The organism is Rhizobium sp. F40D2, from assembly GCF_051810745.2.
Taxonomy (GTDB): Bacteria; Pseudomonadota; Alphaproteobacteria; order Rhizobiales; family Rhizobiaceae; genus Rhizobium.
On sequence record NZ_CM131436.1, the window covers coordinates 845,309 to 901,198 of the forward strand.

Below are 55,890 nucleotides of genomic sequence, written 5' to 3' on the forward strand. Positions count from 1 at the left end.
GTTGCGGTCATCGTTATCCGTCGAGGCATTGACGATCTTGCCTTCCTGCCGGCGTAGCTGCTCGGCGTACATCTGCTTGGCGATGCCGATGCCGTCGCCCTTGGCCATGGTGTTGCCGAGCTGTTCGGCCATCATGCCTTTCCAGATATCGCCGGTCGCGCCCTTGCCGTAGACGTCTTCGCTTTCGCTCGGCAGCATGGACTTGACGAAATTCTGCAGAACCATGGCCTCGAATTTCCGGTAGCTTTCCGGCACTTCCTCAGCCTTGGTGCGGTTCTGGATGTTGTTGAGGCCGCTCTTCTGGGTGATATGGTCGAGGACGTCGACCGTATTGGAGAAGCCCTTGCCGTTTTCGGCAAGGCTCGTTGCGGCAAAGGCCGCACGATTTGCCTTCAATTTTTCCTGGGCCGCCTGAACCTCCATGGGGTCGGCAGCTTTGACAACGTCCAGGACCAGATCACTGGGGGGCGAAATAGCCACGTTACAATCCTCTAAATTAAGATCGTAACGACTATGGGTTTCGAAGCTTGCTGGAGGCTGGCGTTGCGAATTGCTGATCGATGACATCGTAGACGGCATTGTCGTCGGCCTCACGGCGCTCGGCCTCGAGGGCTTCTTTCATGCCTTCTTCGAAACGGTCGCCCTTGGCGCGCTCACGCGCCAGCCGCATTTCGTGCACCTCCTGCATGCCGGTCAGCTGCAGGTCCTTGATCGAAAGCCTGCCGAATCTGTCGGCGTAATTCTGCGAGAAGGCGTGGTGGACCGGGTCCATCGAGCCGAGTGCGAGGATGACGTCGTCCATCGCCGCATTGACCTCGACGCGCTGGCGGCTGGTTTCGGCCAGATCGTTTTCGGCCATCCTTTCGATATGCCGCTGCACCGAGAGCAATCGCTTGAGCTTCTGGGAGCGGTTCTTTTCGATCATCGTCTCATCGCCCGATATAGATCGAGCCGAAGGACTGGCCGAACTGGCTGACCAACGCTGCAATCGAGAAATAGATCAGGAAGAGCCCGCCCATCAGCAGATAGGGCGTCGAGATGAAGTAGACCGGGATCTGCGGCGCCAGCTTATTGATGAAGCCGATCGAGACGTTGAAGATCAAGCCGTAGATCAAAAACGGACTCGACAGCCGCAGCATGATGTAGGTGGTCTGCTCCAGCGTGTCGGTAAAGGAGATCAGCGTCGCGCGCATCTGCAACAGGCCGCCGAAGGGCATGGTTGTGTAGGAATCGATCAGCGCCCGAAAGACGATGTGATGGAAATCCATGATGAAGAGGATCATGATGCCGGCAAAGGTGATGAAGCCCGAAAGGCTGCTCTCCGGCGTGTCTTCGATGATATCGGCCGAGCCCGGCTGGGTATAGCCGACCATGGTGGCGAGGATCGTCGCGGCGAACTGCATGCCTAGCGTGTAGATCCGCGCCAGCATGCCGTACATCACGCCGATCAGCGATTCGCTGACGATCAGGCCGATATAGGTTCCGGAACCGGTGTGGACGGCCGGATAGACCGTGTCCCAGAGCAGCGGCATGACGGCGATCGACAGCGCGACGGCGATGAAGACGCGCAGCTGTTCGGGTACGCGCGCCGAGGAAAAACCCGGAAGAGCCAGCACACAGCCACCGATCCGGCAGAAAACCAGAAACAGCGCGAGAACGGTCCCTTGCGGGTCTGTTATCATGAAATAGAGCCCAAAATCTTTATCTCGATGCCCTTGGCCAGTTCGACATGCGACAGGACCGGCAGCGTGGCGAACAGCCGTTCGATGATCATGCGCACATAGGAGCGTGTTTCCGGCGAGGTGACAAGTGCGAATGGCAGGCCGCGATCCATGAACTCACGGATAACTTTAGTGGCCTGTTCGCTGAATTCCTCCAGGCTTCGCGGATCGATGTCGAATTCGATCACCTCGCCCTTGGCGTCGCGCTTCAGCGCCTGGTGGAAAGCGAGATCCCATTTGCTGCCCAGCCTGAGGACGCGCAGCACGCCGTTGTCGGCGAGGTCACCGCAGAGTTGCTGGGCCATGCGGATGCGGACATGCTCGACGATCTGCTCGGTCTTTCTGACATGCGGGGCAAGTTCGGCCACTGCTTCGAGGATGAGGTGCAGATTGCGGATCGAGACGCGTTCGGCAAGGAGGAGTTTGAGCACCGCCTGCAGGCCCGAATAGGACATATGCGACGAGCAGATCTCGTCGGCGAGCTTCTTGTATTCGGGATCGAGGCGATCGATCAGCACCTTGACGTCCTTGTAAGACAGAAGCTGCGGCAGGTTGTTGCGGATGACCTCGCTCATATGGGTTAGCACGACGGAGACGTTGTCGATCGGCTGGAAGCCCTCGCGTTTCAGATCGTCGGCGAAGTTCTCAAGGATCGAAACGGCCGGCATGCCGAAGGCGGGTTCGCGGATTTCGTCGCCGGGGATGCTTGGCCGGCGGCCGGCGCCGGTAACGACGAGAACTTCGCCGACCCGTAACAGGTTGGAGGCGACCGTCGTGCCGTGGATGCGGATCTGGTAAGACTTCTCGGCGATGGCGATATCATCGGTGACCTTGATCTCGGGCACGACGAAACCGTATTGCGTGGCGAACTTCTTGCGCATCTTGCCGACACGGAAGGCGAGCTCCTGGTGGGCGCCGAGCAGGCGTGTCGAAACCATCTTGCCAAGGGCGAGCTCGATCTCGGAGGTGCGCAGCACCGACTTGACCGAATCCTTTTCCAGCTCTTTGCTCTGGACGACCTTCTTTTCCTCCTGCTCGCGGCGAAGCCTGTTTTCAGCCTCGACCTGACGCGGAATGAACCAGGCGCCGAAGGCAAGAAGACTGCCGAGGATCACGAAAGGCACGAAGGGCAGACCTGGCATCAGCGCTAGGACGAACATCAGCACGGCCGAGACGGAGAGCGCACGCGGATAACCACTCAACTGGTTGACGACAGCCTGATCGGTTGAGCCGGTGGTGCCGCCGCGCGAGACAAGAAGGCCGGCTGCGAGCGAGACGATGAGGGCCGGCATCTGCGAGACGAGGCCATCGCCGACGGAGAGCTTGACGAAGACGTCGGCCGCTTCGCCGATCGGCATGCCGTGACGGAAATAGCCGATGATGATGCCGCCGAAGACGTTGATGGCGGTGATGATCAGACCGGCGACGGCATCGCCGCGCACGAATTTCGAGGCACCGTCCATCGCACCGAAGAAGGAGCTTTCCTCTTCGAGCTCCCTGCGCCGGCGCTGGGCTTCCCTTTCATCGATGATGCCGGCCGAAAGATCGGCGTCGATCGACATCTGCTTGCCGGGGATGGCATCGAGGGTGAAACGCGCGCCGACTTCGGCGATACGCGTGGCGCCCTTGGTGATGACGATGAAGTTGATGGTGATGAGGATCAAGAAGACGATCAGACCGATGACGAAGTCGCCGGACATCACCAGGCTTGCGAAACCGGCGATGACGCCGCCGGCCGCGTCGTGACCTTCGTTGCCGTGGGACAGGATGACGCGCGTCGTTGCGATGTTCAGCGCCAGCCGGGTCATCGTCGCGATCAGCAGAATGGTCGGGAAAGACGAAAAATCGAGTGGTTTCTGGATCCACAGCGCGACCATCAGGATCAGCACCGAAAAGGCGATCGAGAAGGCCAGTCCCATGTCGATCAGGAATGGCGGGATCGGCAGGAAGAGAATGCAGATGATGCCGATGATGCCGAGGGCAAAACCGACATCGCGCAGGCTTGGGGCGACTTTCGGAAGGGGGAGTGCAGGTGGTTGCGCCATAACAGTTCCGTCTCTTCATGAGAGGAGGCGGACTCGGTCCGCCCAATTCGGATCGAGAATTAAATGGCGAAGCTTGCGCGAAGGTGGCTCAGTGCGGTTCAGCTTTTCATGGAAGCGCAGAACCGCTCCCCTTTGCTTCTACGCAATCACCCGGCAAAAGCGCTTTGCACTTTGCCTGGCAAAACCGCTGCGCACTTTCGCTGGAATTGCTTTAAAAGCCGGACTGGATGCGCGAGAAGACCAGGTTGGTGAAAATCGAGATCTGCGAGCCGACGAAGGGTGCTGTGACGCCGACCGTGATCAGCACGGCGACGATCTTCGGCACGAAGGTCAGCGTCGCCTCCTGCACCTGGGTCAAGGCCTGAATCAGGGCGATGACGAGACCCACCACCATCGCGGCGATGACGGCGGGACCGGCGGAAATCAGCACGGTCCAGATCGCGGCCTGGAACAGATCCAATGCATCAGCTTCATTCATCTGAAGGCAACCTCATATCGCCTCGAAGCAGCCCCGTCGTGACCGAGCCGCTATTGATTGGTATCCCCGGCGCGTCGGCGCCGCGGTATCAGGTATCGCTGTCGCTGGCCGGCGCCTTGTCGGCAACAGTGATTCCCGCCTGCACGAGTATCTTACCGCCATCCGTGGTCGTCGCAATGATGCCGTCGGAATAAACCTTGACGGATTCGATCGTGCCTTTGATGGTGCCGTCAGCGCTTTCCATGTATTTGCCGACGTAGCTGCTGGCCTGGGTCAGGCTTGAGCTTGCGAGCAGCGTATCCAGCTTGGTGTTGGTCTGGATCGTTTGTTCGACCTGCGAGAAACTTGCCAGCTGCGACATCTGCTCGCTGGCATCGACCGGATCGGTCGGATCCTGGTTCTTCATCTGCGCAATGAGCAGCTGAAGGAAATTGTCGTAGTTCAGCGTCGCTTTCTGCTGGGCCGAGTTCGTCGTGCTCGTCGTGTTTGTGGTGCCGACGCGTGATGCTGCATCTACCGCCATGGTGCAATCTCCCTGCGAATCTGCTCGACCATCGTCGGCGGCATTTCCTGGTTGTTGAGGATATTGTCTTCGATTGCGTAGAGGCCACGGATCGCCTTCAACGCATCGAAAGCGCGGCCGGTCGAGACGAGTGCATCGATGCGCTTCAGTTCGGCGAGGATTTCCTCGTTTTTGAAGCAGCTAAGCAGCATGGTGATCGACTTGCGGAACATCGCCGTCGAGTGGTCCTTGCCCTCGGGATTGATGAGGATCATTTGCGCGATGAAATAGAGCTGACGCAGGGGCGTGGTGGCCCCTTCCGGCTGGAGGACGTGGTTTTCGAGAAGGAACGTCACATCATTCAGGAATTCCAGCGCGACCTTGCGGTCGACACGCAGGACGGCGCCGTTGATGAAGATTCTTTCTCCGGCTTTCAGAGAAATGCGAAGTGTACTTTTCATTTAAGTCCATCCCTGATGATGGTGGTAACGTCGATGATGCCCTGATAATTATTCGACAGACGTTTTCGGATCCTGTCGCATTCCTTTAAGATCCAGATCGCGATCGAGATGAGGTTGGCCCTGAGCTCGATCTCCAGCTGGTTGTCGGGATGTTTCAGATCCTCGATGAAGCTGACCCACACCCGGCGGGTATAAAACAGGGCTTCGATGGCTTCCCGGCCGTATTTTTCTTTTTCGCGCGCCAGCGACAGCAGTGCTATGGACCGGTCAAGAACCTGCCATTCCCGCTCTTTCGCGTCGGCCACCGAGTCTTGCATGACTTCGGCATAAGAGAACTGATACATTCATGCATCCTTCTTAATCTTGCGCGCCTTTGCTCATCAAAGGTAGTTTACGAGACTCAACTGCTGGATTTTCGAGACGATCGTGTAAGCCGTTTCAAGCTGCGTTTCCAAAGTCTTGACGAGGGTCGACGCCTCGTAGGGATCGACGCCCTGGAGATCGACGAGCTTGTTCTTGATGATGTTCGACTGGGCATCGAGGGCGTCGTTGGACTTCTTGACGCGCTCCTGGGAAAGGCCGAGCTGGCTTGCCTGCGTCACGAGGCCGCTGGTCGCCTTCGTCGCGTAGGTGATCGCCTGCTTCGACACCGTGCTCATCGCATCGCTGCTGAGGTTCTGGCCGAGGAGCGCCGAGGTCATCACCGAGGCGAGCGCCATATAGCGCATGCCTTCGGAATTGGCGTTGGTCGAGGATTCGATCACTTCCGAATTGCTGATGCGGCTCGTCATATTCTGGCTCGACGCCTGCGACCAGCCGGTCGTCGCATTGGTCCAGTTCGCCTGGCTGAACATCGGCTCGACCGTCGTCGTGATGAAGGTCTCCATCTCGCCGCCGGTGAGATCGCTCACGGCCTTCGGCGGGACAAGAGCGCCTGCAAAGGTATTCAGCGCGGTGACGATATCCGCGCTCGTCGCCGTCGTTTTGTCAGTCAGCGGCTGCACATCGGTATTGATGCCCGAGAACAGGTATTCGCCGTTCACCATGGTATTGGCCGTGTCCATCATGGTGGACAGCGCGCTGGTCGCAGACTGGATAGCGACGGTAACGCTGCCGGGATCGTGACTGCCCTGGAGCGCCGTCAACTTCGAAACGAGACCGTCGCCGACGTCCTTCATCTTGGAAAGACCGAGCTGCGAGGATTCCATGCGGGCGGTGACAAGCGAATTGCTCGATTTGATCGAGTCGATCCTGTCGACCTCGCGGCTGAAATCGACGCTTCTGGCGGCATTGCCGCCGAGCGAGACGCCGATGTCGGCATAGACACCCGTCGTTGCTTCCATCGTTGCCTTGGTCATCTGGTTCTGCGCCTGACGGATCGTCAGTCGCATCGCATTCTGAATGGCCGAACTTGAAATAAATGAGCTCTTCATGGCTTAACTCGCAATATCCAGCAGTGACTTCAGCATTTCGTCGACAGCGTTCAGGATCTTGGTGGCCGCTTTGTAGGACTGTTCGATATCGAGAAGCAGCGTCAGTTCCTCGTCGAGATTGACGCCGGTTTCGTTGGAGTAGGCTTCGTCGGAGCGCGACAGCGCCGCCGAGCTGTTTTCCGCCGCCGTCGTGGCGTTGCTGCGGTACTGCTCGAGCCAGCCGAGGGAATTGGTGGCGTACTCCATAATGCTGACGTGAGAATCGATGCCCGTCGTAGCGTCGAAACCGACTGCTGGTCCTGCCGCCGGATCGAAATCGATGTCGGAGCCCAGCGCCGTATAGAGACGGTCGAGTTCAGTCGTATAACCGCTGAGGCCGGTGGGATTGAGGACGAGGCCGTCAGCATTGATGCCGCCATCGCGCAGGCGCATCGGATCGCCGCCCTGCGAGGTGATGACGCGGCTGCTGACGGTAATGGTCGAGGCCATGCCCGCAATCGCTGTGCCACCGGTATCGACCGTGCCGCCGCTCCAGGTGAAGAGGCCTGGCACATAGGCCGGCCCCGCCGCCGTGTTCTGCTCCTTGAAGAGCGAGACCAGACCGCGGGCGACTTCATCGAGCTGCTTCTGGAAATTCGGGGCGATCTCGTCACGGACCTGGAGAAGCGACTGGAGGCTCCCCTGCGCCGTCGTCGTCGATCCGCTGCCGCGCGCAAGCGCTACACCGTCGATATAAACCGAATTGCCGGTAATGGTGGCGTTGTAGACATCCTGAGACTTGAACGTCACCTTGCGCGGGATCGTCTCGAAAAGGATGGTCCCGTCCGAGGTGCTCAGCACCATGTCATTGTTGTCGCGCATCGTCGCATTGACGCCGACGATCTGCGAAATCTGCTTGAGAGCCTTCTCCCGTTCGTCGAGCGCGCCTGAGGCATCCGTACCCGAGGCCGTGGCAGTCTTCACCGCGTTGTTGGCCTTCTCGAACTCACTGAGCAGCGTATTCAGCTTATCGACGTCGGTGGCGATCTGCTTGTCGGCGGTGGCGCGCACGTCCTGGACGGATTGGGAGGCCTTGTTCAGCGAGTTGGCGACGTCCTGTGCAGCGGTGATGGCGCCCTGGGCGGCGACCGTGCTGCCCGGCGTCGTGCGAAAGGCCTGAAGCTTCTGCTGGAAAACACCGAGATAGGTGGATGGCGACGATTCGTAGTCATTGCCACCCATGATCGACTTTAGGTCCTCGAGACCCCCCAGCAATGCCTGCTGGGCACTGTCCTGCGATGAGGTCTTCAGATATTGACGCAGTAGGGCATCTTCCTGTGCCCGATCGATCTTGACGACCTGCGCGCCGTTCAGGGACGTGGTGAGCATCGCCTGCCGGCGCACGTAATCTTTATTGCCCGCGTTCGAGATATTGTTCGATACGACACTGCTTTGCGTGCCGGTATTGTTGAATATGTTCTGGGCGGTATTAAGTGCGGACGTGAGCGACATGGCTTACCCGTTACCCTGATTATCTCTTGAGGTTGACGAGGACGTCCATGATGTCGGACCCCGTCTGGAAGACCTTGGAATTGGCGGTATAGCTGCGTTGGGATTCGATCATCTCGGTGAGCTCGCCCGCGAGGTCGACGTTCGAACCTTCGAGAGCGCCCGACTTGATCGTGCCGAGGCCGTTGGTCTGCGGGAAGCCGGTGACGGTGACGCCCGACTGGCCGTTGGCGCTGTAGACGTTACCGCTCATCAGCGTCAGTTTGTCCGGGCTCGCGACATTGGCGAGGGGAATGCGGTAGAGAGGCTTGGTGCTGCCGTCTTCATACTTGGCGTATACAATACCGTCGCCGTCGATCGTCACGTCCTTGACCGGACTTGCGGCCTGGCCATTCGGCGTGCCTGTGCCGGCAAAGGCGGCGCCGAGCTGGGTAAAGCCCGATAGATCCATATCGATATCCAAGCCGGTTACCGGATCGGAGATCGTAACAGGGCCTGTTGAGTTGGTGATCTTTCCGGTGGAGTCGAAGTCGAGCGTGGTTGTGCCGACAGCGCCGCCGGCGGTGGTGTAGGGGAAGGAAGTCGTACCGCCGGTCGCTGCATCGGCGTTGCGGAAGATTGCAACCTCCCAGGTGCTTGCCGTCCCTGTTGCCGGCGGCGGTGTCGTAACCGAGGTCTTGGTGAAGTAGAAGTCATACATCACCTTGTTGCCTAATGTGTCGTAGGCGACCATCGAGAACTTCTTGGTATCGGTTGTTGGCGTGCCGGTAGCGCCGTTGTCGCTTGGGAGTGTCGCAGGAGCGACCGGGGCAACACTTGCGTTGGAATCGAGGTTGCCCTTGAAGACGCCTGATGTCGACGCAATAGCCGTCAACCCTTGCTGATTGACGTTGACGGGAACGAGGCCATCGAAGCCGTTGACGACAACGGCAGGAGAGCCGGAGTTATAGGAATAACCCATCAGTTGAAAGCCGGCGGCATTGACGAGATTGCCCTGGTCGTCCTTCTGGAAGTCGCCGGCGCGGGTCAAAACCGGTGTGCCGTCCGCACCCTGGACGATGAAGAAGCCGTCGCCCGAAATCGCAAGGTCGGTGGTTGACGTGGTGTAGGAGATGTCGCCCTGGTCGGAGACAGCCTGGCGGACGGAGGTCTGAACGCCACCGGAATTGTAGTTACCGCCCGAGGAAGGCAGGACCAGCGAAGAAAAGCTCGTCGACACGGCCTTATAGCCGGTGGTATTAACGTTGGCGATGTTGTCGGAAACAGTGCTGAGGCGGTTCGCCTGCGCATTCATGCCCGATACCGCCGTCTTCATGCTGCCGAAAATGCTCATCTGAAAACCTCGTTTTACCTGTTAAACTCGAGAGTATTTGTCGGGCCTTGCGTGAAGCTGTCTGTCATGGCGCGCTGCGAGGCCAATATTGAGGTTCAGCCGGGCGCCGCTGCCCGGCTGGAAAATCAGGCCCAATCGATGCAGTAGCCAAGGAAGCGCTTGGAATCGACCGGGTCGACGCCGAGCTTCTTGCGCAGCTTCTTGCGAAGCTTCGAGATATGGCTTTCGACGACGTTCTCCTCGACCTCTTCATCGAAGATGCCGTAGATGGCGTTGAAGATCTGGGTCTTGGTGACCCGGCGACCGCGATTGGCGATCAAATATTCGAGGATGCGGCGCTCGCGCCGGGGAAGCGCGAAGACTTCGCCGTTGATCTCCGGGTCACGACCGTCCGAGAAGACGCGGATCCCGCCGATTTCGGTGTAATTGGCGATCGCCTTCAGCCGACGCCGGATCGCCGCCGCCCTTGCGAGGATTTCGCGCGGATGAACCGGTTTGCGCACCACGTCGTCGACGCCGCAATCGAATAGCGCAAGGGTGTTTTCGAGCGAGGGCTGATCACTGACCGCAATCACCGGCGCCATCGACCGGTCCCGGATTGCCCGGGGGAGTTCAAGACTGCGCTGCCCCTGACCGATCAGGAAGGCCTCGACTGCCGCAATATCGGAATCGGCGGCAGTCTGTACCCACTCGCCGAATTCCGCTGGATCAAAGCCGGTGGAGGGAATGCCCTCACGGCCAAACAGAGATGTGTATCCATCTTTCACGAGCTCACGCTCATCAACCACGACGATCATTCGTCCGCCTCCGAATCAGTCTGGCACTTCGATGATCTATGGGTACGAATCGCACGAATCGGCGACAACTCGTTAAAGTTAATGGCAGAAACTAATAATTGATTAAGATTCGGGTGGCGATTTGATCTATATCTAGTGGGTCCGGCTGTTTATGCACACCAAAATTTCGTGGAAAAGTTAACAGACCCTTAATTATGGCTTGCGCAGGCCATTCGCGCCGGATTCCTGCCATATTGTGACACAGTTTGGTCACAATAGGCCTTCTCTATCTCTAGTTGATTTAATTTCGGCAAAAGTTACTCGCATTGGGAGTCCACTTGCCATAGCCCGTGGCGACCAGATTGGCGATGACACGGCAGACATATTGCTTCTGCGCGGGGTCGTTGTTGGGACCTGCATGGTACCTGGCTACCGCCATCGTCCAAGTCTCGTGACGGTCATGCAGGTTGCGGAGGAATTTTGCTGCGTACTCGACATTTCGATGCGGGTCGAACATATCCTCGGCCGAGCCGAAATTTTCGCCATGGTAGTAGTGGTTGATCTGCATGCAACCGATGTCGATGAGCTTGGCGCCGCTGCTGCGGGCGACATCGAACTGCCTCATCGCGTCCTGCTCGGAGGGCGGAAAGATCGCCTTGCCTTCGACGTTCATCGCATAGGGATAGAGCGACCCCTTGCGTCCGGTCTCCGTCAGGCCGACCGAATAGAGGATGCCTTCCGGGATGCCGTATTTGGCAGCTGCCGACTGGATTTCCCGTTCACAGGCGCCAGTGGAGGCTTTCGCCTCAGAGGTAAACGCCGCCAGTGCCGCCGCTGCGGCCAGCAGAAACATCTTCAATACCGCTCTCGCCTGCACCATTGAAGCCTCCGTCCGTCCGCTGTGCCGTCTGATTGTGGCGCTCGCGCGCCTCGCCGCCCTGCCCCTGCTGGGCGAGCGATTGCTGCTGCGAGGCCTGGCTCTGGCTGCCTGCCTGGTTGCCGGCGTCGCTACGCTCGACCGGCGCCATGCTGATGGTAACGTTGTCGACGGCGTAGCCCTGGCTGCGCAGCGCTTCGAGAATCTTGCCGTGATCCTCCTTCATCTGACGGTAGGCCGCGCCGGTTTCGACCTTGAGGTCGACATTCAGGGCATCGCCGGACAAGCGCATGGTCGCCGTCACCATGCCGAGATCGAGCGGGTTCATCTGGATCTTCAACGTATTGACCACCTTGCCGGTGCTCGTCCATTCCGCCGCATTGGAGAGCGCCGAACTCGGTTCCATGGCGCGCGCCCATTCTGAATCGCCGGAGAGAGCGGCTGTCACGGCGGCGGAATTCGAGTTCTGCATCAGGCCGATATAGCGGCGCGATTCGAGAACCGAAACGTTTTCGACATCGGCTTTCCTGGCGCTGTCCTTAGCCCCGGCCCGATCGGTGCCGAGGTGAACATCCATCGATACGCCACGGCCATCGGCGCGGCTGATCCTGAACGTCCTGCCGTCGGCGGCTTCGGCATTCTCCGATCCGGGCACCTCATCCGCCTTGCCGCTGTCGACGTTGCCGCTGACGGCCGCCAGGGCGTCGGACGCGTAGCCGCCTGCCTTGGCGTCGATACCTTCGATCTTCTTGTCCGCCGGCTTGACTTCGTCGGCTTGGGCAGAGGCGTGATGGACGCCTGCTGCGGCCGACAAAGCGACCGCGCCGTCGGCAGGATTCTGCTTCAGCAAGCCGAGGACATCGGAAATGCCGCCGTCGTCGTCCTCGCTGTCCTTGTCCGTATCACTTTCCAACGCGTCTGCCTTGGCGTGCTTGCCGCCTTTGGCCGCCTGAACGACCACCTCGGTCGAGCGGTCTTTCGGGTCGACCTTGCCGAAGGCGAGATCGCCGGCATCTTGACCGTGGCCTTTGCAGATTTTGTCGCGTTTTTTTCGGCATTGGCGATGGTTTCCGGCTGCACTTCAGCCTGGGCTTTCAAGGAGGCGTCGCCGAGATCGATCGACGGCTTTGCGCCGCCGCGGCTGCGGATCGTCCGCGCCGCTTTCTCGGTGCCGGCATCGGCAACCGCACCCTGATCCGGCTGCGCATCGTCAGCGTCGTCATTGACGGCGCCGTTGCCTGCCTTGGCAAGAGCATCGGAGAAACCGTTCTTCTGGCCGGCGGCATCGTCTTTGCCCATCGGCCGTGCAGATTTCGCAGCCGCGGCGGACTCCGCACCGGCGGCTCCGCCCAAGACGCTCATATCCATCATTGTTCGTTGCCTTCTTGCGCCAGAAGACCGTCGATCTCGTCGAGCTTGGACCGATTGGTCGTCACAAATGCGTTGAATGAGGGGTCGGTACCCTGGCTCTGGCCAGTCGATGCCACACCTCCCGGAACAGGCTCGGGAAGCGCGCCTGGCGCTCCCGGTTGCGGAGCCATAGCCGCAGCCTTTTCAGAAGTGATTTCTTGATTGGAAGTGTTAGGGTTCGAGGCTTGCGTCAGGCTTGCCGGGTCGGGAGCGCGCAGGATCTGCTCGGCAACCGATCGCGCCGCCTCCTGCAACGCCTGATCCCGCGGTGAAAGCGTGTCGCCGGCGATGCCGCTGACATTCTTCGCCGCCCGGTCGATATCCTCCGTGGGAAGACCGGCCATGCCGCCATAGAAATCCGCCAGAGGACCGAAGGCATTGTCGGTGCCGGCGCCAAGCGCCTGGACGCGCTCGACGGCCATATGCGCCAGCTGCGGCTTGCCCGCGATCGCGGCAGCGCGGGCGATGCGCAGATAGACCTCGCGCTGGCGCGGCGCGTCCATGAAGGATAGGATGTCGATGACATCTTGCGGCTTCACGTCGTGATCATGGCCGACGACGAGCGTCACGAAAAGATCGGCGAACTGGCTGGCATAGGGCGAATGCAGGAAGCGCCTGACATAGCGCTGCGAATAGGCCATGCCCCTTTCGAGCATCCCCTTGTCGACGCAGATGGCAACCGAGCGGCGCAACGCCGCTTCCTCGACGATCGTACCGGGTGCTGCAAGGCGCGCCTGGTCGTAAAGATCCAGCGCGTCTGTCGGCTTCGTCGCGATCAGCACGTTGCCGCCGATCAATGCGAGGTATGGGCCGATCTTCTTGTCGCGGTATTCCCTGGCCGTCTCCTCCAGCGTCTTGGCGACGAGCAGGCCCTTGCCGCTCAGATATTTTCTGAGCACATCGGTGACACGGTTGTCGAAATAGCCGTTGACGTCGTGGGCGATCAGATATTCGAGGGTCTGTGGATTGCCGCCGCTCATCGCGTAAATCAGCGCTGCGTCGACGTTGCGGTCGTCTTCGAAGACCGACGTGTCGACGCTGCGCAGCCGCTCGTCGATCGTGCCCAGCATGAAGCGCTGCATCTCACCGGCCGAATGATCGCCGGAGACGACGGAATCCTGCACGAACTGCAGCGATCGCAGCATCTTGTACGGAGCTAGATCGTCCGGATCCTGCGCCCTGGCTGCGGCCGGCGAAAGCATCGCCAGGCCGAGAGCCACAAATCCGACATAGCGATGCTGCCGACGCGCCATCCTGTTATCCTCGATCCGCCTGCACCAGGATCTCGATCCGGCGGTTGGTCGCGTTGAACGGGTCGGACGGCAGCTTCAGTCGGCGGTCGGCAAAGCCCGAAACTTGAGAGATGCGTTTTTCGTCGAGCCCGCCGCGCACAAGCATATAATAAGCGCTCTGGGCACGGTCCATCGAAAGTCGCCAGTTCTCATTCTGCGGCCCCTTATACTGGCGCCCGTCCGTGTGGCCGCGGATGGCGACCGCGCCGCCCCTTTCCTTCAGGATCGCGCCGATCTTTTCCATAGCGAGCACCATTTCCTGGCGGGGAACCGCAGAACCGATATTGAACATCGAGTCGTCGCTCTGGTCGGAGATGCTGACCAGCAATCCGCCTTCGGAAGCCGTCACGGTCAGGCCCTCGGCAAGCTTGCCGGCGATGCCGCCGATCTGCTGGGCGATCTGCTCCTGCAGTTGCTCTGCTTCTTTCTGCTGCTGCTGTTCGGTCTCGGCCGCGCTCTTGTCCGCATCCTTCTGAAGATCGGCGTCCTTTTGCGCTTCGGCCTTCTTGTCGTCAGCTTTTTTGCCACCGGACTTCTTGTCATCCGGCGCCTTGCCGTCCTTGGCCTCGGCCGCGCCCTTGGCTTCTTGAGCAGCCTTCTGATCGGTGGTCAGCGGTATCGGCTTCATATCCTCGACCTTGGCGACCTCGGTTGTCGCGCTTTCGGCCACCTGCTCGTCGCTCTTGCCGGGCGCGGACTTGCCGGCTGTCGTGACCTCGACCTGCTTCGTCCAGAAATCCGGATCGAAGGGATCACGATAGGCTTCGCCGCCATCGGCGCCGGTGGCCGGGCCGGAATCGGCGGCGCCGCCATCGCCCTTGGCGCTGACATTGGCCTGCTGGCCGACTTCCTGCGCGATCTCGGCCAGAACCGAATAGGGATTTTCGAAGAAATCGGCCTCGGAATAATTAGTCTGGTCGCCTGATGTCGATGTCTGGTCGTCACCATCCGCCGAAGCCTTGCCGTCGTTCGGATTTTCTTCCTTCTGTTTCGACTTCTCCTGCTTCTCCTCGCCTTCGGCGTTGTCGACGGGTTTCTTCAGTCCCTTCTCGGTCGGCTTTTCGTCGGAGAGCTTGATCGGATTGAAATAGGTCGCGACCGAGGCCTTGGTCTCCTCGTTGGCGGCATTGACCAGCCACATGACCAGGAAGAACGCCATCATCGCCGTCATGAAGTCGGCATAGGCAATTTTCCACGCACCGCCATGGGAGCCATCGTGATCACCGCCGCCATGTCTTTTGACGATGATGATCTCGTTCTTGCCGTGGTGGTGGTTTTCGCCTTCGCTCATTCGAGAACTTTCTTCAAGCTGGCTGCCCAGGCGGACATACGGGTGACGATGACGGATTCGCCGATTTCGACGGCAAGGTCGATATCGCCCGTCTCGACGTGGCGCACCGCCCCGGCATGTTCACCGAGCTCGGCCGTCAATAGATCGAAAAGCCGGCTCGGCCCACGAACGACGATCGGTCCGGCAGCACCCTCGAGGATCGCGTCGCGCAGCAGGACGGCGAGGCTTCCGGCAGCCTTGGCGGCAAGCGCTTCTGTCATCACGGGCGCGATGGCGATGGCGGCACCGTCACTGACCAGTTGCGCGACCTCTTCGGCGATATCGCGGACGCGGGAGGCAATGATCGCTGCCGCCTCGACTTCGTAGCGAAGCTTCAGTTCCTCGAGTTCACGCGCGTGAACCTCGGCCAGCGTCTGCGCCTCGGCTTGGTATTTCTCGGTCAAATCCGCGGTCGCTGCGGCATGACCTTGCGCATAGGCATCGCGGCGCTCCGCCTCGACGTCGACTACCGGTTCGCTCGGCATTTCGGGAAAACCGTCGCCGCCGAAATCATCCATCTCGATGATCGGCGTTGACGGTTCCGGCTCACCGAAATCCTTCAAATACCGGGAAAGCGTAATGCTCATAAAAAACCATCCAGCATTCGGGAGGCATGCAGCATATCCACCCCCGCTCAAAACGACCTTGCGCGCCGGCACGTCGCTTCGAACGGGCAAGGGCTTTACCTTGCGCCGGCACGGATTCGGACGATGCCTTCATGCCGGAAACTAGGAAGTCAAACTTGCGCGAGGATGAATGGCACCGCCATCCGCGATCGCGCCCACCTTTATTCCAGCAGGATCAGAATCTTGCTCGCCGCCGTGTTGAGGATCGAAATCGCTTCGACGGCCATCTGCTTCTGGGTTTCGATCGCCTTCTGCCGGATCGAAGCCTCATCCATGTCGGTATCGACGAGCGCACCGACGCTCTTGTCGATCGAATCGGAGAGGTCGGCCGTATAGTCTATCTGATCGTCGATGCGCGCCTTCATCACGCCGATGGATGCCGCCGTCGTCGTCAGCGAGGAAAGCAGCGAGTCGGTCACATCCAGCATGTCCGTAAGTTGCGCGTCGGTCGTATTCTTGTCGATAGCAATTTCCGTCCCTGTCGCCGGCGTTGTCGAGCTGGCGTTCAGCAGGTAGTAGTTGCGCGCTGTCGCACCGCTGTTGTTGATCGAATTGGCATCGACCGCCTTGGTAAATAGCCCACCGCTGGCATCGTTCTTGTCGACGAGGATGGTCTGCGACGACGGGAAATCGATGGTCCGCGCCTGATATTCGCCGGTGGGAGCGCGCACGAAGCTGGAGATAACCGACCATGTCGGGGGCGCGGTGGTACTTCCGTTCAACAGCCAGTTCTCGCCCGCAAACGAGGTCGACTCGACGATCGTCTGCAGCTGCTGCTTGTATTCGCTGATCTCGGCATTGATTTTGTCTTTGTCGGTGCCCGGCTCTCTTGCCGCAACCAGCTTGGCGCGGATCTGGCCCATAAGATCGATCGCCGAATTCATCGCCGTGTAGGTCGCGTCCACCTTGGCAGCCCCGAGACCGAGCGCATCCCCGATCGTCCCGAGATTGGTACTGTCCGAGCGCATGACGGTCGCCACCGACCAATAGGACGCATCGTCGGCCGCCGTCTCGATACGGTATCCCGAGGACACTTGCTGCTGGGTCTGGCTGGCTTCTTTGTTGATGCTGCGTAGCACCGCAAGCGCATTCACCGCGGCCGCGCTGGTAATCTTAACGGTCATCGACAGGATCTCGGAATAAGGTCAAGGGGCAGGCCGGAATGCCGGCGGCGACTGAAGTGGCGTCATGCCTCCGGTAGAGTTTCTACCGGCGTGTCGCAAAAGCAAATCAACTGAAAGCGAAGGTAACTCGATAACAACCTTTTGGGCAAGAGCGCAGCACTGAACGCGCCGCATCGATCGAAACTCCGGTCAAGCTATTGATATAAAATAAAGAACCGCGCCGTTTCTGGCGCGGTTGGTAGGCTTTTTGCTTCTTGCCGGACAAAGGCGCAAGATTCGGTCCAGCTTCAGCGCCCGATTTAGCTGCGGAACAGGGTGAGGATGTTCTGAGCGCTGGAGTTGGCGATCGACAGCGACTGGATCGCCAGCTGTTGCTGCGTTTGCAACGCCGTCAGCTTACTCGATTCTTCCTCCATGTCGGCATCGACGAGGCGGCCGACGCCCGAGTCGATCGAATCGCTGAGCGCGCCGACGAAATTTTCCTGCAGTTCGATGCGCGTGGAAATCGAGCCGAGCTGCGATGCGGCCTTTGTCATCGCTTCCAAGCCGGCCTCGATCGACGTCAGGGCCATGGAGATCTCGACCGAGCCGAAGGTGCTGATGTCCATCGAGTAGATCGAGCCGATCGTTCCGTATGATGTGCCGATAATGCCGGAGCTTGTCTCGATCGAGCCGACCGAGTCCATGCCGAAAAGGACGTTGCCCGTCGAGCTCGAGTCCAGAATGTAGTCCGTCGTCTTGACCGAGACATTGCCGTTGCCATCGCGCACAAAGGTGGAAACGACACTCTTGGTGCCATCAGCACCGGCAACCCAGTTTTCGCCGGAGAAGGAAGCCGATTGCGCGATGCTGAGCAGCTGTTGCTGCAGCTGGCCGATTTCTTCCTGGACCTTGGTCTTGTCGACGCCCTTTTCGGTCGCGGCAACGATCTTCGCTTTGATTTCACTGATGACGTCGATAGCGCTGTCCATGGCAGAGTAAGCGGTGTCGACCTTGGCGGCGCCGAGGCCGAGAGCGTCGGAGACGGCCGAGAGTGCCTTGTTGTCTGAACGCATGGTCGTTGCGATAGACCAGTAGGCAGCGTTGTCGGAGGCTTTTTCGACGCGATAACCCGACGATACGCGGTTTTGCGTAGCCTCGAGGCCGTCATTGATTCCGCGGAGAGTCTGAAGAGCGGCCATCGCCGCGACGTTCGTCAAAATGCTGGTCATGAAATGATTGCCCCTTGTCGGCAGGTGGAAAGAAGGGACATTCCGGAATGCTACCGGGAACGGGGATCAGCCTCATGCCTGTTAACCGGTTCTTAATTTCGGTTAACTCGCCGTCTCGTTGACCTGAGAAAACAGCATTATGGTTAATCAATCGTTAACCGACATTAAAAAGGCCGCGCTCCATTGAAGCGCGGCTCGTTTCCGAGGTGCCCGCCGGAGACCGGCGGGCCGATATTTCTGCGGTTTATTAGCCGCGGAACAGCGTGAGGATGGTCTGCGAAGAGGAGTTCGCGATCGACAGCGACTGGACTGCCAGCTGCTGCTGAGTCTGCAGAGCGCTGAGCTTGGAGGATTCTTCTTCCATGTCAGCGTCGACGAGACGGCCGACACCGGAGTCGATCGAGTCGCTGAGCGCGGATACGAAGTTTTCCTGCAGTTCGATGCGCTTGGAGATCGAGCCGAGAGCAGCGCCGGCGCTGGTCATGGACTTCAGAGCCGCTTCGACATTGGTCAGAGCCGTCTGGATCTCGCCGAGGGTGAAGTTGGTGATGTCCATCGCGTAAACAGAACCGGTGGCGCCGTTCGACGAACCGAGGATACCCGTGGAGGTTTCAACTGCGCCGCCGCTCATGCCGAACAGAACATTGCCTGCGGAGCCGTCGTCGAGAACGTAGTCGGTCATCACGACCGAGACAGCGTTGGAGCCGTCACGAACGAAGGAGGCAACGACGTTCTTGGTGCCGTCGGCGCCGGCAACCCAGTTTTCACCGGAGAAGGAAGCCGACTGAGCGACGCTCAGGAGCTGCTGCTGCAGCTGGCTGATTTCTTCCTGGACCTTGGCCTTGTCGACGCCGTTTTCAGTGGCGGCAACCAGCTTGGCCTTGATGTTACCGACGACATCGATGGCGCTGTCCATGGCGGAATAAGCGGTGTCGACCTTGGCGGCGCCGAGACCGAGAGCGTCGGAAACGGCGGAAAGCGCCTTGTTGTCCGAGCGCATGGTCGTTGCGATCGACCAGTAAGCAGCATTGTCGGAAGCCTGGCCAACGCGATAGCCGGACGAAACGTGAGCCTGGGTTGTCTGGAGACCCTGGTTGATGCCACGGAGAGTCTGGAGGGCTGCCATCGCAGCGTTATTGGTGTTGATGCTCGTCATAGTTTGTGTGCCCCTTGTTGGCAGATTTTAAAAAGGGACATTCCGGATTTTCGGCCGGCCCACAGCGATCAGCATCATGCCTGTTAACCGTTCTCGTTAAGGTTAACTCGCCGTTTCGATGGGCCTAGAAAACAGCAAGATGGTTAAGGAAAGCTAAATTCAAAATGGAAATAGCGTAAAAATATCTGATACTTAGAGGGATTTTCGTTAACCTTATATTAAAACATTTCGCGGCCGGGGATGACCCGGCCGCGAAACTTGAAAGCCTTTGCCGACCGCTTTTAGCGGAAGAGCGACAGGATGTTCTGCGAAGAGGAGTTCGCGATCGATAGCGACTGAATTGCCAGCTGTTGCTGGGTCTGCAGAGCGCTGAGCTTGGAGGATTCTTCTTCCATGTTGGCGTCGACGAGACGGCCGACACCGGAGTCGATCGAGTCGCTGAGCGCGGACACGAAGTTGTCCTGGCTGTCGATACGCTTGGAGAGCGAGCCGAGAGCAGCACCGGCGCTGGTCATGGACTTCAGAGCCGCTTCGACGTTGGTCAGAGCCGTCTGGATCTGGCCGGCGGTGAAGCTAGTGATGTCCATCGCGTAGATCGAACCGGTGGCACCGTTCGACGTGCCGAGGATACCCGTGGAGGTTTCCACCGAGCCGCCGCTCATGCCGAACAGAACGTTGCCTGCGGAGCCGTCGTCGAGAACGTAGTCGGTCGTGGTGACCGAAACGGCGTTGGAGCCGTCGCGGACGAACGAGGAAACGACGCTCTTGGTGCCGTCAGCGCCGGCAACCCAGTTTTCGCCGTTGAAGGAAGCCGACTGAGCGATGCTCATCAGCTGCTGCTGCAGCTGACCGATTTCTTCCTGCACCTTGGCCTTGTCGACGCCGTTTTCAGTCGCGGCAACCAGCTTGGCCTTGATGTCGCCGACGACATCGATGGCGCTGTCCATTGCAGTGTAAGCGGTGTCGACCTTGGCGGCGCCGACGCCGAGAGCGTCGGAGACGGCGGAAAGCGCCTTGTTGTCCGAGCGCATGGTCGTTGCGATCGACCAGTAAGCAGCATTGTCAGAAGCCTTTTCGACGCGATAGCCGGACGAAACATGATTCTGCGTGCTGTTCAGGTTCTGGTTGACGCTACGCAGGGTCTGCAGAGCGGCCTGTGCGGAAGAATTCGTGTTAATGCTTGTCATAAATCTGTCCCCTGGAAACTAGATACAAAAAGGAGGACATACCGGACTAAGTACCGGCGATGACGGACCAGCTTCATGCTACTCGGCGCCTTTTTTTGTTTGGCCCAAACCCGTCATGTCCAGGGCAATCTCGCAGCCAATGCTTGCCAACTTCTTAAAAATAGCGGCCCCGTGCCGGCTCCTTACATCGCATAGTTAATGCCGGCTGAATCTATTCCTTCGCATGCTAACATGCCGAGAAAGAACCCGTTTTCTCTCGTGACGGAAGCGTCTTCATGCGGCGCACCGGTTTCAAGCAAGCTTCACATGGCAGTGTGGCAGGCGCCGGGATAGCATCATCGGATCGATCCGCCCGTTTTCGGGGAGGACGGCTCGTGCGTGCGTCGGCGATCGACAGCCATGCCAGAACATTTCCTTCACGGAGTTGGGTTTTGAACAGCAAAGTTTCGTTCTCTGCGGCATCCAGAGATTACCAGGCGGGCCGCTACACACAGTCCCTGGCGACGCTCAACCAGCTCATGGATATCCAGCAGGACGCCAAGACCTATGCGCTACTGGCCAAGAACCTCCTGCAGCTCGGGTTCAAGGCCGATGCCGCGAGGGCCTATGGCCTGGCCGGCAACTGCGAAGGACCGAATGCCTACGAATACCAGAAGCAGGCTGCCAAGCTGCATTATGAGATCGGCAACGAGGATGATGCTCTGCTGATTGCCATGCGAAACCTCGCCAAGGCCAAGGACGACGCAGAACTCGCCTTCATCATCACTGCGATCTATCTGAAGCGCCAGCAGCGGGATATCATTCGCCCGTTCAAGACGGTGCTGTCACAGAGTTCCAATCCCGATCATATGCGCCTGGCAGCCCTGCAATTGAGCGACGATCTGAACGACGCAACCAACCAGAGCCTCTCGCGCAACCTCTTCAAGCGATTTCCAGGAAATCTCGCATTCCGCTTCCTGCATCTGGTTTTCGCCCGCGAATTCAACGAGTTCGAAGAGGCCAGCAAACATCAGGCGGTGATCGACGCTGCACTCGCAAAGGGCGATGTCGAGATCCTGCGCAAGGACAACCCGTTCTATCATCTGCACTGGTGCGGCAACGAGGATTTCAACCGTTATGCCACGATCGGCACCACCCCCCTCAACCCCGAACGGGTGGCCTTCCGCCGCAACCAGCCGCACACGTGGTCCGACAAGATCCGGATCGGCTACATGTCATCGGACTTCTGGGATCGCCATGCGACGATGAAGCTCCTGCAGCGGATCCTGGAACTGCACGACAGGGACCGGTTCGAGGTGACGCTCTTCTGCCATACGGGTCCGGATTACCTGAAGCACAACGTTACCGACCGCAGCCGCTGGGGCCGGATCGTCGACGTTCACGGCTTCTCCGACCAGGCGGTGCTGGCAGTCGTGCGCGAGCATAATATCGACATCATGGTCGACCTGAAGGGTCATACCTCCGGCAGTCGCGCGACAGCCTTCAACCTGCCGCTGGCGCCCGTACACGTCGGCTGGCTTGGTTTCCCCGGCAGCACCGTCAATATCGATCTCGACTACGTCATCGGCGACCATTCGGTATTGCCTGAAGTGGCCAAGCCCTTCTACCATGAGAAATTCTGCCGGCTACCGGAAAGCTATCAGCCGAACGACCCGATGCATCGCCCGAAGCCGCGCCCCGTCACCCGCGAGCAGCTCGGCCTGCCGGAAGAGGCCTTCATCTTCGCCTCGTTCAACGGCAACCGCAAGATCACGCCGGAGACGATCGACAGCTGGTGCCGCATTCTCAAGCGGGCGCCGAACAGCGTGCTCTGGCTGATGGCGAACACGCCGCGCAACCAGGCGAACCTGTTGAAGCACTTCCAGTCGGCAGGCATTTCGCCCAAGCGGATCATTTTCTGCCCGCGCGCGCCCTACGAACAACATATCGACCGTCAGCAGGCGGCCGATCTCGGCATCGATACCTTCCCCGTCAACGGCCACACGACCACTTCAGAGCAGCTCTGGGGCGGTCTGCCGGTTCTGACCTTCAAGGGCACCAACTTCGCCTCACGCGTCAGCGAGAGCCTGCTGCGGGCCATCGACCTGCCCGACCTCGTCGCAAGCGACCTGCAGGCCTATGAGGATATGGCCGTCGAACTGGCGCAGAATCCCGGTCGGATCGCCGAATACAAGGTGCATCTGAAAGAGAAGCGCTATATCGCGCCGCTCTTCGATGCCGAACGCTTCTGCAATCATCTGGAGCAGGCCTACGAAATCATGGCCGAGCGCGCCAAGCAGCGTCTCGCCCCCGAGCACATGGACATTGCGGCGCTGCCGCCGCGCACGGCGCCGTTCGGCGCCGAGTAAGCTTTTCAAACGCCACGAAAAACCCGCCCGAGCGATCGGCGGGTTTTTCTCGTTAGCGAAGACCTGGGCAAAGATAAGAAGGGGCGGCGGCCGGTCAGTTGAACGAGCGCACCAGACTGCCGACCAGCAGGTTCCAGCCGTCGATCAGCACGAAGAAGAGAATTTTGAACGGCAGCGAGATCGAAGTCGGCGGCAGCATCATCATGCCCATCGCCATGGTGATGGTGGCGACGATGAGGTCGATGACGAGGAACGGCAGAACGACCAGGAAGCCGATCTCGAAACCGCGGCGAATCTCCGAAATCATGAAGGCCGGGATCAGCACGCGATAGTCGATCGGATCGGTCGTCTGAATATTCTGGCCGCGTTCACGCGCCAGATCGACGAAAAGCGCCAGATCCTTGTCGCGGGTATTGGCCGCCATGAAGGTGCGGAAGGGTTCGGCGATCCGCTGGACGGCCTCGGTCTCGTTGATCTGATTGGCAAGCAGCGGCTGCACGCCGTTCTGCCAGGCCTGATCGAAGGTCGGCGACATGACGTAGAAGGTCATGAACAGCGACAGGGACAGGAGGATCATGTTGGAGGGCGTCGAGGAGAGGCCCATGCCTGAGCGCAGGATCGAGAAAGCGATGATGAAGCGCGGGAAGCTCGTCACCATGATCAGGATGCCCGGCGCGACCGAAAGAATGGTCAGCAGGCCGAATGTGCGGATGATCCAGGCGGCGACGGAACCATCGACCGGCACGTTCAACAAGTCAGTCGGCAGCTGCTGTGCCACCGCCAGTTCCGGTACCGCCATCATGGCGGCAAGGAAAACTATGAGACGAATCATTCGATGACAAATGTCCTGAACATGACCTTCGATACCCGCCCTTGCGAGCGAAGGTCAACACGTTCCTGTATGTCATCCTTGAGATATTGAAAGCCCCGCGGCCCCTCGATCTGCTGCAGGGATACGGTCCTGATATAGGCGAGGATATCCTGGTGAATATCCTCGGAAACCTTGACATCCGGCGGCCCGTTGAACAGCAGCGCGACCTCTAGTCGGACCCAGTTTTCCGAGGGGTAAGCGAGATTCGACGTGATCGGCTCGAGCTGGACGACGTTGTTGGCCTCCGTCGAGATGTGGGCCAGACCTTCCTCGGCCTTTTTCTTGGCCTCTGCATCCTTGGCCTGCTCGGCCTCCTTGGCGCCCTTGATGTTGGGCGCGACGATCGTGCCGACCGCCCAGCCGCCGCCGGCGCCGAGCAGCGTCAGGACACCGATGCCGATGATCGTCATCAACGTGCCGGATTTCTTCTTTGGTTGACCTGTGCTTGCGTCTGGCTCTGCCATCGTCGTTCAGCCTCAAAGCGGCGAGAAAAGATCGACGGCCTGCTGGCCGCGCGGAGGCTGCTGCACTTCCATCAGGCGGCCGCGGCCACCGTAGGAGATGCGGGCTTCGGCGATCTTGTCGTAGGAGATCTGGTTTTCGGCATTGACGTCCTGCGGGCGAACGATACCGGCCACGTTCAGGATACGCAGTTCCTGGTTCAGGCGGACTTCCTGCGAGCCCGATATGACGAGGTTGCCGTTTTCGAGAATGCCGGTGACGACGGCGGCGACCAGAAGGGTCAGCTTGTCGGTGCGCTCGATTTTGCCCTTGCCGTCGGTGCTGGTATCGGAGCCATAGGTCAGGTCGGTCTTGGACTCGGGCGTCCAGCCGAAGATCTGGGCGTTGACGTCCCAATTCATGCCGCTCGAATTTGTGCGGCTGCGGTTGGTTTCGTTGTCGAAGGAGGCCTTGTCGTTGATCTGGATGTCGACGGTCAGGATGTCGCCGACATTGAGCGCGCGAGCATCCTTGAAGAGTGCGGCCTGCGAATCGCTCCACAGGGAATAACCCTGCGCCACGGCGCGCGGCTGCTTCGGATAAAGTGCCATCTGCGGCGTCTGGCCGTAGGCAAGGCCGCTGCCGATCGGGCTCATGGCGGGCGCGCGGCCGATCTCGCTGATTGCCGTCGGAGACTGGCAACCCGCAAGGAGTGCGAGGGCGGCGATCGCGGCCGGGAAACGCATATTCATGAAGGATCCTTCGACGTATTGGGATCGGACGCACTGGCAATGACGCTGGCGATGGCCGCGGCCTTCTTCGCGTCCATCTCGTTGAGGATAAGGCTAGACTGACGCGGTCCGAGCCGCATGATCACGGCGGAGGCCACCTCGATCTTCATATCCTGCAGCTGGAGTGCGGCCGCATCCGGCTTCATCTTCTTATAGATCTCGGTGAGGCCGGCTTCCGCCTGCTTCAGGAAGTCGTCGCGCCGCTTCAGCCAGTCCTGGTATTCGGCCTTGCGCTTATCCATCTCCGCCATGCGGGCGTCGATGTCTGCGCGAAGCTTTTCCAACTCCTGCTTCTGCAGGAGGTAACGCTGGTCGCGGGCGGGGTCGGCAATGTTGGTGCAGAACTGCTTGACCTCGTCCTGAGAGGTGATGTCGCCCGCCGGCGCATGCTCCTGCGCGAAGGCGCCCGGGATCGACAGAAGGACGAGACCTGCTGCCGGCAGCGCCAGCCGGCGCAGCAATTGCAGGACCGTCATGTCAGGTTCGATGATCTTTATCATTGCAGCACAAGCTCCGCCTGCAGGGCGCCCGCCGACTTGATGCCCTGGAGAATGGCGATAATGCCATCCGGTTTCACGCCGATATTGTTGAGGCCGGCAACGAGGGTCCTGAGGTCGGGACCGTCTATGATGGCGACGCGCCCGCCGGTCTGCTCAGCGGCGATATCGGTCTGCGGCTGGACCGCGGTGCGGCCGCGCGAGAAGGGTTCGGGCTGGATGATCTGCGGCGTCTCGGTGACCTGAACCGTCAGGGTGCCGTAGCTGACGGCAACCGGCGAGACGCGGACGTCGGAGCCGATGACAATCGTCCCGGTACGCTCGTTGATGACAACCTTGGCCGGCGTATCGGTTTCGACGATGAGATTTTCGATGTCGGCCATCAGCCGGGTGAGATCGGCCGCGCGCGGCTTCTGGATCACCACTTCCTGCAGATCCTTGGCTTCGGCGACCGGGCCGCCAAAGCGTGCCGAAGCATAGCCATTGACGATGTCGGCGATGCGGATCGCCGTCGAGAAGTCCGGGTTGCGCAGCTGCAGGACGAGATTGACCGAGTCCTTGAAGCGCGACGGCAATTCACGTTCGATAATGGCGCCGCCCGGCACACGGCCGGCGGTGGTCACACCTTCGGTCACGGTCGCGGCCTGACCCTGGGCCTGGAAGCCGCTGACGATGGCAGCACCCTGGGCGACGGCGTAGATCTGGCCGTCGGCGCCAGAAAGCGAGGTCATGACGAGTGTGCCGCCGCGCAACGACGTTGCGTCGCCAAGCGAGCTTACCGTCACGTCGATGCGGCTGCCGGGGCTTGCGAAGGGCGGCAGGTTGGCGGTGACCATGACAGCCGCGGTGTTCTTGGCGTTGGATTGGCCGCCCTGCGTCGAGATGCCGAGATTCTGCAGCATCGCCCGCATCGACTGCTCGGTGAAAGGCGAGGCGCGGAAGCCGTCGCCGGTTCCCTGCAGGCCGACAATCAGGCCATAACCGATCAGCTGGTTGTCGCGGCCGGCCTGAAGGGAGGCGATATCCTTGATGCGGGAAGTCAGCGCCCAGGCGGGCGCGACGTTGACGAGGCTCATGGCGAGAACCGCGACAAGGGTCAAGAACCGGAAGAACAATTTCATTTTGCCCTCACATGGACCGTGCCGTCCGCAAGCACCGTGCCGCTGACGATAACGCCGGAATCCATATTGCGCGCGCGGATCAGCTGCCCTGTGGCGCCGTCTTCGAGCGGCGAGCCGGCGGCTGAGATGGTCATCGCACCGAGCGAGAAGACCAGGCGGATCGAAGAACCGCGGGTGACCGTATAGGGCTCACGTAGACCTGAAACCGAAATCGTGCGGCCCGGCAGCAAGGTGCGCTTGGAGACCAGGCCTTCGACTTGGGAAATGGATTTGGCGAAATCGCCGGCAAGGTTCGGGTTGGTGACCTCGACCTCCTGAAGCTGGCTGGCCGACAAAGTGTCGCCGGGGTAGATGATCGTCGTCGGGACGACGGCATAGCCCATGCCGGCATCCACGTCCGCGGGCAAGAAAATGCCCGCGACTGCGATCGTGGCTGCCGCCACCCATCCTGAGATGTGTCCTGCCCGGCAAAACATCATGTTTCGGCCCTTCCCTTTACTTCAAGTTCTTGCTGACGATGGAGGCCATTTCATCAGCGGTGGTGATCACCTTGGAATTCATTTCGTAAGCGCGCTGGGCCGAGATCAGCTCGGTGATTTCCTTCACCGGGTCGACGTTCGAGGATTCCAGATAGCCCTGCTTCATGTAGGCAAAACCTTCCTCGTCAGGATTGCCGATGACGGCTTCGCCGGAGGCTGCGGTTTCCTGAAAGAGATTGTCGCCGAGCGGCTGGAGACCAGCCTCGTTGACGAAGTCGGCAAGCGTCAACTGGCCGAGTACAGTCGCATCCGCCGCACCCGGCAATTTGGCCGACACCTGGCCCGAGCGGCTGATCGTCAGCTCGGTCGAGCCCGTCGGAATGGTGATGCCGGGCAGGACCTCGTAGCCGTCGATGGTGACGAGCTGGCCCTGGTCGTTCTTGTTGAAAGCGCCGGCGCGGGAGTAAAGCGTTGTCCCATCGGTCGACTGGATCTGGAAGAAGCCCTTGCCGATCAGCGCCACGTCGAGGTCGTTGCCGGTCTGGGTCAGTTCGCCCTGGAGATGCAGATTGCGGACCGCCGATGTCTGGACGCCGAGGCCGATATTGGCGCCTTCCGGAACGACGGCCTGGTTGGCGCGGTTGGCGACACCCTTGGCGCGTTCGGTCTGGTAGAGAAGATCGGAGAATTCGGCGCGGGCGCGCTTGAAACCCGTCGTATTGATGTTGGCGATATTGTTCGCGATGACTTCCAAATTGGTCTGCTGGGCATCCATGCCCGTTGCTGCGATGGCGAGCGCTCTCATGTGTTCGTCCTCAAATCAGTTACATCTGCATCTTGGTGACTTCGAGAAAGGCCGAGACGACCTTGTCGCGGATGGCGATCGCCGTCTGCAGCGTCTGCTCGGCCTGGAGCATGGAATCGACGACTTCACGCGTCGTCGCCGTGCCCTTGATCCCGGCAAAGGACATGCTTTCCGCACCCTTTAGGCTGCTGACCGCGTCGCTTGCCATGTTGCCCATGACGGAGGCGAAGCTCATATTGCTGGCCGCACCTGCGGTGCCCGGCATAGTGGCGGCAGACGACGAGGCGGAACTCTCGGTGTCGACGGCGCCCAGCGCACGGGTCATCGAAAGGTTGCTGACATTCTGGACGCTGCTGATCATAATTATTGGCTCTTCAGGAGATCGATCGTGGAGGAGATGAGATCGCGGGTCTGCTTGATGGTCTGCAGATTGGCGTCATACGAGCGGTTGGCTTCGCGCATGTCGGCCATTTCGACCAGGATATTGACATTCGGCAGCTTGACGACACCCTTCTGGTCCGCAGCCGGATTGCTGGGGTCGAATTCGGTACTGAAGTCGCCTTCGTCGACGCCGACCTTCTTGACGTCGACCGTCTCGACGCCGCTTACGCGATCCATCTGCTGGCCGAAGGTGATCGTCTTGCGGCGATAGGGGTCGGCACCGGGCGTGTCGCCGGTCGAGCGGGCGTTGGCGATGTTTTCCGAAACGATGCGCAGGCGTGTCGACTGCGCCTCGAGCCCGGAACCGGCGATTTTCATAGCTGCTGAAAGCGGATCCATGACTTTTACTTCCTGACGGTCATCAGCATCATGCGGTTGAAGGAGCTGACCAGCGAGGTGTTCAGATCGTACTGGCGCTTGATATCGCCGGACTTGGAGAGCTCCTCGGCCAGACCGACCGTATTGCCGGATTCCTGGACGCCGATTTCCTGGTCGAGTGAGGCGTCCTTGACGTCGATATCGCCGCTGGCGCTGAAATCATTGCCGCTGAGATGGGCCGGATTGGTGCGCGCCATGGTGATGTCTGATTTGTCGAGCACGGCGTCGAAGGGCGTGACGTCCTTGGCGCGGAACTTCGGGGTATTGGCATTCGCTATGTTGCCGGCAACAACCTGCTGACGGATCGTCAGCCATTCCGCCTGTCGCGAAGCCAAGTCGAAAAGTTGGATCGGTTGCATGAGACTCTCCGTTTTTACTGTCCCGAACCTAGTGCGGTAATCTTGCGTGGGACTTACGGGAGTTCAGGTTTCAAAGCGCTTTTCGGGAAGCACCGCATGCAAAAAACGGGGCTCCGGCCGGTTGGCGGCGGAGCCCCTCTTGCCTCAGGCGTTGGCCGAAAGGTTCAATTGTTCTGGTAGGTCTCACCCTTGGAGGTGACGATCATCCACTTGCCCTCGCGCTGTTCGATTGTGGCAAGCCGGCTCTGGTCCGGCAGGATCGAGCCGACACGCACCACATACATGCCAGAGGTATCCTCGATCAGCGCCCGGCCGTTGGAGACGTGCAGCAGGCGGAAGGACGACTTGCCGGGGAAGGGCTGATCCTCCAGAATGGGGCGGCCCTCGCGCTCCTTGCCGAGGTCGGAGACGGTCGCCGTCGTCAGCGGATCGATCGGCGGCGCCTTCTTGTCCGGCTCGTTCTTGTTGACCATGGCAAGCGGCGAGACGCTGAAGACGTTGCGAGCCGGCCAATCCGGCAGTTCGCGCGAATTGTCGGTGGCGGCGACGTTGATGCCGAATTTGTCTTCATTGAAGAAGACGTACCAGGGAAAGAAGGCGGAGGCGCCGGCAAGTGCCAGGCCGGCAAAGGTCAGAAACCGATCCAGGCCGGCCGCCTTCCTGCGCGGCTTCGGGGAAGCGATGCGTTCGTCGTCGAATTCAGCCACGTCTATCTCCTCTGGATGGCTCCGCCCTGATTGCCGATACCGGCTGCAGCCTTGAGGGCGCCGGCGAGATCGGCAAAGGCATCGGGCGAGTCGCGATCGCCCGGCGACTGCTTCAGGACGTCGTAAATGATCGGCACCTGCTTGACCGCCATATCGAGATCGGGATCGGCGCCCTGGCGGTAACCGCCGATCAGGCGCAGGTCGCGCGTTTCCTCGAAGCGATGGATCAGCACCTTCAGCCGCGACACCAGCTTTTCCTGATCCGGCGTCCAGGCCTTGCGGGCAAGACGCGAGATCGAGGCGAGCGGATCGATCGGCGGATAACGCCCCTCTTCGGCGAGACTGCGCTGCAGGACGATATGGCCGTCGAGAATGCCGCGCGTCGAATCGGCGATCGGGTCGTTGTGGTTGTCGCCGTCGACGAGGATCGAGATTATCGCCGTAATGGTGCCGGCGCCCTCGGGGCCGGGACCCGCGCGCTCCAACAGGCGCGGCAGCTCGGTGAAGACGGAAGCCGGGTAGCCGCGTGCGATCGGCGGCTCGCCGGAAGCGGTCGCCACCTCGCGGATCGCGTGGGCGAAACGCGTAACGCTGTCGACGATGAACAGAACGTTCTCACCCTTGTCGCGGAAATGCTCGGCGATGGTGACCGCCGTCAGCGGCGCCATCTTGCGCAGCATCGGGCTCTCGTCGCTGGTGGCAACGACGGCGATCGCCTTCCTCATATTGCTGCCGAGCGTATCCTCGATGAATTCGCGCACCTCGCGGCCGCGTTCGCCGACAAGCGCAATGACGACCTTGTCGAAGGCATCGGCGCGGGCGAGCATGGACAGCAGCGTCGACTTACCGACGCCGGAGCCGGCAAAGATGCCGAGGCGCTGCCCGAGGCAGAGCGGCGAGAAGATGTCGATGGCGCGCACGCCGGTCTTGAAGCCGGCCTCGACACGCTTGCGGGTCATTGAGGGCGGCGCGGTATTGGAGATCGAGCGGCGGTCGAGGCCCTCGGCAATCGGACCCAGTCCGTCGATCGGCTCGCAGAGCGAGTTGACGGTACGCCCGCACCAGCTGTCCGACGGTGAGATGCGGAAGGCACCCTTGCGGATGACGGTATCGTGGATGCCGATCGGCTCGCCGGGTTCGATCGGGCAGACATAGATCAGATCAGGCTCGACGCGAACGACCTCGCCCAAATGGATGCCGGTCGCCGATTTATGGGCAACGAACTCCCCGAGGCGAACATGGCGTGAGAGACCGCGAACCGTGTAGTGGCCGGCAGCGATGGTCTGCACGCGACCGCCATGGGCAACCGAAAACTCCGGCAATGCGTATCGGTCGACGAGGCCTGCCAAATGCGCCAGCTTCGGGGAAAGGCCGTCCTCGGACAGTAGCGTGACGCTCATGCTTCAATCCCACCCGAGAATGCGACGGATTTTCGGTCATTGTTCTTATGCATGTCGTCCTCCCAAAACCGCTGCACACTTTTGGGCGACATGCATTAGCGGCTACCCCCAAGCGTCTGGACGGCTTCCTTGAAGGAATCCTCGCTGTCGCGCATCAGCGACGAGACGCTTTCGAAGGCGCGGTTGACTTCGATCAGCTGGGTGATCTCGCGCATGGCGTTGACGTTGGAGTTTTCGAGATAACCCTGCTCGACACCGACATTGAAGCGGTCGACGACGGCGCGCGGCTGGTCGGTGGTCATGATGCCGCTATTTTCGTAGCGCAGATAACCCTTGCTGATATCGGCCTCGAACAGGCCGAGCGATCCGACCTGGCGGCCGCCCTGATAGATGATCCCGTCGGTGCCGACGGCCGGCTCGCCGCCTTTGGAGTTGAGCTGGATCGGCGCGCCGCCGGCGTCGAGCACGGGATATCCGCGGATCGAGACCAGTTCGCCGGTATCCTTGAGGGTGAAGCGGCCGTCCCTCGTCAGCACGCGGCCGGCGGGCGTCTCGAGCGAGAACCAGGCATCGCCCTTGATGGCGAAATCAAGCATGTTGCCGGTGTGCTGCAGCTCGCCGTTTGACTCGTTCAGATAGTCATTGCCCTGGGAAACGAAGGCGACCTTGGTGTTCAGCTTGTTCTTGGTTGCCGCCACCATCTCGTCGAACTTCACCTCAGTGGCGCGAAAACCGGTCGTGTTCACGTTCGCCATGTTGTCTGCGATGGTGTTCAGGCGCTTTTCGAGAGCCATCTGCGACGACAGAGAAACATAAAGACCGGATTGCATGTCGGTAGGCTCCAAGCATTGGCGATGAACGGAACGAAAAGCCGGGCGTCGTCTTATGAGGTTCGGCCGGGATTTCGCTGAGGCGGCATCTCAGAAACGGGTGCGGGCACCCATTCGTCTCCTTTAGACTGACGCCAGATGCTTGCGCGAAGCTGGCACGCGGAAATGCCTTGCGCGCGGCCCGTTCATCAGCCTCACGCAAGGCAGAAACCCTAACCGTCTTGGAGAAAAGTAACGTTCAGATTGGGCTGACGATGAATATCATTATCGGATTTATAGTGACTTGCGGCTGTATCATCGGCAGCTTCATGGCAATGGGCGGCCACGTGGACGCGCTGTTCCAGCCCTTCGAATTCGTGATCATCGGCGGCGCCGGTCTCGGCAGCTTCATCATGGCGAACCCGATGAAGGTGGTGAAGGATTCCGGCAAGGCGCTCGGCGAAGCCTTCAAGCACGCCGTGCCGAAGGAACGCAATTATCTCGATACGCTCGGCGTGCTCTATTCTCTGATGCGCGACCTGCGCACCAAGTCGCGTAACGAAATCGAAGCCCATATCGACAATCCGGCAGAATCGACGATCTTCCAGTCGGCGCCGACCGTTCTGAAGAACAAGGAACTGACGGCCTTCATCTGTGACTATGTGCGCCTGATCATCATCGGCAACGCCCGCAGCCACGAAATCGAAGCGCTGATGGACGAAGAGCTCAACACCATCATGCACGACAAGATGAAGCCCTACCACGCGATCCAGATCATGGGCGATTCCTTCCCGGCGATCGGTATCGTCGCGGCGGTTCTCGGCGTCATCAAGGCGATGGCCCACATCAACGATTCGCCCGAAGTGCTCGGTCACCTGATCGGCTCGGCGCTGGTCGGCACCTTCCTCGGCATTCTCTTGTCCTACTGCGTCTGCTCGCCGCTGGTCTCCCAGATCAAGATCGTGCGCAACAAGCAGCACCGCCTCTACGTCATCGTCAAGCAGACGCTGCTTGCCTACATGAACGGTTCGGTGCCGCAGGTCGCTCTCGAATACGGCCGCAAGACGATCTCGGCTTACGAGCGTCCGTCCATCGATGCGGTCGAACAGGAAATGATGAACCCAGGCGGCGAAAACAAGGCGGCTTAAATGACCATGAGCAATGCTTCGCACGACAAACCGGCAATGGATCCTGCCCTCCTCGCCAAGCTGACCGGTGGGCTCGGAGACAGAGGCAGGGTCGCCAAGATCTGCAGTTCCTTCGGGGAAATCTACAGCGAATTCTTCCCCGATGTCATCAAGAGCGAGACCGGCCTCGACGTAACGGTCAACTATCTCGGCTGCGAGATCGGCTACAAGAACCACCTGATCGACGACCTAACCTCGAACGTCACACTCGTCGATGCGACCTTGCGTAACTGGTCGCAGAACGTCACGCTTGCCTGCGGCAACGGTTTCGTCATCACGCTGATGGAGCACCTGCTCGGCGCCACCGCCGATACGATCGAGGAGCCGGCCGAGCGGCTGCTGTCGATCATCGAGATGGACCTGGCGGTGATGGTTTTCGACAAGATCGCCAAGGTGCTGCGCTCGGCCGTCAACGCGCCCGGCGGTTTCGAACCGAGCCTTTCGGCCCCGCACGCCCTTGAGATGCGCGCCCGGCCGCAGGAAGACCGCCCGGACGAATTTGCCGCCGCCATCAATATGTCGATCTCGCTTGCCGGTATCGTGTCGGAATTTTCGTTGATGGTTCCGCAGACGGCGCTGTTGAAGACCAAGGTGACGCCGCCGAAGCCGAAGCGCCAGGCCGGCGGCAGCTCAGCCGAATGGACCGAACAGCTCGGCGACCAGATCCGCCGCTCGCATGTCACGCTCGAGGCCAGGATCAGGCTGCAGGACCTGACATTGCGCACGATCTCGAAGCTGATGGTCGGCGATGTCATTCCGTTCCGTGACCATGGCGACGTGCGCGTCGAGGTCAGCGCCAACAGCAAGGAATTGTATGTGTGCGAGTTCGGACGTTCAGGCGAAAACTACATGGTCCGCGTCAAGGATACGATGAACTCGGATGACGAACTCATCCGTCATTTAATGAATTAATCGGTTCTCTGGCTTTCGGGTTGCAAAGGCAGTTTGAGGCAAGTTTCAACTGGAATAGTGATTTCATGGCTACGAAGAAAACACAGCAGAACAGCGACCTCTCCCTGGATATGCCGGGCAGCGAAGCGGATCTCGATCAGGCGATCGACGATCTGCGCGGCGTGCTGAAGCAGGATGCCGATGGCGACCTGCCGCAGTTTGGCGACGACCTGCAGAACGACGCCTTCGCAGCAGGAACCGATCTGGCGGCTTTCGGCGGCGAGATTTCGGACAGCCCGTTCGGCGGCGACGATTTCGGCGGCGATTTCGGTGCTGGCAATGCCGGCGCGGCTGCCGGCATGGATTTCGGCAGCACCCCTTCCTTCGAGGCGTCGCCGGCTCCGCTCGGCAGCGCTTTGAATTCCAATTTCGAACTGATCATGGACATTCCGATCGATGTCCAGATCATGCTCGGCACCAGCCGCATGCAGGTTTCCGGCCTGATGAACCTCAATGAAGGGGCGACGATCGCCCTCGACAAGAAAATCGGCGAGCCGGTCGAGATCATGGTGAACGGCCGCAGGATTGCCCGCGGCGAGATTACGGTGCTTGATAACGACGACACCCGATTCGGTGTGAAACTGATAGAAGTTTTGAGTACGAAGAAAGCCTGATCCCTGTGTGGGACGGAGAGGTTAGACCATGATGGACTTTGACGATTTCGGCGGCGCGCTAGCCGGGAAACCGTTGACCCAGGCTGAAAAGGCGGCGGCTGTTCTTCTCGCTATGGGGAAGGGCGTCGCCGGCCGGCTGTTGAAATATTTCACACAGGCCGAATTGCAGACCATTATCTCATCCGCCCAGTCGCTACGCGCCATTCCCCCGGACGAACTGTTGATGCTCGTCTCCGAGTTCGAAGACCTCTTCACCGAGGGCGCTGGACTGATGGACAACGCCAAGGCGATCGAAGCCATTCTGGAAGAAGGCCTGACGCCCGACGAGGTCGACAGCCTGCTCGGCCGCCGCACTGCGTTCCAGGCCTACGAAACCTCGATCTGGGATCGCCTCAGCGAGGCGGAGCCGACATTCGTCGCCCAGTTCCTGCTGCGCGAACATCCGCAGACCGTTGCTTATATTCTTTCGATGATGCCTTCCAACTTCGGCGCCAAGGTGCTGCTGCAGCTCCCCGACAACCGCCGCGCCGACATCATGAACCGAACCGTCAACATGAAGACCGTCAGCCCGAAGGCTGCGCAGATCATCGAGAATCAGGTGATCACGCTGCTTGCCGAGGTCGAGGCAGAGCGCAATGCCGCCGGCTCGACAAAGGTCGCCGATCTCATGAACGAGCTCGACAAGCCGCAGGTCGACACGCTGCTCACCTCGCTCGAATCGATCAGCCGCGAGTCCGTCAACAAGGTCCGCCCGAAGATCTTCCTGTTCGAGGACCTCATGTACATGCCGCAGCGCAGCCGTGTTCTGCTGCTCAACGACATCTCGACGGATGTGCTCACCGTCTCGTTGCGCGGTTCGCCGCCCGAGATCCGCGAATCGGTTCTCTCCGCCATCAGCCCGCGCCAGCGCCGCATGATCGAATCGGATCTCCAGAGCGGCATGGGTGGCGTCAATCCGCGCGAGATCGCCATTGCCCGGCGCGCCGTGGCGCAGGAAGCAATTCGCCTGGCCAATTCCGGCCAGATCGAACTCAAGGAAAAGGAAGGCGACGCTTCGGCGGCCGCCTGATCTTGCGAGACTGTTGACAAATCCAGCCGCCCGCAAGGCGGCGGTTGATCGCCATGCCACAGGCGACTACCCTTCCAACAATAGGCCGCGCTCTAAAGCGCGTCGCAGGGAACCCGGTTTCCGCGACGCGCTTTAGCTTTTTGTTTTGATGCATGTCGTCATCCAAAACTGCTGCACATGTTTGGGCGACATGCATTAGCTGCGCTCTATTTCTTTGACGGAGGGCCGCGACTTGGCAGATGATGACAAGGACAGCAAAACAGAAGCCCCGACCGCGAAAAAACAAACCGACGCCGCTGAGAAAGGCAATGTGCCGTTTTCGCGCGAACTGTCGATCTTCGCGACCATCCTTGCCACCTATATCTACCTGGTGTTCTTCCTCCCCGACAGCGTCGGGCACATGGCTGAAACGCTGCGCGACATCTTCGATCAGCCCGACCAATGGAGGATCGAGACCGGGCCTGACGTCCTGTCGCTGTTCGTCAAGATCGGCTGGGCGACTGCGGCGCTGCTGGCGCCCGCCTTCATCCTGTTCATGGTGTTCGGCATCGCCTCCTCCATCTTCCAGAACCTGCCGACGCCGGTGCTGGAACGCATCCGGCCGCAGGCCTCGCGCATCTCGCCCGTCAAAGGCTGGGAACGGCTCTTCAGCCTGCCGGGCCTCGTCGAGTTCGGAAAATCGCTGTTCAAGGTCGTCGTCGTCGGGGTCGTCCTGTTTTTCGTGCTGAGGAGCGAATATTTCCGCTCGATCGACGCGATGTTCTCCGACCCGCAGACCATCCTGGTGCGGATCTCGACGGCGATGCGCAAGATCATCATCGTCATGCTGATCGCCACCGCGATCGTGGCGATCGCCGACGTCTTCTGGACGCGCCACCACTGGTTCACCGAGCTGAAGATGACGCGGCACGAGATCAAGGAAGAAAACAAGCAGGCGCAGGGCGACCCCTTCGTCAAGGGCCGGCAGCGCTCGCTGATGCGCGACCGGGCGCGCCGGCGCATGATCTCCAATGTGCACCGGGCGACGCTCGTCATCGCCAACCCGACGCACTATGCGGTGGCGCTGCGTTACGCGCGCGAAGAAAACGACGCGCCGGTGGTGCTGGCCAAGGGCCAGGACCTCATTGCGCTCAAAATCAGAGAGATTGCCGAGAAAAACGGCATCCCGGTGTTCGAGGATCCGCCGCTTGCGCGCTCCATGTTTGCGCAAGTCTCGGTCGATACTGTCATCCCGTCAGTCTTCTATAAGGCCGTTGCGGAACTGATCCACCGGGTCTACGCCGCAGACGCCAAGAACAAACGGGTAAGATAAGTCGAATGAAAAAATGCCCTCACTCTACCCAGCGTGAAAAAATCCTCGCAGTTGCGATCAGCCCGGTCGCCACGGAACTGCGCCTTCTGGATGCTTCTGACCTTATTTCGCTGCTGCGCTTCGAGTATTACGGCAATCTTTCCGATCTCGTGGCTTCGGCGGCAGAGCTTTTCTTTCATCCAGGCACGGTGAATTTCGGCCTGGGCGGCAACTACACGCTGGAGTGGGGTGGCAAGCCCGAAGTCGTTCTCGATCTGGAAATCAAGCCGCGCGGCGTCACCGTCTATGCGCAACTGACGCTTGCCGAAGATCACGCCGGCATCGAGATCAACCATATCGCGTTCCAGGATCCCTCGGCCGATCCCGATGAAAACACCCGCTTCCTCGAAAAGAGCCTTCGTGAATCGCGCTACAGCGTCAGCCAGGCGCCGCATGCGCTGGCTGGCTGACCTCTCATCAAGACATGATAGCTTTCACCTGCTCAGCTGAGCTGAGCGGGGCTCAGCTGATATAGCCGAGCCGGATCGCCTTGGCGATCGCCTGGATGCGATTGACGGAATCGAGCTTGATGGTCGCCGATCCGAGATAGGCGTTCACGGTGTGCACCGACAGGCCGAGCTTGTCGGCAATCTCTTCGCTGATGCGGCCGTCGCCGGCAAGCTGGAGACAGGCGATCTCGCGTTCGCTGAGGGCTTCGGCGGCCGCCGTGCGGCGTTCGTCGAGCGAGAGCAGATCCATCATGATATGGCAGCAGCGACCGTGCAGCTCGACGATGGTATCGCTTGAGGGATCGATCTCATCGCCGGTGAAAACGATAAAGCCATTGCCGACGGCGCCGAGCCGCACTGGAAAGGCTAGGCCGGAAAACGGCACGATCCCATCCTGCAGCCGCGTCATGAACGGCGCGAAGTCGGCAGGACCAGGGGCCGCGCGGTCGCAACCTCCGGCCCATGAGAGCGGCAACAACGACTTCTCGATATGCTCGAGAAGGATATCGCCGTAGGCATCCGTGAAGGCCTTGCCGAAACCGGCATTGGAAGATCCCCAGTTCTCGAGCTCGCAGACGAGGCGCTGCTTTGCCGGAATGCCCGAGCCGCTGACGCGGAATATCGCGAAGCCGTGAGCATCGGCGAGTTTCTGCATGGCAATCAGCCGCGGAAAAAGATCGGACCGGCTGGAAATCCTGTTCACACGCACCATGCGCAACTGCTCGGCACTGCTCATCGTCCTGGCTGATGGATGCGCCATGGATCCCCCTATACGAGATTATTGCGAACGGCGAAGGCAATGGCCTCGGAGCGGGTCTTAGTCGCCGTCTTGCGCATCACGCTGGTAATGTAGTTGTTGATGGTGTTGCGGGAGATGCCGAGGATCATCGCGATCTCGTCGCTGGTCTTGCCCTCGGCGATCCAGAACAGGCATTCGAGTTCGCGGTCCGTCAACTCGAAATCGCGATCGACCCTCGTACCGCCGCAGCGCAGGAAGCTCGCGACGTAACCTGCAAGCAGGCCGACATCCCTCAGGCGCTCAGGCGACAGGATGAACCCCTCGCCGAACAGGAACATCAGAGCCAGCCGCGACCGGCCGACATTAAAGGTGAGAGAACAATATTGGCGGCTGGCGCCGTCCGGCACGTCGGCATTGTCAGGCATGAGAGCAAAATTCGGCTGGAAGACCTGCATGCATTTTTCCAGCTCCGTCGAACGAGCATAGCCGCGAACCAGATCATTGGCGATATCCCTGACCAGGTCAAAAGGCCAATCCGACGAGACGATGAAATCGAGGCCGCTTTCTTGGAGGAGATCGCAGCGCGCCAGAAGGTAGTGCGAAGCACCGACATACTCTGTCAGCGCCCGCAGACCGGACTGCAACCTGCCAGTGTTGGCGACACCGTGCAGGCGCTGGAGCAGTTGATCGCGCGGCAACAGGTCCGGCACCACCGCGCTCGCGAAATTCGACATTTGCCTCTCGCCTTTGCTCGCCTGAATTACATCCATATCCATTGGCAATGTCCTGCGGCTGAGGAACGATCACACTCGGTGCGACAGCATTTTTTCTACAAGGGATTCAATTCGAGTCCCGCTCGAATCCCATTTCGAATCACCCAAGGGTAAGCCAGCCGATGCAAATCACCATCTCCGACTTCTAGGGATTTACTTCCGCCGCCGCCCATGCCCTGATCTGATGACCAATTCCAGCCCTCAAGATAGAGAGGCTAAGGTGATTCTGGCTGTGTCGCAACGCCATTCGCGTTTTACGCGAGTCTGGGAGCTGACAACTATCCTCTTCCAGGAATGACACTGGGTACCGACATGAAAAAAGGCCGGTTGCCCGGCCTTTTTCTTACGCTGCTTCGTCGATCGCCCATTTCCTGAGGATTTTCGCGGCGCGTTCCTCGTTGATCTCGACCATGCGAGAGAGCTTGCGTTCCGGGCCTTCCTTGACGCGGCGGTTGAAGTTCCCGTCGTCGTCGCCGAGGCTGAGCAGATCCTCGGTGCTGTCGAAGCCGAAGTCGGATCCGAAGCCGTCCATGAGGGCTCCTCCGGCAGCGCCGGCTGCTGGTGCGAAGTCCGGAAGCTCGAGGCCGGCCGCCTCCGGCGTGGCGCCGCCGAGAGCCGACGAGCTGCCGCTGCCGCTGACGCTTCGCACCAGCGGCCGCAGGCCCATCCAGACCACCACGAAGGCGACCGCGACAAAGGCCAGCGAGTTGATGATGCCGGCCAGGTTGCGGCTCAGCATGTCCATGACGCGGACACCGCCGGTAGCATCTTCGAGCAACTGGTTCTCGAGGAAGTCCATGGCTGTGACGGTGACGACGTCGCCGCGTTTGGCGTCTGTGCCGGACGCCGAAGCGACGATCTTCTGCATTTCCGCAAGATAGGCGTCGATCTTGGCCTGGTCAGCGGGCTCGCCAACCATCTTGGCGATGCGGCCCCTGTTGACCACCACAGCGATCGAGAGCTTCTCGACCTTGTAGCTGTTGCGGGTCGTCGCCGTCGTCCGGCTATTGATTTCGTAGTTGGTCTGCTCTTCGCGCTTGTCGGACTTGTCCTGCGATTCCGGTCCGGTCGAACCACCGGCCTCGGGAGCCGCCTGCGGAATGTTCTGCTCGACCGTCGTCGCGCTGTCGGACTGCTTCTGCTGCGACTGCTGGGCTTCCTTGGTCGAGCGGACCGAGCGTTCGACCTTGGATTCGGGATCGTAGGTCGTTTCCTGGATCTGCTGGGCGTCGGTGTTGAGATCGGCTGTGACGCTGGAGCGGAAGTTGTCCATGCCGAGGAAGGGTGCCAACGCCTTGTCGATGTTGGATTCGACTTCCTGCTGGACGTTCTGGACGATGTTGAGCGAGCGGTTCAGCGAGCTATTGCTGGCTTCGTCGCCGGATGCGAGCAGCTGACCGGCGGAATCGAGGATCGTCACATCATCGACGTCAAGCCCCGGCACGGCCGAGGCGACGAGGTGGCGGATAGAGGTCGCCGCGCTGCGACCGGTGGTGGCACTGGCGCGAATCATGACGGAGGCGGTCGGCTTCTGCTCCGCCTTCCGGAAGTTTCCGACCTCCGGCATGACGATATGCACACGCGCGGCTGTTATGCCCGAGATCGATTGGATAGTGCGGGCGATTTCGCCTTCTAACGCGCGAACCCGCGTCACCTCCTGCATGAAGGAGGTCAGGCCCAGCGAGCCGACATTGTCGAAGAGTTCGTAACCGGCATTGGCGCTGTTCGGCAGGCCGCGCTCGGCAAGCAACAGGCGGGCCTTGCCCGTCATCCCCGCGGGGACGCTGATGCTGGCGCCGTCCGTGCCGACCTGAAAATCGACGTTGGCTTCGGCAAGCGCCATGCTGATCTGGTTGAGGTCGGGCGAATCCAGACCGACATAGAGCGTTTCCTGAGCCGGCTTGTTGACGAAAAGGGCGGCCGCAAGGACGATTGCGATGGAGACGGCACCGACGCCTCCGAGAATCATCAGGCGTGTTCGGCCAAGGGAACTGAAGTTCTTAAAGATCTGAACTAATTGATTTAACAGATTCATTCTGTTCTCGCACGATTCGTCAAAGACAAAGCAGGCTTATTGCCTCATCTGACGAATAATCGGCGAAACTTGCGCGAGCGTTTCGTAAGGGGAGCGCGGCCCCTTTAGGGCTAGAAGAAATCGAAGTCGCCGGCTGCCTTGCTCAGGGGCTGGGAATGGCCGTGGCGTGTGGCGCCCCCCAGCGCCTTCTGCATCTCCGCCAGCTTGACGAGGCTGAGCGCGGTCGCGACGTCGACTGCCCAGCCGTGCGGGATTTCGCCGGTGATGGTGTCGATGAACTCGGCAAGGCCGCGCGATTTCTGCACGGCAAGATCGATGCCCTGCATCACTTTCATGGCATCCGGCGAATTCAGGATTTCGGCGCCGCCGAGCTCGAGAAGCTGGGGCTCGATGCGCTCGATGAGATAGGCAACGTCGTGCAGTTCCGAAACGATGCGCATCAGGATGTCGCTCAACGCTTCAACTGGCGCAGGCGGCTCCATCACCGGATTAAATGTCATATAGAAATCCTCGCCATCAAAAAAATTCGATACTGGTTTCGACGGGCTTCGGCGGAGCGGCGGGGCGCTGCTCGAGAGCGACGGTTCTTTGCGTTTCGGCGCCGGTCAGAGGGTATTGCCGGGCACGGCCGGAGACCGGCCAATATTCAAGCTTGCGTCCATGGTCTCCGCCTGTGGAGGAGCCGACCACCGGAATGCCCTCATCCCGCAGGAACTGCATGGCGAAGGCCGCGTTCTGCTCACCGACATTGGAGAATGTCGAGATCGTCTTCGCGCCGCCGAAGATCTTGGCCTCCAGCCGGTCGCGCCGGGCGCCCTGCTTCAGGAGACCGTTGATCAGCAGCTCCATCAAATGCACGCCGTAACGCGTAGCATCGCCGCCTGACGTCGGCGAGGTCGCCGAGCCCGGCAGCAAGAAGTGGTTCATGCCGCCGATACCGGCGACAGGGTCTCTGAGGCACGCAGCCACGCACGAGCCGAGAATGGTCGAGAGGACCGCATTCGGATCGCTCAGAACCTTGTACTCGCCCTGAATGATGTGCACGCGGCGGGCTGCCCCCTCAGTCATCATTTCAAGGCTCCAAACACGGCTTCGATAGCCGCTTTCATCTTCTCGATCGTGAACGGCTTTGCGAGCACGTTGTTGGCGCCGAGCTGGGCTGCTTTCTGCACCAATGCGCGATCGCCCTGGGCGGTGAGGATGATGAACGCCGCCTTTTTGGTGTTCGGGTTGGTGCGCACGGCCTGAAGGAAGCCGATGCCATCCATCTTCGGCATGTTGAAGTCCGAGATCACCAGGTGGTGCGGCTGCTCGGCCATGATCTTCATGCCCTGCTCGCCGTCGCCTGCAGACGTGATCTGCTTGAAACCGAGCTGAGTCAGCGCGTCGCTGAGCAGCAACCGGCTCGTCACCTGATCGTCGACGATCAGAACTTTGATTTTCTCCGCGATCGACATTTTATTCGGTCCCTTCCTTTCGGGCGGCTGTCATTTTCAATATTTCTTCACCGATGGCAGACAGGGGCAACTGCTGCTCAACGGCGCCAAGTTCATGAGCAACCCTTGGCATTCCGTAAACGACACAGGTTTTTTCGTTCTGGCCGAGTGTTCTGGCGCCGGCGTGGCGCATTTTCAACAATCCGGCGGCGCCATCGCGGCCCATTCCGGTCAAGATCACGCCGACGGCGTTGCGGCCAGCCAGCTCGGCGACCGAATCGAAGAGGACGTCCACCGAAGGGCGGTGGCCGTTGACCGGGGCGCGGTCGACGAGGCGGCAGCACGGCGCCGAGGCGTTGCTGACCTGGAGATGACGTTCGCCGCCCGGCGCCAGATAGATCTTGCCGATTTCGAGGCGGGCGCCATCGGTCGCTTCCTGCACCACCGGCGCACAGAGGCGGTTCAGGCGTTCGGCGAAGCTCTTGGTGAAGGTCGGCGGCATATGCTGGGTGATGACGGTCGGCGGGCAATTGGCCGGAAACTTCTGCAGTACGGCGATCAGCGCCTCGACGCCGCCTGTGGACGAGCCGATCGCGACGATCTTGCGGCCGACGCGGAAATCGGCGACGGCGGGCGGAGGTGCCGGGGCGGCGACCGGCTGGGAGAACTGGCGTTGCGTGCGCGCGGCTGCCTTGACCTTCTCGGCGAGGTCGCCGAAAGGCCTGAGTTCGCCCGGCGCCGGCTTGCCGACGCAGTCGAACGCGCCGATCTCGAGTGCTGCAAGCGATGCCTCGGCACCGCGATGGGTCATTGTCGATACCATGATGACGGGCATCGGACGCAGCGTCATGATCTTTTCGAGGAAATCGAGACCGTTCATGTTCGGCATCTCGATGTCGAGCGTCACGACGTCGGGGTTCAGCCGCTTGATGGCCTCGCGCGCTTCCAGCGCATCGCCGGCCTGGCCGATGACGTTGACCTCGGGGTCGGAACTGAGGACGGCGGTGATCAGCCCCCGCATCGTCGGAGAGTCGTCAACGACGAGAACCCTTGCCGGAGCGCTCATGCCTTCCTCCCCAGACCTTTGGCGGTATAGCGATAGGTCGTGATGCCGATATTATCGAAGACGTGTTTCGCCTCGCCGGACACGCGCTCGGAATGGCCGATATAGAGATGACCGCCCTCCGGCAGCAGGCCGGCGAAACGCTGCCAGATCTTCATCTGTGTCGGTTCGTCGAAATAGATGACGACGTTGCGGCAGAAGATGACATCGAACTTGCCCTTGAACGGCCATTGCGCCATCAGGTTCAGCTCGTTGTAGGTGATCAGCCGCTTGACGCGGTCGTCGACCTGGAATTTCCTGCGGCCCTGGATCTCGACTTCGCTGAACCATTGCTTGCGCATGGCGGGCGAAACGGTTTCGAGCGCGTTTTCGTCATAGGCGCCGGCCCGGGCGATCGCCAGGATCTTCGGATCGATGTCGGTTGCCAGGATCTTGAAGTCGTAATCGGCGATATTCGGCATCAGCGACAGCACGGTCAGCGCAATCGAATACGGTTCCTGCCCGTCGGAGGAGGCGGCCGACCAGATGCGCACCCTGCCGCCCGATTTCGCCCGCTGCAAAAGTTCCGGCAGCACATGGTCGCGCAGGTGGTCGAAATGATGATTTTCGCGGAAGAAGCGAGTAAAATTGGTCGTCAGATGCGACAGCATCTCGCGGCGCGGCGCCGCACCCGCCGGCGAAGCGACGAGCTCGCAATATTCACGAAAGCCGGACAGGCCGAGATTGCGGATATGCTTCGACAGGCGCGAATAGACCAAAGACGCCTTCGTCTCGTTGAGGAAGATGCCGGCATCCGAATAGATCATCGCGGCGATCTCCGTCAGGTCGCGGCGCGTCAGCGGATATTCTCCGCTCGCCAGAACCTCGTCGGATCCCTGTCTCTGATCTTTTGCGCCCATTGCGTTCATGCGGCTTCGCTTTCGGTCTCGGGAAAGAGGGATTCGAGTTCGATCAGGCAGATCATGCGCTTCTCGATGGCAAGAATGCCGCGGGCAAATTGACGTTCGAGCTCGGAGGAAATCTCGGGCGTCGGCTGGATGGTTTCATCGGTCACCGTCAGGATATCGGACACGGCGTCGACCAGGAGGCCGACGACCTTGCGCCGCACCTGGGCGACGATGATGACATGACGGGCAGTTGGATCGGCCGGCTTCATGCCGAGCCGGGCGGCAAGGTCGATGATCGGCAGCACCGCGCCGCGCAGGTTGATGACACCGAGCATATAGCCAGGCGAGTGCGGCATCGCGGTCGCCGGGGTCCAGCCCCGGATCTCACGAACCGACATTATGTTCACGCAAAATTCCTGATCCCCGATGCGGAACGCGATCAGCTCGCGATCCCCCTCGTTCAGATTTTTTACGGCGTACGACATTCCCTTACCCTACCGCTGCTAACGACATTTCTGCTTTGAGCGACTGGCCGCGCGAGGCGCCGACAACCGCGTCGACATCGAGAATGAGAGCGACGCGCCCGTCGCCGAGAATGGTGGCGGCGGCAATGCCCGGCACGTGGGTGTAGTTGGCTTCCAGGCTCTTGATGACCACCTGGCGCTGGCCCTGGATGGCGTCGACCATCAGGGCGCGCTGGCCGCCGCCTTCGGATTCCACCAGAAGCGCCACGCCCTCGACCGGGTTGGCCTGGGTCGCGCGGAAATTCAGGATGCGGCCGACATCGACCAGCGGGCAGAAGCTGTTGCGGATCGAGATCAGCCGGTGGTTCGCACCGAAGGAGTGGATCGCGGCCGCTTCCGGCTGCAGGGTTTCGACGATCGCGGTCAGCGGCACGACCAGCGTCTGGCCGGCGACGGTGACCACCATGCCGTCGAGGACGGCAAGCGTCAGCGGCAGGCTCATGGTGAAGACCGAGCCGTGGCCTGGCTTCGAGGTGATGTTGATACGGCCACCGAGCGCCTGGATCGAACGCTTGACGACGTCCATGCCGACGCCGCGGCCGGAGATGTCGGAGATCTTGTCGGCCGTCGAGAAGCCCGGCAGGAAGATCAGGTTGTCGATTTCCTCGTCCGACAGGTTGGAATCGGCCGGGATGAGGTCGTTGTCGATCGCCTTCTGGCGGACCTTCTCGCGGTTGATGCCGGCGCCGTCGTCGGCAAGCTCGATCAGGATGCGTCCCGAACGATGCTTGGCGGTGAGGCGGACCGTGCCTTCGGTGTTCTTGCCGGCGGCTGCGCGCTTTTCCGGCGTTTCGATGCCGTGGTCGACGGCATTGCGGATCATGTGTGTCAGCGGCTCGGCCAGCTTGTCGATAACGGTCTTGTCGACTTCGGTGTTTTCACCTTCGGTGATCAGACGGATCGACTTGCCGGTCATGTCGGCGATTTCGCGGACGATTCGCGACATGCGCTGGAACACCGGCTTCACCGGCTGAGCGCGGATCGCCATGACCGAGTCCTGGATCTCGCGGGTGAGCTGCTGCAGCTCTTCCAGGCCCATGTTGATCGAGGAGGTGCCGGTCGTGTCGTTCTCGATGACGCTCTGCGACAGCATCGCCTGGTTGATGACCAGTTCGCCGACGAGGTTGATCAGGCGGTCGACACGGTCGAGATCGACGCGGATCGTCTGGCCGGCGCCGGCGGCATTGTTCTGGGCGGCAGCAGCACTTGCAGCGGCCGCTGCGGCGGCTGCCGATTCCTTCTTTTCGACGCGGGCGGCGGCTGCAGCCATCTGCGTGACGTTGGAGGCGGTTTCGGCGGCGGAAACGGCGGCGGCGGTCTCGGCTGCCATAGCGCCGGAAACGTCTTCCGCTGCGCCCGCTTCGTCCAGGATCGACAGATCGAAGGGAACCGGCACCATCGGCAGTTCGTCGTTGCTGGTCGCCTCCGCCCTTGCTTCCTCGATTGGCTTAACCGTCAGTTCGCAATCCCATTCGGCAAATTCGAAGACGGTGCGGATGGCGTCCTCGCCTTTGTCCGTCTTGATCGTGACGTTCCAGAAGAAATAAGCGCCTTCCGGATCAAGTTCATCGAGGCCCGGCAGCTCATCGCTATTGCAATAGATGGTCATCTCGCCAAGGCGCGAGAGGTCGCGCAGCAGCAGCGTCGCGTCATTGCCCTTAGAATAGAGTTCGTAGCGCGGCTTGAAGATGACTTCGTAGGCCGGCATGTCGGAGCCCGCATCGCCCTCGCCGCCAAAATCGTCGAAGGAAAAGGGGACCGGCTGGAAGCCGCTGTCGTCGGTCGGCTTGGGAGCGGGTGCCGGAGCGGCGGCTGCGGGCTTTGCGGCTGCCTTGGGCGCCGGAGCCTCGGCCGCTACCGAGGGAGACGGCAATTCACCATTGGCCAGCGCCTCGAGCTCCTTGACGAGACCGCGGCTGCGGCTTTCATCGACACTGCCGCCGTCGCGCGCAGCATTCGTCAGGTCGGCGAGCACGTCGGCCGACTTCAGCATCACCTTCAGGACGTCCTGGGTCGGCTCAAGCTTATTGGATCGAACGCAATCGAGAGTCGTCTCGAAAACATGGGCGAAGGCGACCAGATCATCAAGGCCGAAGGCGCCGGCGCCACCCTTGATCGAATGTACGGCACGGAACACCGCATTGACGGTTTCCGGATCGCGATCGCCATCATTCATTTTCAGAAGACCGGATTCCAGCTCGGCGAGCTGTTCCTCGCACTCCTGGAAAAAGATCTCTTTGATTTCGTTCATATCCATAGGAGCAAATCCTGGGTTTAAGCGGTTACACGCTCAATGGCATCGATCAGCTTGGCCGGGTCGAAAGGCTTGACGATCCAGCCGGTGGCGCCAGCCTGGCGGGCGCGGTTCTTCTTTTCCGCGTCGCTTTCGGTGGTCAGGACCAGGATCGGGATCGCCCGATATTTCTCGTTGCGGCGGACACCTTCAATGAAGCCGAAGCCGTCGAGGCGCGGCATGTTGATGTCGGTCACGATGACGTCAGGATTGGACTCTTCGAGAACCTCGAGACCTTCGACGCCGTCTTCCGCCTGAATCGTCTCGAAGCCGGCATTGTTGAGCGTCACGAGAAGCATGTTTCGGATGGTGCGGGAATCATCCACAGTAAGAACTTTTTTCTTCATTGCCGAATCTCCTTGGCAAGCAGGTGATCAATATTGACGCCCACCAGCTGCATGGTTTTCTGAAATGCGTCGGACACCTTGGAAAAGGTGAATGGCTGCTTGTCCTGCTCCCAGGTCTTCTCGGCGGACATCAGAACCTGGGCGCAAAGAGCACCGATCCGTTCGACGCCGGAAGCGTCTATCGACAGACCGCTGCCCCTGAGGGAGAGGAGTTTATCGCGCAAGGCGGAAGCCTCGTTGAGGTCGAGCACCGCTGTCAGATCCAGCGACTTGCCACTCTTCTTTGCTACCATCAGCTTTTCCTTGTCCCCTTGTCCCCTGCTCGAGAAGACGAGCTGAGGAAATCATCCCATAGGTTAGTAAACATTCCGCCCACCTCCGGCGCTTGCGTAGGGCTGCGGAAGGCTAAAATCATCATTTTCGTATTCGTCCTCGGCCACAGCCGGACGGGCGGCGCCTTCGATGGCGCGCGGCTGTGTCACGCGAACCGGCGCCGGGCGGCCGGCATTGGCGTTTTCCCGGGCGATGCGGAATTCGCGAATTGTCTGGCCGAGTTCGAGAATGACGGTGTGGAGGTGGTCTGCGCCTTCGGCGGAGCGCTCCGCAAGACCGGCGCTGCCTGCCACTTCGCCGCCCAGACCCTTGACGTCTGAAGTCAAGCTGTCGAGGCTTGCGGCATGTTCGCCGGTTCGGTTGGCGATGCCGGCGATGGCGGCATTGATGTCGGTGACCTGGCGCACGATGCTGCCGATCGAATCCTGTGTGCGGCCGACCATCTGCACGCCGGCATCGACCTGCGCCTTGGTCGTCGTCACCAGCGTCTTGATTTCGCGGGCGGCCTCGGCCGAACGCTGGGCGAGCGCGCGGACCTCCTGCGCAACGACGGCAAAACCGCGGCCGGAATCGCCGGCGCGCGCCGCCTCGATGCCGGCATTCAGCGCCAGCAGATTGGTCTGGAAGGCAATCTCGTCGATTGCGCCGATGATCTGGCCGATCTTTTCGGCCGACTGCTCGATATCGGCCATGGCGCTGATCGCGCGGCCGACGACCTCGCCGCTTTCCTCGACGGCGGTACGCGTCGAGGCGGCTGCCTCTTCGGCGGCGCGGCTGTCGGCAGCGCCGTTGCGAACGCTGCCGGCGATGGCGGCAAGCGCGGCGGCGGAAAGCTGCAGCCGGTCGGCCTGGCCGGACGCCGTGCCGGCGAACTGCCGGGCCAGGCCGACGAGCGAATCCGTCGCCGCTTCGGCCTTCAGCGTGCGCTCGGTGATGGCAGTGAACTCTGCGTGGAGACCATCCAAGGCGCCGTTCAGCGCGGCGGCAGTCGACGCATGGGCGCCGTCGACGGGGGCGCGCCGCGTCAAGTCGCGGGCGGAAAGGCCTTCGATGACATCGCCGAAGACCCTATCGATCTCGGCCTCGTTGTCGGCACGCTGATGGTCGAGCGCACGACTCTGGGCGGCGCGCTGGGCGTTGAAGCGCAACGAGACGGCGATTTCCACATCGACCATGACGATGCGGATGATCGCCGTCATCAGATCGGAGATTTCGCGGGTGCGACGCTTGGCCGACGGCAGCAGCGGACGGCCGGCAATTTCCTCGGCGAGACCGGCAACGACATGCTCCAGCATGACGCCGTGGCCGGCGACGTGCCAGCGCGGATCGAGGCCGATCTTGCTTTCGGTATCGGAGAGAACCTTGACGCGTTCGGCATAGAGGCTGTCGAACCGTGCATCCGTCAGCACGTCCCAATGTGAGGACTGCAGATCATGCAGGCGCTCGACCTGGCGCTCACTGTCGAAATTGCGGGCGGCGTCGGGGAAAGACTGGAACCTGTGGAAGAGATCTCTCAGGCCTGCCTTCAGATGCGCTTCGAGGGCCGGCCGATTGCGGCGCACCAGCTCGCACTGGTCGGCATCGAGACCGGCAAAGCGCAGGCGGTCGCGCAAGCTGCCTGCCTGCGCTCCACGAGCCTGATCTGATGGCATGTCCTGCCTCAACGCCTGTCCCCGACCCACTGTCCAGGCGAATGCCTGGTTAAAAACTTTCGCAGCATCCGGAGAACGCAAAGCCTCGAGACGGTCCTCACCACCGGTTACAACCGGCGGGTCGAAGCCCCCTGATCAGCTATGTTTCGGAGCTGTCTGAAGAGATGGATACCGGATCAACCCGGTACGGCGGGACGGCGTCATGCCTGGTGGGAACGAGTGCATCTTCCCATTCCGACGTGTAAACCAATGTTTATGGTTAATTCCTTGCTTGAAGGTTAATAAGCCCCTCGCGTTGCCGGCTTTTGAAGCAATTCAAGGCCGTTCCCAGCAAATACTGCGGCCGAGTTGCACGGCTGCTACAAGGCACACGCAAGCTCCGTGTTATAGGCCTGTCGATAACCAAGACATGACGTCGACAAGGACAGAGCAATGATTGTTCTCGGATTGGGTGCCTGCCTGATTGCAATGACGCTGCTTGCCGCCGTCGCCCGCCTCGATTCTCTCGCCGCAAACCGCGATATCCGCGGGCTTCGGGTTTTCTAATACCCCCATTGCCCGTTGGCAGTCCGGCACCTTTGGTGTATCGCACTGGCGCCTTTCATGTCAGCGGAACACTTGGTTCATGTCCCCCAGATCTGGTTTTCTCATCGTTCTCGGCTTCACGCTCTGGCGCGTTGTCACGCTAGCTTTCGATCGGACCGACCTTTTCGTCGATGAGGCGCAGTACTGGTTCTGGGCGCAGAATCTCGATTTCGGCTATTATTCGAAGCCGCCAATGATCGCCTGGGTGATCCGGGCGATGACCGAGTTTTCCGGCTCCGACGCCATCTACTGGATCAGGCTCTCAGGGCCGCTCATCCACATGGCGGCGGCACTGGTTTTGATGAAGGTCGCAAAGCGTCTCGTCGGCCCGGAGATCGAAGGCTGGACCGCCGCCACCTACATCACCCTCCCCGGCGTCGCACTTTCCTCGGTGTTCTTCTCGACCGACGTGATCCTATTGTTCTTCATCGCGGTCGCGCTGCTTGCCTATTTCGGGCTGACACAGCGACGCTCGGTCGGGCTGGGGCTGGTCATGGGCCTCGGCGTCGGCCTCGCCTTCATGACGAAATATGCCGTGCTGTTCGTCGTTCCGGGCGGCGCGCTTGCCCTCCTCCTCATTCCGGCGGCGCGCATCGCCATCCGGGATTTCATCATCGCGGTCGCGGTCGCGGCGGTCGTCGCCCTGCCGAACCTCTGGTGGAACTTGCAGCACGACAATACGACGGTGCGGCATACGCAGGACATCGCCCATTGGAGCGATCTCGGCATCAATCTCCGTCACGGGCTTGAATTCTTCTCCGCCCAGTTCGGCGTCGTCGGGCCGATCATCTTCTTTGCGATGCTCTGGGCAGTCTATCGCATGATCAGGGGCAGGAGCGACGACCGCGAAAAGATGCTGGTCTGGCTGTCGATGCCGGTGGTGGTGCTGATCACGCTGCAGGCAACGGTCGCCAAGGCCTATGCCAACTGGGCCGTGACCGCCTATGTCGCCGGCACCATCCTTGCCGTCTGGCTGCTTTACCGGATGTGGCCGAAGGGCCTGCGACTGTCGCTCGCCATCAACGGCATCGCCAGCCTGCTCTTTCCGCTGGCGACGATCTTTCCGCAGCAGTTACTGCTGCCGAACGGCGACGAGTTGATGAAACGCTATCTCGGCCGCGCCGAGGTCAGCCGCGAAGCGGCCGCACTCGCGGCGGAGGCCGGCACCGACATCATTGTTACCGACGATCGCGACATGGTCGCCGATCTTTTCTATACGCTGCGCGATGCATCCTACAGGATCTATGCGCGGGCGCCCGCCGGCCTTCCGGAAAGCTATTACGAACAGGAATTCGCGTTGCCGGCCGACATCACCGGCAAGGTGCTTTACCTGACGATCGGGCCCTTCAGCTGCGCCTCCGAGACACCCGAGGTACTGAAGAACTGGCAGCCGACCGAGGGCTATTACAAGGGCAAGTCGCTTTCCGTCTACAGGGTCTCCGCCGCCTGCCTGGCGCCCTGAGCCAATCGATTCCGATCTGAGGAATTATCCCGCCGGCGGGCAGAGGCCTGTGCCAACCCCTTCGATCTCGACGAATCTGAGGCCGCCTTCCTCGAAGGCGAGACGCAGTTGGGCCTCCGTCGCGCGGTGGATGTCGTGGTGGCGACCCTCGTAATCGCGGCTGGTGCTCACTCGACCTCGCCAATCTTTCCGGCGCCCGCAGCATTGCCATCGCCATCCCGACCACCTTCCAGGCCTGCCGCATCGCCGAGCAGGCGCGCAGCATCAATCCGTCGATTCTCATCGTCGCCCGCGCCCATTCCGATGCCGAAGTCGATGAATTGAAGCACTATGGTGCCGACACCGTCATCATGGGCGAGCGTGAAATCGCACTTGGCATGGTTGACCCGCTCGCCCAAGTGCATCATGACAGTGTGCCCTATGAAGACGGGCATGGGCCTGATACAATTATTGTGGCGGATGAGCCTCCGCCGCCAAAAGAATGAGAGATTGGCGCGCTTTTGAGCCGATACGGGAGTGACATCGTCGGGACGGAGAAGGTGGAGCTGGTCCAGCACCATTTGACCAGCCGTGTCGCCGCTTCCCTGCTCGTCGCCATCCTTGCCTATCTCGGCCTGCTGTTCGGCGGCAATCTGGTCATTTCGCCGGCTGCAGCCGTCAATACGCTTTCCTCTTCCGGCCGGGATCCGCAGCCGCCGCAGCTGACCGCGCGCGATGCCGTGCGTGGCGTGCTTGCCACCGAGCGCAGGCTTGCGCCGAAGCAAGCGGCCCATGACGGCGGATCGCCCGCCCTTGCCGCTGCCCCGGTAGTCGATCTCGCCGGCTGGAGCATTTCAGCCGCCTTTCCGGCATTTGATGCTCCGCTTCATGCCGCGGTCTCCAGGACCCATCAGCCGCGCGGACCGCCGGCTGCTGCCTGACGTTTGCGCCGAGGCGCTTCCGACATCTGACGACATGCCGCCAGCGCCCGAGCGCCGGCCCTCGATTATCTAAGGAATACAACATGCGTACTTCACCATGGCTGGTGTTCACCTATACGGTGATCATCTTTCTCGGCCTATTGATCGCCCTGCCGAACGTCCTGCCGCAATCCGTCCTCCAGCGCGTGCCGGCATGGCTGCCGCATGAACAGGTGTCGCTCGGCCTCGATCTTCGCGGCGGCTCGCATCTCGTTCTGGAAGTCGACGAGGCGGATCTGACCAAGGAGCGACTGCAATCGCTGCTTCAGGACGCGCGCCGCGTGCTGCGCGAAAAGGGCATCCAGCCGAAGGCCGTCGTGCGCAGCCAGAACCAGATCGTCGTGACGCTCGCCGATGCCACGCAGAGCGATGCTGCCGTCACTGACCTCAAGACGCTCGCCAACCCCATCAGCACCGGCCTCAGCGCCGGTCAGGCGGACCTCGATGTCACGGCGAATGGAGCGACCATTACCATCGCCTTCTCCAAGGCCGGCATCTCCGCCAATGTCGACAACGCCGTCCAGCAGAGCCTTGAAGTCATCCGCCAGCGCGTCGACCAGGTCGGGGTTTCCGAGCCGACCATTCAGCGCATCGGCGCCAATCGCGTGCTCGTGCAGTTGCCCGGCGCCCAGGATCCGACGCGGCTGCGCCAGCTTCTCGGCTCCACTGCGAAGATGTCGTTCCATATGCTGTCGCCGAACAACCAGCCCGGCCCCGGCGTAACCATGCTGAAGGACGATGAAGGCCGGACCTATCCGGTGCTTGACCGCGTCGAACTCTCCGGCGACCGGCTTTCCGACGCCCGCGTCAGCTTTGACCCGAACACGCATGAGCCGATCGTCAGCTTCCGCTTCGACAGCGCCGGCGCCAGCCGCTTTGCCGATATCACCCGTCAGAATGTCGGCAATCCCTTCGCCATCGTCCTCGACGACAAGGTGCTGAGCGCGCCCGTCATCCGCGAGCCGATCACCGGCGGTTCCGGCCAGATCTCCGGCAACTTCTCGGCCGACAGCGCAACGACGCTTGCCGCCATGCTGCGCGCCGGCGCCCTGCCCGCCAAGCTGACGGTTATTGAGGAACGCACCGTCGGCGCCGACCTCGGTGCCGACGCCATCAGGATGGGTATCTATTCCGGCATCGTCGGCTTTATCCTCGTCGCAGTCTTCATTTTCGTTCTCTATGGCACCTGGGGCGTGCTGGCAAATATCGCGCTGCTGATCCACACGATCCTGACCTTCTCGGCCCTGACGCTGGTCGGTGCGACGCTGACGCTGCCGGGCATTGCCGGTGTCGTTCTCGGCATCGGCCTTGCGGTCGATGCGAACGTCCTCATCAACGAGCGTATTCGCGAAGAGACCCGCAAGGGCAAGGGCGCCTTTGCCGCCATCGATACCGGCTTCAATCGCGCCTATTCGACCATCATCGACGGGAATATGACGGCCCTGATCGCTGCGGCCATCCTGTTCTTTTTCGGTTCCGGCCCGGTTCGCGGCTTTGCCGTGACCATGGCGCTCGGCCTGATCATCTCGATGTTCACCTCGGTCGCCTTCGTGCGCGTTGCGATGATTGAGATCACCCGCCGCCGCAAGTTCAAGGTGCTGAACATCCGGCCGTTGATCCCGTTCAGCCCCTATGACAAGCACATAGAATTCATGAAGGCGCGCTTCTTCGGCGTCACCGTTTCGGCGCTGCTTTCGATCGCCTCCGTCGTGCTCTTCATCCACCCCGGTCTCAACTATGGCGTCGATTTCCGCGGCGGCATCCAGATGTCGGTCAAGACCCAAGGCGTAGCCGATCTGGCGAAGTTCCGCGAAGGCCTTGATAGTCTCGGCCTCGGCGAAATCACGCTGCAGTCCTTCGGCGACAAAAGCAGCATTCTCGTTCGCGCCCAGCGGCAGGAAGGCGGCGAAGAGGCGCAGACGGCGGCGGTGACCAAGCTGAAGGCCGAAGTCACCAAGATCGATCCGACCGCCACCGTCGAAGGCACGGATGTCATCGGCCCGAAGGTCAGCGGCGAGCTTGCCTGGGCCGGCATCCTGTCGGTGGTGATCGCCAGCCTCGCGATGCTCATCTATATTTGGGTGCGGTTCGAATGGCCGTTTGCCGTCGGCGCCATCGTTACGCTGGTGCTCGACGTCACCAAGGCGATCGGCTTCTTCGCGATCACCGGCCTCGACTTCAACCTGACGGCCATCGCCGCCATCCTGACGCTCGTCGGTTACTCGGTGAACGACAAGGTCGTCGTCTACGACCGCATGCGCGAAAACATGCGGCTCTACAAGTCGATGCCGCTGCGCGAGATCATCGACAAGTCGATCAACGAGACCCTGGCACGAAGCCTCTACACCAATGCGACCGCCTTCCTCGCCCTGGTACCGATGGCGATCTGGGGCGGCAGCGCCGTCTCGAGCTTCGCAATCCCGATGGTCTTCGGCATTCTCGTGGCCGGCGCCTCGTCGATCTTCATCGCGGCACCGATCCTGCTCTTCCTCGGCGACTGGCGCCGCCGCCATGCCAAAGCGGCAACGGCAACCGATGGCGCAGTCGAAATCATCCCGCCGGAACAGGGTCGCCCGCGCAAGTCGGCGAGCTAAAATCCGCCTTTTGACGCATCCTTGAAGAGGGCGCCGGTTGCAGAGCCGGCGCCCTCTTTCTATTGTCGATAACTGCAAGGATAAAATCCTGCAGCGATTCAAAGGATTACCGCATCCTTGGCGCGTCTGATAGGATGTAGGGCGCCAGCAGCAGAGACCGGGGAAACCGCCAGATGTCATCAAACCCGACGAGACGGCCGGAAGAGGACGATAGCAGCGAGGAGCGCATCAAGCGTTTTCTCGCAACCGCCTCGCACGATCTGCAATCGCCGTTGCGCCATATCGCCATGTATGCCGAACTGCTGCTCGACGATCTTGAGGCAGCGCTCGACGGCGAACAGCTTCAGAGCCTCCGGATGATCATGGAAAAGGCGCAAGCTGCGCAGCGCCTGACCAAGGCATTGATGAGCCTTGCCGGCGGAGCACCTCAGGTGACGCCCGAAGAGGTCGATCTGCAGGCGCTGGCCGAAAATGTCTGGGGCGAACTGACCGACGAAACCGCGGTTTCCGATGCGACGCTGGAAATCCAGGGCCTGCCCTTCCTCAGGAGTGATCCTGCCCTGCTCGGCCTGGTGCTGAGGCATCTGCTGACCAATGCGCTGACTTATCGCAGCGAAGCGCCGCTTCATGTGGTCATTAGCGCGGAGCGGGAGGTGGCGGATTGGTTCATCCGGATTTCCGACAACGGGG

At 60.8% G+C, this 55,890-nt stretch carries 57 protein-coding genes and 3 pseudogenes (2 of these 60 only partly in view); 12 read left to right on the plus strand and 48 right to left on the minus strand.

All coding sequences use genetic code 11. The features are described 5' to 3' along the window. The 21 genes and pseudogenes from ACS4RS_RS03975 to ACS4RS_RS04075 all read right to left on the minus strand — a co-directional run. Window positions 1–480 carry the 5' portion of a rod-binding protein gene (locus ACS4RS_RS03975; protein ID WP_439008618.1) on the minus strand. Its footprint begins 84 nt before the window's first position, so 480 of the gene's 564 nt are visible here — the first part of the coding sequence; it begins with the start codon at window positions 478–480; its stop codon lies beyond the left edge, outside the window. Between the two features lie 31 nt (window positions 481–511). After that, window positions 512–925, minus strand: a complete 414-nt coding sequence (locus tag ACS4RS_RS03980; protein ID WP_439008617.1) for a hypothetical protein — start codon at window positions 923–925, stop codon at window positions 512–514. Between the two features lie 4 nt (window positions 926–929). Next, window positions 930–1,682 (minus strand): flagellar biosynthetic protein FliR, encoded by a 753-nt coding sequence (locus ACS4RS_RS03985; protein WP_449313891.1) that lies wholly within the window; start codon window positions 1,680–1,682, stop codon window positions 930–932. Further along, a complete protein-coding gene (gene flhA / locus ACS4RS_RS03990) occupies window positions 1,679–3,766 on the minus strand; it encodes a flagellar biosynthesis protein FlhA (RefSeq protein ID WP_449313892.1) in 2,088 nt (695 codons plus the stop codon). The genes ACS4RS_RS03985 and flhA overlap by 4 nt, the downstream gene beginning before the upstream one ends. A 211-nt stretch (window positions 3,767–3,977) precedes the next feature. After that, window positions 3,978–4,244 carry a flagellar biosynthesis protein FliQ gene (gene fliQ, locus ACS4RS_RS03995; RefSeq protein ID WP_130823819.1) on the minus strand — a complete coding sequence of 89 codons (267 nt, stop codon included), beginning with the start codon at window positions 4,242–4,244 and terminating at the stop codon, window positions 3,978–3,980. 88 nt (window positions 4,245–4,332) lie between these two features. Further along, the gene (flgD, locus tag ACS4RS_RS04000) at window positions 4,333–4,767 is read right to left on the minus strand and encodes a flagellar hook assembly protein FlgD (RefSeq protein WP_439008614.1); all 435 of its coding nucleotides are present in this window, start codon (window positions 4,765–4,767) and stop codon (window positions 4,333–4,335) included. Then, window positions 4,758–5,207 (minus strand): flagellar biosynthesis repressor FlbT, encoded by a 450-nt coding sequence (gene flbT / locus ACS4RS_RS04005; RefSeq protein WP_449313893.1) that lies wholly within the window; start codon window positions 5,205–5,207, stop codon window positions 4,758–4,760. The genes flgD and flbT overlap by 10 nt, the downstream gene beginning before the upstream one ends. Then, window positions 5,204–5,551, minus strand: coding sequence for a flagellar biosynthesis regulator FlaF (gene flaF, locus ACS4RS_RS04010; protein ID WP_439008613.1), 348 nt, complete (start codon window positions 5,549–5,551; stop codon window positions 5,204–5,206). Before flaF ends, flbT begins: the two co-directional genes overlap by 4 nt. 36 nt (window positions 5,552–5,587) lie before the next feature. After that, entirely contained in the window at window positions 5,588–6,640 is a 1,053-nt protein-coding gene (locus tag ACS4RS_RS04015) for a flagellar hook-associated family protein (RefSeq protein WP_439008612.1), read from the minus strand. 3 nt (window positions 6,641–6,643) lie between these two features. Further along, complete coding sequence (flgK, locus tag ACS4RS_RS04020) at window positions 6,644–8,131, minus strand: flagellar hook-associated protein FlgK (RefSeq protein WP_439008611.1); 1,488 nt, start codon at window positions 8,129–8,131, stop codon at window positions 6,644–6,646. 19 nt (window positions 8,132–8,150) lie between these two features. Next, complete coding sequence (locus ACS4RS_RS04025) at window positions 8,151–9,461, minus strand: flagellar hook-basal body complex protein (RefSeq protein ID WP_439008610.1); 1,311 nt, start codon at window positions 9,459–9,461, stop codon at window positions 8,151–8,153. 125 nt (window positions 9,462–9,586) lie between these two features. Continuing rightward, window positions 9,587–10,258 (minus strand): transcriptional activator Rem, encoded by a 672-nt coding sequence (rem, locus tag ACS4RS_RS04030; protein ID WP_003588527.1) that lies wholly within the window; start codon window positions 10,256–10,258, stop codon window positions 9,587–9,589. A 280-nt stretch (window positions 10,259–10,538) separates the two neighbouring features. Beyond that, entirely contained in the window at window positions 10,539–11,096 is a 558-nt protein-coding gene (locus ACS4RS_RS04035) for a transglycosylase SLT domain-containing protein (protein ID WP_439011759.1), read from the minus strand. Beyond that, window positions 11,044–12,485, minus strand: a pseudogene (gene fliK, locus ACS4RS_RS04040) (flagellar hook-length control protein FliK). The gene ACS4RS_RS04035 and the pseudogene fliK overlap by 53 nt, the downstream one beginning before the upstream one ends. After that, on the minus strand, window positions 12,482–13,777 hold the full coding sequence (gene motC, locus ACS4RS_RS04045) for a chemotaxis protein MotC (RefSeq protein WP_439008609.1): 1,296 nt from the start codon (window positions 13,775–13,777) through the stop codon (window positions 12,482–12,484). The pseudogene fliK and the gene motC overlap by 4 nt, the downstream one beginning before the upstream one ends. Window positions 13,778–13,781: 4 nt before the next feature. Further along, window positions 13,782–15,107: a MotB family protein gene (locus tag ACS4RS_RS04050; RefSeq protein WP_439008608.1), complete on the minus strand. Its 1,326-nt coding sequence runs from the start codon at window positions 15,105–15,107 to the stop codon at window positions 13,782–13,784. Beyond that, the gene (locus tag ACS4RS_RS04055; RefSeq protein ID WP_439008607.1) at window positions 15,104–15,733 is read right to left on the minus strand and encodes a hypothetical protein; all 630 of its coding nucleotides are present in this window, start codon (window positions 15,731–15,733) and stop codon (window positions 15,104–15,106) included. Before ACS4RS_RS04055 ends, ACS4RS_RS04050 begins: the two co-directional genes overlap by 4 nt. A 200-nt stretch (window positions 15,734–15,933) precedes the next feature. Next, window positions 15,934–16,896: a flagellin N-terminal helical domain-containing protein gene (locus ACS4RS_RS04060; protein WP_439008606.1), complete on the minus strand. Its 963-nt coding sequence runs from the start codon at window positions 16,894–16,896 to the stop codon at window positions 15,934–15,936. A 299-nt stretch (window positions 16,897–17,195) separates the two neighbouring features. Next, entirely contained in the window at window positions 17,196–18,107 is a 912-nt protein-coding gene (locus ACS4RS_RS04065; RefSeq protein WP_439008605.1) for a flagellin N-terminal helical domain-containing protein, read from the minus strand. Between the two features lie 247 nt (window positions 18,108–18,354). Next, window positions 18,355–19,263 (minus strand): flagellin N-terminal helical domain-containing protein, encoded by a 909-nt coding sequence (locus ACS4RS_RS04070; protein WP_439008604.1) that lies wholly within the window; start codon window positions 19,261–19,263, stop codon window positions 18,355–18,357. A 281-nt stretch (window positions 19,264–19,544) separates the two neighbouring features. Continuing rightward, entirely contained in the window at window positions 19,545–20,450 is a 906-nt protein-coding gene (locus tag ACS4RS_RS04075; protein ID WP_439008603.1) for a flagellin N-terminal helical domain-containing protein, read from the minus strand. A 374-nt stretch (window positions 20,451–20,824) separates the two neighbouring features. On the opposite strand from ACS4RS_RS04075, the gene ACS4RS_RS04080 reads away from it, so the two are divergent. Next, a complete protein-coding gene (locus tag ACS4RS_RS04080; RefSeq protein WP_439008602.1) occupies window positions 20,825–22,798 on the plus strand; it encodes an O-linked N-acetylglucosamine transferase family protein in 1,974 nt (657 codons plus the stop codon). Between the two features lie 94 nt (window positions 22,799–22,892). On the opposite strand, the gene fliP is transcribed toward ACS4RS_RS04080, so the two are convergent. The 13 genes from fliP to flgF form a co-directional block, all read right to left on the minus strand. Further along, a complete protein-coding gene (gene fliP / locus ACS4RS_RS04085; RefSeq protein WP_054183719.1) occupies window positions 22,893–23,630 on the minus strand; it encodes a flagellar type III secretion system pore protein FliP in 738 nt (245 codons plus the stop codon). Continuing rightward, on the minus strand, window positions 23,627–24,133 hold the full coding sequence (locus ACS4RS_RS04090) for a flagellar basal body-associated FliL family protein (RefSeq protein WP_439008601.1): 507 nt from the start codon (window positions 24,131–24,133) through the stop codon (window positions 23,627–23,629). Before ACS4RS_RS04090 ends, fliP begins: the two co-directional genes overlap by 4 nt. Window positions 24,134–24,145: 12 nt before the next feature. Beyond that, window positions 24,146–24,862, minus strand: coding sequence for a flagellar basal body L-ring protein FlgH (flgH, locus tag ACS4RS_RS04095; RefSeq protein ID WP_439008600.1), 717 nt, complete (start codon window positions 24,860–24,862; stop codon window positions 24,146–24,148). Next, window positions 24,859–25,401, minus strand: coding sequence for a MotE family protein (locus ACS4RS_RS04100; RefSeq protein ID WP_449313894.1), 543 nt, complete (start codon window positions 25,399–25,401; stop codon window positions 24,859–24,861). The genes flgH and ACS4RS_RS04100 overlap by 4 nt, the downstream gene beginning before the upstream one ends. Beyond that, on the minus strand, window positions 25,398–26,519 hold the full coding sequence (locus ACS4RS_RS04105) for a flagellar basal body P-ring protein FlgI (RefSeq protein WP_439008598.1): 1,122 nt from the start codon (window positions 26,517–26,519) through the stop codon (window positions 25,398–25,400). Before ACS4RS_RS04105 ends, ACS4RS_RS04100 begins: the two co-directional genes overlap by 4 nt. Next, entirely contained in the window at window positions 26,516–26,998 is a 483-nt protein-coding gene (gene flgA, locus ACS4RS_RS04110; protein ID WP_439008597.1) for a flagellar basal body P-ring formation chaperone FlgA, read from the minus strand. Before flgA ends, ACS4RS_RS04105 begins: the two co-directional genes overlap by 4 nt. Window positions 26,999–27,014: 16 nt before the next feature. Next, on the minus strand, window positions 27,015–27,803 hold the full coding sequence (flgG, locus tag ACS4RS_RS04115) for a flagellar basal-body rod protein FlgG (RefSeq protein WP_222294976.1): 789 nt from the start codon (window positions 27,801–27,803) through the stop codon (window positions 27,015–27,017). A gap of 19 nt (window positions 27,804–27,822) precedes the next feature. Further along, window positions 27,823–28,164: a flagellar hook-basal body complex protein FliE gene (locus tag ACS4RS_RS04120; protein WP_439008596.1), complete on the minus strand. Its 342-nt coding sequence runs from the start codon at window positions 28,162–28,164 to the stop codon at window positions 27,823–27,825. A 2-nt stretch (window positions 28,165–28,166) separates the two neighbouring features. Then, the gene (gene flgC, locus ACS4RS_RS04125) at window positions 28,167–28,583 is read right to left on the minus strand and encodes a flagellar basal body rod protein FlgC (RefSeq protein WP_003570338.1); all 417 of its coding nucleotides are present in this window, start codon (window positions 28,581–28,583) and stop codon (window positions 28,167–28,169) included. A gap of 5 nt (window positions 28,584–28,588) precedes the next feature. Next, complete coding sequence (gene flgB, locus ACS4RS_RS04130) at window positions 28,589–28,981, minus strand: flagellar basal body rod protein FlgB (protein WP_003588551.1); 393 nt, start codon at window positions 28,979–28,981, stop codon at window positions 28,589–28,591. A gap of 164 nt (window positions 28,982–29,145) precedes the next feature. After that, window positions 29,146–29,688 (minus strand): flagellar protein, encoded by a 543-nt coding sequence (locus tag ACS4RS_RS04135; protein WP_439008595.1) that lies wholly within the window; start codon window positions 29,686–29,688, stop codon window positions 29,146–29,148. A gap of 2 nt (window positions 29,689–29,690) precedes the next feature. Then, window positions 29,691–31,088 (minus strand): flagellar protein export ATPase FliI, encoded by a 1,398-nt coding sequence (gene fliI, locus ACS4RS_RS04140; protein WP_439008594.1) that lies wholly within the window; start codon window positions 31,086–31,088, stop codon window positions 29,691–29,693. A gap of 95 nt (window positions 31,089–31,183) precedes the next feature. Beyond that, window positions 31,184–31,918 carry a flagellar basal-body rod protein FlgF gene (flgF, locus tag ACS4RS_RS04145; RefSeq protein ID WP_439008593.1) on the minus strand — a complete coding sequence of 245 codons (735 nt, stop codon included), beginning with the start codon at window positions 31,916–31,918 and terminating at the stop codon, window positions 31,184–31,186. A 254-nt stretch (window positions 31,919–32,172) separates the two neighbouring features. Between flgF and motA the strand changes: the two genes are divergently transcribed. The 6 genes from motA to ACS4RS_RS04175 all read left to right on the plus strand — a co-directional run bounded on the left by motA (window position 32,173) and on the right by ACS4RS_RS04175 (window position 37,479). Beyond that, entirely contained in the window at window positions 32,173–33,045 is an 873-nt protein-coding gene (gene motA / locus ACS4RS_RS04150) for a flagellar motor stator protein MotA (protein ID WP_449313895.1), read from the plus strand. Beyond that, the gene (locus tag ACS4RS_RS04155; RefSeq protein ID WP_439008592.1) at window positions 33,046–33,996 is read left to right on the plus strand and encodes a FliM/FliN family flagellar motor switch protein; all 951 of its coding nucleotides are present in this window, start codon (window positions 33,046–33,048) and stop codon (window positions 33,994–33,996) included. It abuts the gene before it with no gap. A 65-nt stretch (window positions 33,997–34,061) separates the two neighbouring features. Further along, entirely contained in the window at window positions 34,062–34,649 is a 588-nt protein-coding gene (gene fliN / locus ACS4RS_RS04160; RefSeq protein ID WP_003588562.1) for a flagellar motor switch protein FliN, read from the plus strand. 28 nt (window positions 34,650–34,677) lie between these two features. After that, window positions 34,678–35,718 carry a flagellar motor switch protein FliG gene (gene fliG, locus ACS4RS_RS04165; RefSeq protein WP_439008591.1) on the plus strand — a complete coding sequence of 347 codons (1,041 nt, stop codon included), beginning with the start codon at window positions 34,678–34,680 and terminating at the stop codon, window positions 35,716–35,718. Between the two features lie 232 nt (window positions 35,719–35,950). Beyond that, complete coding sequence (flhB, locus tag ACS4RS_RS04170; protein WP_439008590.1) at window positions 35,951–37,030, plus strand: flagellar biosynthesis protein FlhB; 1,080 nt, start codon at window positions 35,951–35,953, stop codon at window positions 37,028–37,030. 5 nt (window positions 37,031–37,035) lie between these two features. Continuing rightward, the gene (locus ACS4RS_RS04175) at window positions 37,036–37,479 is read left to right on the plus strand and encodes a hypothetical protein (protein ID WP_439008589.1); all 444 of its coding nucleotides are present in this window, start codon (window positions 37,036–37,038) and stop codon (window positions 37,477–37,479) included. Window positions 37,480–37,531: 52 nt separating this feature from the next. Here the strand turns inward: ACS4RS_RS04175 and visR are convergent, their stop codons facing one another. From visR to ACS4RS_RS04240, 13 genes are all read right to left on the minus strand, one after another. Next, the gene (visR, locus tag ACS4RS_RS04180) at window positions 37,532–38,278 is read right to left on the minus strand and encodes a transcriptional regulator VisR (RefSeq protein WP_439008588.1); all 747 of its coding nucleotides are present in this window, start codon (window positions 38,276–38,278) and stop codon (window positions 37,532–37,534) included. A gap of 8 nt (window positions 38,279–38,286) precedes the next feature. Then, window positions 38,287–39,033 carry a transcriptional regulator VisN gene (visN, locus tag ACS4RS_RS04185; protein WP_439008587.1) on the minus strand — a complete coding sequence of 249 codons (747 nt, stop codon included), beginning with the start codon at window positions 39,031–39,033 and terminating at the stop codon, window positions 38,287–38,289. Window positions 39,034–39,373: 340 nt separating this feature from the next. Beyond that, window positions 39,374–41,065: a flagellar basal-body MS-ring/collar protein FliF gene (fliF, locus tag ACS4RS_RS04190; protein ID WP_449313896.1), complete on the minus strand. Its 1,692-nt coding sequence runs from the start codon at window positions 41,063–41,065 to the stop codon at window positions 39,374–39,376. Window positions 41,066–41,175: 110 nt separating this feature from the next. Next, on the minus strand, window positions 41,176–41,565 hold the full coding sequence (cheT, locus tag ACS4RS_RS04195; RefSeq protein ID WP_131717759.1) for a chemotaxis protein CheT: 390 nt from the start codon (window positions 41,563–41,565) through the stop codon (window positions 41,176–41,178). 16 nt (window positions 41,566–41,581) lie between these two features. Further along, window positions 41,582–42,136 carry a chemoreceptor glutamine deamidase CheD gene (gene cheD / locus ACS4RS_RS04200; protein WP_003570356.1) on the minus strand — a complete coding sequence of 185 codons (555 nt, stop codon included), beginning with the start codon at window positions 42,134–42,136 and terminating at the stop codon, window positions 41,582–41,584. After that, window positions 42,133–42,522 (minus strand): response regulator, encoded by a 390-nt coding sequence (locus ACS4RS_RS04205; RefSeq protein WP_003556488.1) that lies wholly within the window; start codon window positions 42,520–42,522, stop codon window positions 42,133–42,135. Before ACS4RS_RS04205 ends, cheD begins: the two co-directional genes overlap by 4 nt. Before the next feature lies 1 nt (window position 42,523). Next, on the minus strand, window positions 42,524–43,567 hold the full coding sequence (gene cheB / locus ACS4RS_RS04210; RefSeq protein ID WP_131711073.1) for a protein-glutamate O-methylesterase CheB: 1,044 nt from the start codon (window positions 43,565–43,567) through the stop codon (window positions 42,524–42,526). After that, on the minus strand, window positions 43,564–44,472 hold the full coding sequence (gene cheR / locus ACS4RS_RS04215; protein ID WP_439008585.1) for a protein-glutamate O-methyltransferase CheR: 909 nt from the start codon (window positions 44,470–44,472) through the stop codon (window positions 43,564–43,566). The genes cheB and cheR overlap by 4 nt, the downstream gene beginning before the upstream one ends. Then, the gene (locus ACS4RS_RS04220; RefSeq protein ID WP_088937874.1) at window positions 44,469–44,936 is read right to left on the minus strand and encodes a chemotaxis protein CheW; all 468 of its coding nucleotides are present in this window, start codon (window positions 44,934–44,936) and stop codon (window positions 44,469–44,471) included. Before ACS4RS_RS04220 ends, cheR begins: the two co-directional genes overlap by 4 nt. Before the next feature lie 4 nt (window positions 44,937–44,940). After that, the gene (locus ACS4RS_RS04225; protein WP_439008584.1) at window positions 44,941–47,232 is read right to left on the minus strand and encodes a chemotaxis protein CheW; all 2,292 of its coding nucleotides are present in this window, start codon (window positions 47,230–47,232) and stop codon (window positions 44,941–44,943) included. Window positions 47,233–47,249: 17 nt separating this feature from the next. Then, window positions 47,250–47,615, minus strand: a complete 366-nt coding sequence (gene cheY1 / locus ACS4RS_RS04230; protein WP_003570362.1) for a chemotaxis response regulator CheY1 — start codon at window positions 47,613–47,615, stop codon at window positions 47,250–47,252. Next, window positions 47,612–47,908 carry an STAS domain-containing protein gene (locus ACS4RS_RS04235; protein ID WP_439008583.1) on the minus strand — a complete coding sequence of 99 codons (297 nt, stop codon included), beginning with the start codon at window positions 47,906–47,908 and terminating at the stop codon, window positions 47,612–47,614. The genes cheY1 and ACS4RS_RS04235 overlap by 4 nt, the downstream gene beginning before the upstream one ends. 63 nt (window positions 47,909–47,971) lie before the next feature. Beyond that, window positions 47,972–49,600, minus strand: coding sequence for a methyl-accepting chemotaxis protein (locus ACS4RS_RS04240; RefSeq protein WP_439008582.1), 1,629 nt, complete (start codon window positions 49,598–49,600; stop codon window positions 47,972–47,974). A gap of 625 nt (window positions 49,601–50,225) precedes the next feature. On the opposite strand from ACS4RS_RS04240, the gene ACS4RS_RS04245 reads away from it, so the two are divergent. After that, entirely contained in the window at window positions 50,226–51,647 is a 1,422-nt protein-coding gene (locus ACS4RS_RS04245; RefSeq protein WP_439008581.1) for a glycosyltransferase family 39 protein, read from the plus strand. Between the two features lie 24 nt (window positions 51,648–51,671). On the opposite strand, the pseudogene ACS4RS_RS04250 reads toward ACS4RS_RS04245, so the two are convergent. Further along, window positions 51,672–51,815, minus strand: a pseudogene (locus ACS4RS_RS04250) (transcriptional regulator); the annotation flags it as partial. On the opposite strand from ACS4RS_RS04250, the pseudogene ACS4RS_RS04255 reads away from it, so the two are divergent. The 4 genes and pseudogenes from ACS4RS_RS04255 to ACS4RS_RS04270 all read left to right on the plus strand — a co-directional run. Further along, window positions 51,815–52,132: pseudogene (locus tag ACS4RS_RS04255) on the plus strand (NAD-binding protein); the annotation flags it as partial. The pseudogenes ACS4RS_RS04250 and ACS4RS_RS04255 sit on opposite strands and share 1 nt — an antisense overlap. A 54-nt stretch (window positions 52,133–52,186) precedes the next feature. Further along, window positions 52,187–52,567, plus strand: coding sequence for a hypothetical protein (locus ACS4RS_RS04260; protein ID WP_439008580.1), 381 nt, complete (start codon window positions 52,187–52,189; stop codon window positions 52,565–52,567). 83 nt (window positions 52,568–52,650) lie between these two features. Continuing rightward, window positions 52,651–55,200, plus strand: a complete 2,550-nt coding sequence (secD, locus tag ACS4RS_RS04265; protein ID WP_439008579.1) for a protein translocase subunit SecD — start codon at window positions 52,651–52,653, stop codon at window positions 55,198–55,200. Between the two features lie 173 nt (window positions 55,201–55,373). Continuing rightward, a protein-coding gene (locus ACS4RS_RS04270) for an ATP-binding protein (protein WP_439008578.1) crosses the window boundary here: on the plus strand, window positions 55,374–55,890 show its 5' portion. The gene runs 194 nt beyond the window's last position; 517 of the gene's 711 nt are visible here — the first part of the coding sequence; it begins with the start codon at window positions 55,374–55,376; the stop codon falls past the right edge of the window.

Excerpts from the sequence above, each read along its gene's own strand:
- fliN (WP_003588562.1), top strand. The coding sequence starts at position 34,062 with ATGGCTACGAAGAAAACACAGCAGAACAGCGACCTCTCCCTGGATATG.
- flgA (WP_439008597.1), bottom strand. The coding sequence starts at position 26,998 with ATGATGTTTTGCCGGGCAGGACACATCTCAGGATGGGTGGCGGCAGCC.
- fliG (WP_439008591.1), top strand. The coding sequence starts at position 34,678 with ATGATGGACTTTGACGATTTCGGCGGCGCGCTAGCCGGGAAACCGTTG.
- cheD (WP_003570356.1), bottom strand. The coding sequence starts at position 42,136 with ATGATGACTGAGGGGGCAGCCCGCCGCGTGCACATCATTCAGGGCGAG.
- cheT (WP_131717759.1), bottom strand. The coding sequence starts at position 41,565 with ATGACATTTAATCCGGTGATGGAGCCGCCTGCGCCAGTTGAAGCGTTG.
- fliP (WP_054183719.1), bottom strand. The coding sequence starts at position 23,630 with ATGATTCGTCTCATAGTTTTCCTTGCCGCCATGATGGCGGTACCGGAA.
- flgD (WP_439008614.1), bottom strand. The coding sequence starts at position 4,767 with ATGGCGGTAGATGCAGCATCACGCGTCGGCACCACAAACACGACGAGC.
- fliQ (WP_130823819.1), bottom strand. The coding sequence starts at position 4,244 with ATGAATGAAGCTGATGCATTGGATCTGTTCCAGGCCGCGATCTGGACC.
- ACS4RS_RS04015 (WP_439008612.1), bottom strand. The coding sequence starts at position 6,640 with ATGAAGAGCTCATTTATTTCAAGTTCGGCCATTCAGAATGCGATGCGA.
- ACS4RS_RS04070 (WP_439008604.1), bottom strand. The coding sequence starts at position 19,263 with ATGACGAGCATCAACACCAATAACGCTGCGATGGCAGCCCTCCAGACT.
- cheB (WP_131711073.1), bottom strand. The coding sequence starts at position 43,567 with ATGAGCGCTCCGGCAAGGGTTCTCGTCGTTGACGACTCTCCGACGATG.
- flaF (WP_439008613.1), bottom strand. The coding sequence starts at position 5,551 with ATGTATCAGTTCTCTTATGCCGAAGTCATGCAAGACTCGGTGGCCGAC.
- ACS4RS_RS04240 (WP_439008582.1), bottom strand. The coding sequence starts at position 49,600 with ATGCCATCAGATCAGGCTCGTGGAGCGCAGGCAGGCAGCTTGCGCGAC.
- ACS4RS_RS04205 (WP_003556488.1), bottom strand. The coding sequence starts at position 42,522 with ATGTCGATCGCGGAGAAAATCAAAGTTCTGATCGTCGACGATCAGGTG.
- ACS4RS_RS04025 (WP_439008610.1), bottom strand. The coding sequence starts at position 9,461 with ATGAGCATTTTCGGCAGCATGAAGACGGCGGTATCGGGCATGAATGCG.
- ACS4RS_RS04105 (WP_439008598.1), bottom strand. The coding sequence starts at position 26,519 with ATGAAATTGTTCTTCCGGTTCTTGACCCTTGTCGCGGTTCTCGCCATG.
- cheR (WP_439008585.1), bottom strand. The coding sequence starts at position 44,472 with ATGAACGCAATGGGCGCAAAAGATCAGAGACAGGGATCCGACGAGGTT.
- flgB (WP_003588551.1), bottom strand. The coding sequence starts at position 28,981 with ATGCAACCGATCCAACTTTTCGACTTGGCTTCGCGACAGGCGGAATGG.
- fliF (WP_449313896.1), bottom strand. The coding sequence starts at position 41,065 with ATGAATCTGTTAAATCAATTAGTTCAGATCTTTAAGAACTTCAGTTCC.
- ACS4RS_RS04060 (WP_439008606.1), bottom strand. The coding sequence starts at position 16,896 with ATGACCGTTAAGATTACCAGCGCGGCCGCGGTGAATGCGCTTGCGGTG.
- ACS4RS_RS04075 (WP_439008603.1), bottom strand. The coding sequence starts at position 20,450 with ATGACAAGCATTAACACGAATTCTTCCGCACAGGCCGCTCTGCAGACC.
- flgG (WP_222294976.1), bottom strand. The coding sequence starts at position 27,803 with ATGAGAGCGCTCGCCATCGCAGCAACGGGCATGGATGCCCAGCAGACC.
- ACS4RS_RS04100 (WP_449313894.1), bottom strand. The coding sequence starts at position 25,401 with ATGATAAAGATCATCGAACCTGACATGACGGTCCTGCAATTGCTGCGC.
- flgC (WP_003570338.1), bottom strand. The coding sequence starts at position 28,583 with ATGGATCCGCTTTCAGCAGCTATGAAAATCGCCGGTTCCGGGCTCGAG.
- ACS4RS_RS04235 (WP_439008583.1), bottom strand. The coding sequence starts at position 47,908 with ATGGTAGCAAAGAAGAGTGGCAAGTCGCTGGATCTGACAGCGGTGCTC.
- ACS4RS_RS04220 (WP_088937874.1), bottom strand. The coding sequence starts at position 44,936 with ATGTCGTACGCCGTAAAAAATCTGAACGAGGGGGATCGCGAGCTGATC.
- ACS4RS_RS03985 (WP_449313891.1), bottom strand. The coding sequence starts at position 1,682 with ATGATAACAGACCCGCAAGGGACCGTTCTCGCGCTGTTTCTGGTTTTC.
- visN (WP_439008587.1), bottom strand. The coding sequence starts at position 39,033 with ATGGATATGGATGTAATTCAGGCGAGCAAAGGCGAGAGGCAAATGTCG.
- motA (WP_449313895.1), top strand. The coding sequence starts at position 32,173 with ATGAATATCATTATCGGATTTATAGTGACTTGCGGCTGTATCATCGGC.
- rem (WP_003588527.1), bottom strand. The coding sequence starts at position 10,258 with ATGATCGTCGTGGTTGATGAGCGTGAGCTCGTGAAAGATGGATACACA.
- visR (WP_439008588.1), bottom strand. The coding sequence starts at position 38,278 with ATGGCGCATCCATCAGCCAGGACGATGAGCAGTGCCGAGCAGTTGCGC.
- secD (WP_439008579.1), top strand. The coding sequence starts at position 52,651 with ATGCGTACTTCACCATGGCTGGTGTTCACCTATACGGTGATCATCTTT.
- ACS4RS_RS04120 (WP_439008596.1), bottom strand. The coding sequence starts at position 28,164 with ATGATCAGCAGCGTCCAGAATGTCAGCAACCTTTCGATGACCCGTGCG.
- ACS4RS_RS04090 (WP_439008601.1), bottom strand. The coding sequence starts at position 24,133 with ATGGCAGAGCCAGACGCAAGCACAGGTCAACCAAAGAAGAAATCCGGC.
- ACS4RS_RS04055 (WP_439008607.1), bottom strand. The coding sequence starts at position 15,733 with ATGAGCATTACGCTTTCCCGGTATTTGAAGGATTTCGGTGAGCCGGAA.
- ACS4RS_RS04050 (WP_439008608.1), bottom strand. The coding sequence starts at position 15,107 with ATGAGCGAAGGCGAAAACCACCACCACGGCAAGAACGAGATCATCATC.
- motC (WP_439008609.1), bottom strand. The coding sequence starts at position 13,777 with ATGGCGCGTCGGCAGCATCGCTATGTCGGATTTGTGGCTCTCGGCCTG.
- ACS4RS_RS04175 (WP_439008589.1), top strand. The coding sequence starts at position 37,036 with ATGAAAAAATGCCCTCACTCTACCCAGCGTGAAAAAATCCTCGCAGTT.
- ACS4RS_RS03980 (WP_439008617.1), bottom strand. The coding sequence starts at position 925 with ATGATCGAAAAGAACCGCTCCCAGAAGCTCAAGCGATTGCTCTCGGTG.
- cheY1 (WP_003570362.1), bottom strand. The coding sequence starts at position 47,615 with ATGAAGAAAAAAGTTCTTACTGTGGATGATTCCCGCACCATCCGAAAC.
- flbT (WP_449313893.1), bottom strand. The coding sequence starts at position 5,207 with ATGAAAAGTACACTTCGCATTTCTCTGAAAGCCGGAGAAAGAATCTTC.
- ACS4RS_RS04065 (WP_439008605.1), bottom strand. The coding sequence starts at position 18,107 with ATGACCAGCATTTTGACGAACGTCGCGGCGATGGCCGCTCTTCAGACT.
- flgK (WP_439008611.1), bottom strand. The coding sequence starts at position 8,131 with ATGTCGCTCACGTCCGCACTTAATACCGCCCAGAACATATTCAACAAT.
- fliI (WP_439008594.1), bottom strand. The coding sequence starts at position 31,088 with ATGAGCGTCACGCTACTGTCCGAGGACGGCCTTTCCCCGAAGCTGGCG.
- ACS4RS_RS04155 (WP_439008592.1), top strand. The coding sequence starts at position 33,046 with ATGACCATGAGCAATGCTTCGCACGACAAACCGGCAATGGATCCTGCC.
- flgH (WP_439008600.1), bottom strand. The coding sequence starts at position 24,862 with ATGAATATGCGTTTCCCGGCCGCGATCGCCGCCCTCGCACTCCTTGCG.
- ACS4RS_RS04245 (WP_439008581.1), top strand. The coding sequence starts at position 50,226 with ATGTCCCCCAGATCTGGTTTTCTCATCGTTCTCGGCTTCACGCTCTGG.
- ACS4RS_RS04225 (WP_439008584.1), bottom strand. The coding sequence starts at position 47,232 with ATGGATATGAACGAAATCAAAGAGATCTTTTTCCAGGAGTGCGAGGAA.
- flhA (WP_449313892.1), bottom strand. The coding sequence starts at position 3,766 with ATGGCGCAACCACCTGCACTCCCCCTTCCGAAAGTCGCCCCAAGCCTG.
- flgF (WP_439008593.1), bottom strand. The coding sequence starts at position 31,918 with ATGCAATCCGGTCTTTATGTTTCTCTGTCGTCGCAGATGGCTCTCGAA.